Below are 57,671 nucleotides of genomic sequence, written 5' to 3'. Positions count from 1 at the left end.
GCTGCAACTCAGCCACTGAGAGGGCGTTCAGGCACGCAGCTTAAACTGGCGGATATCAATATGATATTGTTTGATTTTCCGCCACAGCGTGGTGCGGCCAATCTCCAGTAGCTGCGCCATTTCGTTCAATTGCCCGCGGCTGATTTTAGCCGCGCGGATAATCGCCTGGCGTTCCATTTCCGCTAGCGTTAACAGCGGCATACCCGGTTGTGGTTCACTTTCTAACAAAGGTTGGTGGCTCAGCAGGTGCTCAGGTAAATCCGCCAATTGAAGGTGGTGGCCGTGGCACATCATCGCCGTGCGTTCGACGATGCCTTTCAACTCCAGATCGTTCCCGGGCCACAAATACAGCCCAAGCTGGGCCATGACTTCATCATCCACCCGGAAGCGACACTGGAAGTGTTGCTCCAGCGTGCGCAAATGGTGCTTTACCAGTAGTGGAATGTCGCTAAGCCGTTGGCGCAGTGCGGGGATCTGGATCTCAAACGCCTGCAGGCTGTAAAACAGTTGGCGGCGAAAGCGGTTCTGCTGCACCAGCAACGGGAGATTAGCTGCACTGCTGGCGATCACCCGTACGTCAACCGGGATCACGCGGTTAGAGTTGAGCCGCATCACCACGCCAGTCTTCAGCACCTGTAGCAGAGCCGATTGCATTTCTGCCGGCAGATACTCTATCTGCTCCAGGTACAGTGTGCCGCCATTGGCAAGTTCAAACTTACTCAGTTGGCCCGCTTCTTCTTCGTTGGCATCGCTACCCAGCAGTTCGCGAAGCCCTTGTGCTTCCGGCAATAACTGGCAGTTGATGGCGATATAAGGCCCGGCGGCGCGCTCGCTGGCATTGTGGATTGCCTGACTGAGCAGCTCCTTGCCGACACCTTCCTCGCCGCACAGCAAGATGGGATGCTGGCCTTTTGCCGCTTGTTGGCCATAACGAATCAACCGGCGCATCTCCAATGAGGCGGACGGCATCTGTTCAAAACTGTGGCTGACGCGCCCCAACTGGCTGCTGACATACTGGTGCAGCCGTTCAATGGGGTGCAACAGGGCGATAAAGCTACAGCGCTCGCCGTCGAAGATCGGCTTTAGCGTTAATAGCGCGGCGATAAACTGCCGCTGGCTTTCGAAGGTCACTTCAACATGTTGCAGTGGCTGACGCTGGGCAATGGCCCGATTGAGTAAGGCGGGTAACGTGAGTAACTGTGTCAGTGGTTTGCCTTGGCTGTGCTGTTCGTCGAGCTTCAGCAGCGTCGCGGCACGCTGATTGATGTATTGCAGGTAGCCACGATGATCCCAGGCCATGACGCCGTCATCCACCCCATCGAGCAGACCGTAAAGCTGGTTCAGATGGCGGTTGGACTCTGCCAGCAGGCTGTCGGCATTCAGTGAATTTCCGATCTCGCGTGCCAGTGCCAGCGTCAGAGAAAGATCGCCGGCGGCACAGTCGGCCAGCAGGCAGCCCAGCGCAATGGAGCCGCGCTGACGGCCGCTGTTGTCATAAACCGGCGTGGCGCAGAAGGACCAGTCGTGCAGCGCCTGGCGCACATGTTCGCTGCCTCGCACCTGGACCGGATGTCCCTCCGCCGCCGCCAGCGACGGCGCATTGGTGCCTATATCCCCTTCGGCCCAATAGGCACCGGGGGTGAAACCCAATAGCTGCAAACGCTCGCGCGTCAGGGGATCGCCGCACAACCATAGCATGCAGCCGCTTTCGTCGAGGATCATCAGCAAGCAGCGGCGCTGTTCCATGTATTCACAGGCGTCTTCCAGTGCCGCCTGGCCGAGCGTCAGCAGGTCATTCTTACGCTGACAGATGGAGTTGAAAGTGGCACCGAGCGCACAGTGCGGCGCTTTCCAGACCGCCGGTTGCATCAGGCTGCGGCAGCGCAGCCAGGACGCATAAATGGTGGGGGCAGGGCGTTGTGCCGCAGGCAGTTCACCTTCTATCAGGCGTTGCCAACGCGAAGTGTTATCCATCTGATCCCGTTTATTTTGGGTATAAAGCCATTGCCTAATGATACCACCACCGGGTGGGGGGCGGGCTGTGAGACGGCTGGCAGAAGCCGTGACAAAGCAAAAAAAAACGGAGTGCGGCAAAGGCCGAACTCCGTTTTCAGCGTCGTGCGCGTATTAATTGCGGAATGGGTTACCGCTATTGCGTACTGGCTGGGTTGTGGTGCTTGCTGCTGGCGCAGAGGCGCGGGTGGCCGCAACCGGTGCTGCCGTTTGTGGCGCAGGTGCGTTGCCGTTATAGCCTTCGGCGTAAGCGTCCTGTGCGGTGGTCTGTGGCGCGACCACGTCTTGCGACGTAGAAATTGGCTTGCCCAGTGCACCGTTCAGCAGCATCAGGTCGTTCTCGTTCAAGGTACCGAGTGCAGACTTGATGTTCAACTGGTTGATCAGGTAGGTATAACGCGCGCTGGAAAGCTGTTGCTTGGCGTTATACAGCGTACTGGTTGCGTCCAGCACGTCAACGATGGTACGGGTGCCCACCTGATAACCGGCTTCGGTTGCGTCCAATGAACTTTGCGCAGAAACAACGGCCTGTTGGTATGCGTTGATGCTGCTGATAGACGCGTTCACGTTATTGAACGAAGAACGGACTGTCTGCACGACGCTGCGGTGCGCGCTTTCCAGTTGTTCACTGGCACCGACGAAGTTGTACTGCGCCTGTTGCACCTGTGAGTTGGTTTGGCCGCCGCTATACAATGGCACGCTCAGCGATACGCCAATTTGGTTTTGGCCTGCATCAGAGTCTTTATAGCGATCGTTGTTGTGGGTCACCGATCCATTGTATTGGGTGTTGGTAAGGCCAGTTGATGCGTTCAGGTTCACCGTTGGCATGTAGCCAGTTTGCGCCGAGCGGATTTGCTCACGCGCCAGATCCTGGCTCAGACGGGCTGAGAGCAGGCTCAGGTTGCGGCTTTCGGCTTCTTTAAGCAGGTTGTTGACGGCTTCCGGGCGCTTGGTATTGAAGGCGCTGGTGTTCAGCGATGCCAGTTCCGGGTAGAAAGTGCCGGTCACCTGGCGCAGGGATTCCAGCGCGTTATCCAGGTTGTTACGGGCAGTCACTTCTGCCGCCAGCACGGTGTCGTAGGATGAACGGGCGTTCTGCACGTCGGTGATCGCTACCAGACCCACGTTAAAGCGTTGAGTGGTCTGATCCAGGGTACGATAAACCGCTTGTTTATTCGCCTGGGTATAAGACAGCGTATCAATGGCGCTCAACACGTTAAAATAAGCCGTAGCGGTGTTGAGGATCAGCGTTTGCGCGGCGGTTTGATACGTCACGTCGGAAATCCCGGCGGTTTTTTCCTGCAGCGTCAGCGCACGCCATTTAGACATGTCGAAAATAGTCTGGGTCAGGGCCAGCGAGCCGTTGGCTACATTACTGTTGACGCCATTGCTGTCACGATAGCCATTATTGTAATTGTAACCGGCACTCAAACCCAACTGCGGCAGCAGCGGGCTGCGCGCTTCATTGATTTTTTCGAATGCGGCGTCACGGTCAGCGGCGGTTTTGCGCAGATCCGGGTTACTTTCCCTAGCCTGTTTGTAGACCTGCAGCAGGTTCTCTGCCTGGCTCATTGCACTGAAGCCGCCCAGGCTCAGTCCGATAAGAAGGGGGAGCAGTTTCTTCATTTGCATTCCTTGTTGTGCAGCAATATTGCTATGTTAGCGCTGACGATAGACGAAATAGTTGCCGATTCTAGCAGAGTCTCTTGTACGCCTCAGGTGGCTGAATGTGCCATCTTGCGTAACTTTTACCTTTCAGGGCGCCTGTTTACCTTAGTTCAACTGGCTGCGCACGTCACACCTGATATCATGGCTCACAATCTAACATAAAGCCGCGGAAGATTATCCCGCCGTTTCTGTCATCAAAACTGTTTATTTTATCGGCATACTCATGCAGGAGAATTCGCTTATGAGCCACTCACAGCCATCGCCCGTTACTCTCGATAAAAATGATGTAGAAATTATTGCACGTGAGACGCTTTATCGTGGTTTTTTTTCACTCAATTTATATCGCTTTCGCCACCGCTTGTTCAACGGTGAAATGAGCCCTGAGATTAAACGCGAAATTTTCGAGCGTGGGCATGCGGCGGTGTTGCTGCCTTACGACCCGGTACGCGACGAAGTGGTGCTGATTGAACAACTGCGGATCGCTGCGGTCGATACCAGTAGTTCGCCCTGGCTACTGGAAATGGTGGCGGGTATGATCGAAACCGGTGAGAGTGTCGAAGACGTCTGCCGCCGCGAGGCGCAAGAAGAAGCCGGCGTTGTGGTTGGACGTTGTAAGCCCGTATTGAGCTACCTGGCCAGCCCTGGCGGCACCAGTGAACGTCTGTCGATCATGGTGGGTGAGGTGGACGCTACCACAGCGGAAGGTATCCATGGACTGGAAGAGGAACATGAAGATATCCGTGTCCATGTGGTTAGCCGCGAACAGGCTTACCGCTGGGTTGAAGAGGGCGCGATTGATAATGCGGCATCAGTGATTGCTTTGCAGTGGCTGGCGTTGCACCATGAATCGTTAAGAAAAGAGTGGGCTAACTAATGAAACAGCGCTATACCCCTGATTTCCCCGAAATGATGAGAGTGTGCGAAACCAACTTCGCGCAATTGCGCCGCTTGCTGCCGCGCAATGATGAAGTGGGTGAAACGGTGACTTATCAGGTGAACGGCGCCAGTTATCGTCTGACTATTGTTGAATCCACGCGCTATACCTCGCTGGTGCAGATTGAGCAGACCGCACCGGCGGTAAGCTATTGGAGCCTGCCTGCGATGACGGTAAGGCTCTATCATGATGCGATGGTTGCGGAAGTGTGTTCAAGTCAGCAGATCTATCGCTTTAAAGCACGTTATGATTATCCCAACAAAAAGTTGCATCAACGCGACGAAAAGCATCAAATTAACCAGTTTCTTGCTGATTGGTTGCGCTACTGTTTGGCGCATGGAGCGATGGCGGTTCCGGTTTGTTAGACAGACTGAGATAACAAAGGACACCATTTGGAAAGCCTGTTTAAACCGACCGTGGCAAGTGGGGCCAGGGTCAGGATTCTACAAATAACAGATACCCACCTTTTTGCCGGCGAAAATGAGACGTTGCTCGGCATCAATACCTATCGTAGCTATCATGCGGTATTGGACGCTATCAAGGCGCAACAGCGTGATTTTGATCTGATCGTCGCCACCGGTGACTTGGCGCAGGATCATTCATTGGCTGCCTACCGGCATTTTGCTGAAGGTATTGCACGATTGCCGGCGCCTTGCGTTTGGCTACCGGGCAACCATGATTTTCAGCCAGCGATGGTCGACGCGCTGGCCGCTGCGGGCATTGCCCCGTCAAAACACGTGCTGGTGGGCGATCACTGGCAGGTGTTGTTGCTGGACAGCCAGGTATTCGGTGTGCCGCACGGTGAACTGAGTGAATACCAGCTCGAATGGATGGAGCGCTGTCTTCAGGCCTACCCCGATCGCTATACTTTGATGCTGTTGCACCATCATCCGCTGCCTTCCGGCTGCACCTGGCTTGATCAACACAGCCTGCGTAACCCACATATGCTGGGGGCAGTATTGCTGCGTTACCCGAAAGTGAACACGCTGCTGTGCGGGCATATTCACCAGGAGCTGGATCTGGAGTGGCAGGGGCGGCGTTTATTGGCGTCGCCGTCTACGTGCGTGCAATTCAAACCACATTGCACCAACTTTACTATCGACGACGTTTCGCCCGGCTGGCGCTACCTTGACTTGCTGCCCGATGGCCGCATCGAGACACAGGTTTTCCGGTTGGAAAACGACGATTTCCGCCCCGACATGGATTCGGATGGATATTGATGCCTTCTACATTGCTCTACCTGCACGGCTTTAACAGTTCACCGCTCTCGGCGAAGGCAACGTCCTTCAAGGCGTGGCTGGCTGAGCATCATCCGCATATTGAGATGCTGGTGCCGCAGTTGCCGGTTTTCCCGGCGGATGCCGCCGAGATGATCGAGAACATGGTGATGGAGCGTGCCGGGCAGACGATAGGCGTGGTCGGTTCTTCACTGGGAGGCTACTACGCGACCTGGCTTTCACAGTGTTTTTCACTGCCAGCGGTAGTGGTTAACCCTGCGGTGAAGCCGTTTGAGCTGTTGATTGACTACCTTGGCGAAAACGAGAACCCCTACACCGGTCAGCAATATGTGTTAGAGTCACGTCACGTTTACGATCTGAAAACGATGCAGATCGATCCCTTGGAGTCACCGGATTTAATCTGGTTACTGCAACAAACGGGCGATGAAATTCTCGATTATGGGCAAGCGGTCGCCTATTACACCGCGTGCCGACAGACGGTGGAGTCGGGTGGAAACCATGCCTTCGTCGGTTTCGAGCACTACTTCCCCCAGATTGTGGATTTTTTAGGGCTATAACCCGGCTGCGGTTTGAACCACGAAGGGAATCGAGCAGACGCTTCCGGCACCTTCCTTTAACCACGAAAAAATAATCAACGATGACTCAATCCAGCTATAACGCTGATGCCATTGAAGTACTCAGCGGTCTAGAACCAGTGCGCCGTCGTCCCGGCATGTATACCGACACGACGCGCCCCAATCACCTTGGTCAAGAGGTGATAGATAACAGTGTCGATGAAGCGTTGGCTGGTCACGCCAAGCGCATCGACGTGATTTTGCACGCCGATCAGTCACTGGAAGTGATCGACGATGGCCGCGGTATGCCGGTGGATATCCACCCTGAAGAAGGCGTGCCTGCGGTTGAGTTGATCATGTGTCGTCTGCATGCGGGGGGTAAATTCTCCAATAAGAACTATCAGTTCTCCGGCGGCCTGCACGGCGTAGGGATCTCTGTGGTTAACGCCCTGTCGAAGCGGGTGGAAGTTAACGTCAAGCGTGACGGCAACGTCTACAGCATTGCCTTTGAAAACGGCGATAAAGTGCAGGAATTGGCGGTGACGGGCAGCTGCGGCAAGCGCAATACCGGTACCAGCATCCATTTCTGGCCTGACGAACAGTTCTTCGACAGCCCTCGTTTCTCGGTATCGCGCCTTAGCCACTTGCTGAAAGCCAAAGCGGTGTTGTGCCCTGGGGTCGAAATCTATTTCATCGACAAGGTGAACAACACCGAGCAACGCTGGTGCTATCAGGACGGCCTGACCGACTACCTGATGGAAGCCGTCAACGGCCTGATCACGTTGCCGGAAGCGGCGTTCGTCGGTAACTTCTCCGGCGATACCGAAGCGGTAGACTGGGCGCTGTTGTGGCTACCGGAAGGCGGTGAGCTGTTAACCGAAAGCTACGTGAACCTGATCCCAACAATGCAAGGCGGCACCCACGTTAATGGTTTGCGTCAGGGCCTGCTTGACGCCATGCGCGAGTTCTGTGAATTCCGTAATATCCTGCCGCGTGGCGTAAAACTGTCTGCTGAAGATATCTGGGACCGCTGCGCCTATGTGCTGTCGGTGAAGATGCAGGATCCGCAGTTTGCCGGGCAGACCAAAGAGCGTCTGTCTTCGCGTCAGTGTGCGGCATTCGTTTCCGGCGTGGTGAAAGACGCCTTCAGCCTATGGCTGAATCAGAATATCCAAGCGGCGGAACAGTTGGCTGAACTGGCTATTTCCAGCGCCCAACGCCGCCTGCGTGCCGCCAAGAAAGTGGTCCGTAAGAAGCTGACCAGCGGCCCGGCACTGCCGGGTAAACTGGCCGACTGTACTTCTCAAGATTTGAACATGACCGAATTGTTCCTGGTAGAAGGGGACTCGGCGGGCGGTTCAGCCAAGCAAGCGCGCGATCGCGAGTATCAGGCGATCATGCCGCTGAAAGGCAAAATCCTGAATACCTGGGAAGTGTCTTCGGACGAAGTGTTGGCCTCGCAGGAAGTACACGATATTTCCGTAGCGATCGGCATTGATCCCGACAGTGAAGACCTGAGCCAACTGCGTTACGGCAAGATCTGTATCCTGGCGGATGCGGACTCCGACGGTTTGCATATTGCTACATTGCTGTGTGCGTTGTTCGTGCGCCACTTCAGCTCGCTGGTCAAAGGCGGCCACGTGTATGTGGCTATGCCACCTCTGTACCGTATCGACCTTGGTAAAGAGGTGTTCTACGCGCTGGATGAAGAAGAAAAGGCGGGCGTGTTGGATCAGTTGAAACGCAAAAAGGGCAAGCCAAACGTTCAGCGCTTTAAAGGGCTGGGCGAGATGAACCCATTGCAGCTGCGTGAAACGACACTTGATCCTAATACCCGCCGACTGGTGCAATTGACGGTGGATGCGGATGACGTGGATCAAACGCTGGCGATGATGGACATGCTGTTGGCCAAGAAGCGTTCTGAAGACCGCCGTAACTGGCTGCAAGACAAAGGCGATATGGCAGAGCTCTCTGTCTGACCGACTGTCAGGCCTGGCACCTTGCCGGGCCTTCTTCCCGTAGGGGCGTTGCGTGTGGCGCCTGACCACTCAGGGCGGAATGCATGAAAATCACCCTCGAAGAATTATTGGCGTTTACCACGGTTGTCGACAGCGGCTCCATCACCGCCGCCGCCGAACAGCTCGGCCAAACCACCTCCGGTATCAGCCGGGCGCTCAGCCGATTGGAAAAAAAACTCGAAACGACCCTTATGCGCCGCACCACGCGTCGCTTGGAATTGACTGAAGAAGGGCAAAACTTTCTCAGTCATGCGCGAGACATTATCCGCTCGGTGGAGAATGCGGAAGAACAGATGGCGCTACGCAGGCTGATCCCGGCCGGCAAACTGCGAGTCAACGCCGCCGCACCCTTTATGGAGCACGTGATCGTGCCGTTGGTCGCAGGGTTTCGCCACAGTTATCCGCAGATTGAGCTGGAGCTCAATACCGACAATCTGATTATCGACTTGCTCGAGAAACGTACCGATATTGCCATTCGTATTGGTGCCTTGAGAGATTCGACCATCCATGCACGTTTGTTGGGTGCCAGCCGCTTGCGCATTTTAGCCAGCCCAGACTATCTTGCCCGTAATGGCATCCCTGGCAGTGTCGAGGCGTTACGTGACCACTGCCTGCTTGGTTTCACGCAGCCGGAATCGCTCAATCTGTGGCCGCTGCGCTATCAGCAGGCACAGCATTTTGCCATTACACCGACAATATCCGCCTCCAGCGGTGAAACGCTGCGTCAGTTGGCCTTGCGTGGTGAAGGGATCGTGCAGTTGGCTGATTTTATGACGAGAGACGATCAACGTAACGGGCGGCTCGTGCCATTACTGGCATCGGAGACATTGGACGTGCGTCAGCCCATTAATGCGGTGTATTACCGCAATACCCAATTGGCAGCGCGTATTACCTGTTTTCTGGACTATGTCAGCGCGCATATTGATACGCAGACATTGTAGGGGCCGTCAGGCGGCCCCTGAAGGGCTTACAGTGCGTTACCCAGCACGTGAATGGTTACGCCCAACACGCTGTCTTTGATGGTGTCACGATGGCGATGCATGTGAGCGATATCCAGGTGTTTTTCCAGATGCGCCTGACTGGCCCACTTTTCCAGCATAAACACCGAATCTGGCGATAACTTCTGCCAAGGTGCCTGCGTGTGGCTGTCTACCATCGGCGTATATTCGCTACAACCGTCTTCCGCCAGCACTAAGGGGACCAGTTTCTCAATCGCTTTCAGCACGGTTTCACGGTGGCCGGGTTTGGTCTTGATTTCTGCAATTACGGTGATCATCACTACCTCATTGATTGACATGCATCCTGCCAGTTAAGCAAAAATTTCTGTCAGATGCGCGCGATAACGTGCGATGTCGCTGTCGATATCCGGTTGTTTAATCACATCATTACAGATGAAGGTCGGCAGCGCTTCCATGCCCAGGAATTGATTGGCTTTATGGAAGTGCAGGTACACCCCGTCGACCCCGACGCCATGGAAAAACTGATCTGGGTCGGTAAAGGCTTCCAGTGGCGCGTTCCAGGTCAGGCTCAGCATGTATTTCTTGCCTTGGATCAGGCCGCCTGAGCCGTATTTCTTGCTGGCATCGGAGCGGGTGCGACCGTCGCTGGCGTACAGGCTACCGTGCCCGGCGGTGAACACTTCATCGATATATTTTTTCAAGATCCAGGGTTCGCCCATCCACCAACCCGGCATCTGGTAAATCACCACGTCTGCCCACAGGTATTTTTGTACTTCGGCGTCGATGTCGTAACCCTCATCGACGACGGTGACCTGTACCTCATGTTGTACATCGCGAAGGAAGCTTTCCGCAACGTCGCTCATGGTCTGGTTGAGTTCGCCATTAGAATGACCAAACTGTTTTTTAGCATTGATAATCAGGATATTGCTCATTTTTCACGGCACCTGTCAGAATGAAAATATGTGATGCTTTCCGCGCCAGAGGGGCGGGAAACCTTTCGCTGATAGGGAGTGTAATTGTTAGCCGTGTAAGTAAAAATGGGATCCAGCGCACAACAGTGTTGACTCTGAGTCAACAAATGCGCGTCAAATGACGGGATTTCGAATAAAACGAGCGGATGAGCAGGCTTTACCGGACGATTGCTGCGCCATCTGTGACAGCCACCCCGCTGATGAGTTACTATCGCGGACAGAATCAACCCTTTGTCGTCCAGGGATTGCCAAGCCACGGTCTGAGGATAATTGAGTAATGAGTGATCTGACTCATGACGGTGTAGAGCGTTTACCGCTGCACACGTTTACTGAAAACGCCTATCTGAACTATTCCATGTACGTCATCATGGATCGGGCGTTGCCGTACATTGGTGACGGTTTGAAGCCGGTACAACGCCGCATCATCTACGCCATGTCTGAGCTGGGGCTGAATAACAGCGCCAAATTCAAAAAGTCTGCCCGTACCGTGGGGGACGTGCTGGGTAAATACCATCCGCATGGCGACAGCGCCTGTTATGAGGCGATGGTATTGATGGCCCAGCCGTTCTCTTATCGCTATCCGCTGGTCGACGGCCAAGGGAACTGGGGTGCACCGGATGACCCGAAATCCTTCGCCGCGATGCGTTATACCGAATCCCGCCTGTCCAAGTATGCGGAAGTGTTGTTGGCCGAATTGGGTCAAGGTACCGTTGACTGGGTACCGAACTTTGACGGCACCATGCAGGAGCCGAAGATGTTACCGGCTCGCCTGCCCAACATTCTGCTGAACGGCACTACCGGCATTGCCGTCGGTATGGCGACCGATATTCCACCGCATAACGTGCGTGAAGTGGCCGCCGCCGCGGTGGCATTGATCGACAAGCCGGGTGCTTCGCTTGAAGACTTGCTCGAGTTCGTACAGGGGCCGGACTTCCCAACGGAAGCCGAGATCATTACGCCGCGCGACGAAATCCGCAAAATTTATCAAAATGGCCGCGGTTCAGTTCGCATGCGCGCCGTTTGGAAGAAAGAAGACGGCAGTGCGGTGATCACCGCGTTGCCGCACCAGGTTTCCGGTGCCAAGGTATTGGAACAGATCGCCAGCCAAATGCGCGCCAAAAAGCTGCCAATGGTTGAAGACCTGCGTGACGAATCCGATCATGAAAACCCAACGCGGTTGGTGATTGTGCCGCGCTCCAACCGTATCGATCTGGAGCAGGTGATGAATCACCTGTTTGCCACGACCGATCTGGAGCGAAGCTACCGAATCAACATGAATATGATCGGCCTGGACAACCGACCGCAAGTTAAAGGGCTGGTGGAAATCCTGACCGAATGGCTGGCATTCCGCCGTGACACAGTGCGCCGCCGCTTGAACTACCGTCTGGAAAAAGTCCTGAAACGCCTGCATATCCTGGAAGGTTTGCTGGTGGCGTTCCTCAATATCGATGAAGTGATCCACATCATCCGCAGTGAGGACGAACCCAAGCCGGTGCTGATGCAGCGTTTTGGCATTTCTGATACGCAGGCAGAAGCTATTCTTGAACTGAAACTGCGTCACTTGGCGAAGTTGGAAGAGTTCAAGATCCGTGGTGAGCAGGATGAGTTAGCGAAAGAGCGCGATCAACTGCAGGCGTTACTGGCCTCCGAGCGCAAGCTGAATACTCTGATCAAAAAAGAGATCCAGGCAGATGCGCAGGCTTATGGCGACGATCGTCGTTCGCCGATTACCGAGCGTGCAGAAGCCAAGGCGATGAGCGAGCATGACTTCGTGCCGTCTGAGCCGGTGACCATCGTGCTGTCTGAAATGGGCTGGGTGCGTAGTGCCAAGGGCCATGATATCGATCCAAGTGGTCTGAGCTACAAGGCCGGTGACAGCTACCGCAGTGCGGCCCGCGGCAAGACCAACCAGCCGGTCGTGTTTATCGACTCCACAGGCCGCAGTTACGCGCTTGATCCGCTGACGTTGCCTTCGGCACGTGGTCAGGGCGAGCCATTGACCGGTAAGCTGACGCCACCGCCGGGTGCGACCATTGAGCAAGTGCTGATGGCGGCAGACGATCAGAAGCTGCTGATGGCGTCCGATGCCGGCTATGGCTTCGTCTGTACCTTCAACGATTTGGTGGCGCGTAACCGTGCCGGCAAAGCGATGATTACCCTGCCGGATAACGCCAAGGCGCTGGCACCGATGGAGATTCACGGTAACGACGACATGCTGTTGTCGATCACCGCGGCAGGGCGCATGTTATTGTTCCCGGTTGCAGATCTGCCGCAGTTGTCGAAGGGCAAGGGCAACAAGATTGTCTCTATCCCATCAGCGCAGGCCGCATCGGGTGAAGACAAGTTAGCGTGGTTGTTCGTGCTGCCGCCGCAAACCTCTGTGACTCTGCATGTGGGCAAACGTAAGCTGACGTTGCGTCCGGAAGATTTGCAGAAATTCCGTGCGGAGCGCGGCCGTAAAGGTACCTCACTGCCACGCGGGCTGCAGCGAATCGATCGCGTAGAGATTGACGCACCGGCGCGCGCCCCTACAGGTGACAGCGAAGAGTAAGCTCACTGCAGCAGGATAACAAAGCGGGCGCAGCATGCTGCGCCCGCTTGATTTCCCACCATCGGCAATTATTTTCAAATAGTTAACATTTCTCTGCATAAAATTATTGTGCGTATCGCCGGCTGGCGGGAAAATAGCAAAAAAATGCAGGGCAGGTTTTCAGCCCCTGCAATCAAAGAATGAGTTTACCCAAAATAATTGGAGTTGCATCAAGGCGGCAAGGCCGTAAATCCCTGGGAGCTTAGTAAACTAAGTGACTGGGGTGCGCGGACGCAGCCAACACAGATGCAGCTTCAAGTATGAAGGGAAAAAGGGATCTACGCAGCGCATCAGGCTGCGTCGGCAGTGTGCTAATGAGGTTGTTATGTTATTAATTTTGCGTGCCATTCTTGCCACTCTGTATTGTATTTTGGTGTGCATCTTCGGTTCTATTTATTGTTTGTTCAGCCCGCGTGATCCCCGCCATGTGGCGACCTTCGGTCACCTGTTTGGCCGCCTGTCCGGGTTATTCGGTTTGAAGGTGGAAGTTCGCGTGCCGGCCGATGCGGCCAAAAACGGCAACTGCATTTACATCGCCAACCACCAGAATAACTACGACATGGTGACGGCCGCCAAGGCGGTGCAGCCGCGCACCGTGACCGTTGGCAAAAAAAGCCTGCTGTGGGTTCCTTTCTTCGGCCCATTGTATTGGCTGACGGGTAACTTGCTGATTGACCGTGATAATCGTGCCAAAGCACATGGCACTATTGCACAGGTAGCCGAACAGTTTAAAAAACGCGATATTTCGATCTGGATGTTTCCTGAGGGCACCCGTAGCCGCGGGCGCGGGCTGATGCCGTTTAAAACGGGCGCATTCCACGCGGCGATTGCCGCTGGGGTGCCAATTGTGCCGATTTGCGTTTCCACGACCAGCGGTAAAATTAATCTTAACCGTTGGAATAATGGCCATGCGATCGTCGAAATGTTAGAACCGGTCGATATTAGTCATTACAGTAAAGAAAATGTGCGTGAGTTGGCGGCCCATTGCCATGCGCTGATGCTGGCGAAAATTGCCGAGCTGGATGCAGAAGTGGCCCAGCGCAACGCAGCCGGAAAATAATATTCCTACCGGCTTCAAAGAATGAACTTTTAAACGGCGTCAAATGCCGTTAACGCCCGGGCTCCTGCTAATCTGATGGTCAGGGGCCCGGTCTTTGCACACGGTTTATACCCGTTATAGTAAACGTTGCATCTGTGTTGGCGACGCGCGCTTACCTCAGCCACTGACTTGCGTAGGCTCTTGGGGATTCTCGCTCTTACTGCCTTGATGGAACGCCGAGTATTTTGGGTGTAGTTATTGTTTTTCATGGAGAAAATATGTCACTCAGTCGACGTCAGTTTATTCAGGCATCGGGCTTGGCGCTGTGCGCAGGATCCGTGCCGCTGAGGGCTGAGGCGAGCGGAATGCAGACCCCGTTACCTATTCCCCCCCTGCTTGAATCCCGTCGTGGACAGCCGCTGTTTTTAACGCTGCAGCGTGCCCATTGGGCATTTATGGATAACCGTAAAGCCTCGGTGTGGGGGATTAACGGCATGTATCTTGGGCCGACAGTGCGGGTTTATAACGGTGATGACGTAAAGCTGATCTACAGCAACCGTCTGCCAGAGCCGGTGGCGATGACCATCAGCGGTCTGCAGGTACCGGGGACGCTGGTGGGCGGTGCCCCCCGCATGATGTCGCCTAACGTTGACTGGTCACCTGTGCTGCCTATCCGCCAGAACGCAACCACCTGCTGGTATCACGCCAGCACGCCTAACCGTATGGCACCTCACGTCTACAACGGTTTGGCAGGGCTGTGGCTGATTGAAGATGAAGTCAGCAAGGCGTTGCCGCTGCCAAATCATTATGGCGTTGATGATTTCCCGCTGATTATTCAAGACAAGCGATTAGATAACTTCGGTACGCCGGAATACGATCCGCCGTCACAGGGCGGTTTTGTTGGCGATACGCTGTTGGTGAACGGTGTGCAAAACCCGTACGTTGAAGTATCACGTGGTTGGGTGCGTTTGCGTCTGCTCAATGCCTCCAATTCGCGTCGCTACATGCTGCAATTGAGTGATGGCCGGCCACTGAACGTTATCGCCAGCGATCAGGGTTTCCTGCCTGCGCCGGTTGCGGTACAACAGCTTTCGTTGGCACCCGGTGAGCGCCGTGAAGTGCTTATCGACATGTCTAAAGGCGATGAGGTGACAATCACCGCCGGTGAAGCAGCGGGTATTATGGATCGTCTGCGCGGGCTGTTTGAGCCGTCGAGTATTCTGGTTTCAACCCAGGTGTTGACGTTGAAACCGACAGGGTTATTGCCACTGGTGACCGATAATTTGCCAATGCGCCTGCTGGCGGATCAACTGCTGGATGGTAGCGTCAGCCGTACCCGCGAATTCCGCTTGGGCGACAGCCAGGCTGGGATCAACGGGGCGATCTGGGACATGAACCGCATTGATGTTCAAACGCAACAAGGCAGCTGGGAACGCTGGAATATCCATGCGGATACGCCGCAGGCGTTCCATATTCAGGGCGTACAGTTCCTGGTGAAACGCGTCAACGGCGCGCAGCCGATGGCAGAAGATCGCGGCTGGAAGGACACGGTATGGGTCGATGGCGACGTCGAGCTGCTGGTGTATTTCAATCAGTCCACTTCGGAGCACTTCCCGTTCCTTTTCTACAGCCAGACGCTTGAAATGGCGGATCGCGGTAGCGCAGGTCAGTTTATGGTGCAGCCGGCACTTTAAGCATGTTGTGTGGACTCCTCTTGCGTACCCGCACGCAGCATGTCCAGAAATGCCTGTACGACCGGCGTTGCGCTGTCTGCATGATAAATGGCATACAAATCTGCCGATGGCGCCTGCTGTAGCGGGCAAAAACGCACGCCAGGCCACGGAATGCGCCCATAGCTGTCCGGCAGCAGTGTGATGCCGTAACCTTCGGCCACCAGCGCCATCAGGGTTTGCGGTTCGTTGACCTGATAGGCGATATCGGGTTTGAACCCTTGCTGCAGGCAGAGGTTATGCAGGTACAAGCCCAGGCTGGCCTCGTGTGGCGGCAATACCATGAACTTTTCATGCCTCAGCGCTGCAAGCGGGAGGCTTTCTGCGTGCGCCAGTGGGTGTTCCAGTGGCAGCACCACCGCAATATTCTCCCGCGCCAGTAATTGACTCGCCAACCCCGGTAATACTTGTTCTCTGGCTTCCCGCCAGACGCCAATATCGATATGACGCTTTTGCAATGCCGTGATCTGTTGGCTGGGCGTCAGTTCGTTTAAAGCCCAGGTGACATTGGCCGTTTGCCCGGCAAAGCGCTTGAGTGCCGGTATCAACCCGCCCCATATCGAGGTACCGACCATGCCAACGACCATGTGGCCCGCCTCGCCGCGGCCCAACTGCTGAACCTGATTCAGCGCATGCCCGGCTTGATCCAACAACATTTCCACGTTGCGAAACAGCGTTCGGCCAGCCAGTGTCAGCGCCATTGAGCGTGTGGTGCGTTTGAATAATGCGACGCCCAGCTGGCTCTCCAGATCTTTGATGTGTTTGCTAAGCGGCGGCTGCGAAATATTTAGCCGGAGTGCCGCCTGAGTGAAGTTCATCTCCTCTGCCACGACGCGGAAATAGTGCAGCAGGCGGAAATTAATCCGGCTCGGATCGGGCATTTGCTGGGGCTGCTTCATGCTGATGATGGCCTCCTGTGACTGCCAATTTATAGGTAAATGGAATAAATAGGCTGCCAATAATGTATTGGTCGCCGTTGGACATCGCTCTCTACTATGGGGTGACTACCCCCCTCACAGAAGAGAATACAATGTTTAATCAAGAAGATGCTTTTTCCTGTGCTGATGTAATCCGCACCCGCTTGCCGGGTTTCCAACCGCGAGCGGCGCTGATACTGGGCTCGGGGCTGGGTGCTTTGGCAGAGGTCATGACCGACACGGTGACCATCGACTACGCTGAGCTGCCGGGGTTCCCGGTAAGCAGTGTAGTGGGCCATGCTGGGCAACTGGTTGCCGGTTGGCTGGAGGGCGTACCAGTCTTGTGCATGAAAGGGCGCGGACACTACTACGAAGGCCGCGGCATGCAGGTGATGACCACTGCCGTGCGCACTTTCAAATTGCTCGGTTGCGAATTCTTGCTGGCGACCAACGCCGCCGGTTCGTTGCGTCAATCGGTACCGCCGGGCAGCCTGGTGGCGCTTACCGATCACATCAACTTCATGCCTGAATCGCCATTGGTCGGTGACAATGATGAGCGTTTCGGCCCGCGCTTCTTTAGCCTGGCGAACGCTTACGATCCCGAACTGCGCAGCCAACTGGCTCAGGTGGCTGAACGCGTGGGTATCCCGCTGGCAGAAGGGGTCTTTGCCGCTTACACCGGGCCTAACTTCGAAACCCCAGCGGAAATCCGCATGATGCAAACGCTGGGGTGTGATGTGGTGGGTATGTCTATCGTGCCGGAAGTGCTTTCTGCACGCCATTGCGGGCTGAAGGTGTTGGTGGTGTCCGCGATGACCAACTACGCCGAAGGGTTGTCCGACACGCCGTTGTCTCATGAGCAAACCCTGAGCTGCGCTGCACTGGCGGCAGAGGATTTTATGCGCCTGATCCGTGAGTTCTTCAAAACGCTGTAATGCTCTAGTCCCTTCGCGGCAGGGCACAGGGGCCTTGCCGTGCAAATCATCGTTTTAATCAAAATAATAAGGTGATGGTGATGGCTATAAAAACGCGACTGAAGGCGATGGTTTTTCTGCAGTTCTTTATTTGGGGAGCCTGGCTGGTCACGCTGGGATCTTACATGATTAACACCCTGCATTTCAGTGGGCTGCAGGTGGGCATGGTTTACAGCGCGAAGGGGATCGCAGCGCTGATTATGCCAGGATTGGCGGGCATCCTGGCCGATCGTTGGATCAAAGCCAACTACCTGTATGCATTGTGCCATTTGCTCGGTGCAGGAGCACTTTACTGCGCGGCGCAGGTTGATCAGCCCATGGTGATGTTCTGGGTCATGCTGTTCAATGCCATGGTGTATATGCCCACGATTTCGCTTTCCAATGCCATCTCCTATTTCTGCCTGGAGAAACAGGGTTACGACACGGTGAAAGATTTTCCGCCGGTACGGGTCTATGGCACCGTCGGTTTTATTGTCGCGATGTGGTTGGTCGGTTTTAGCAAGATTGAACTCAGCAATATGCAACTGTATTTGGCCTCTGGGGTATCGCTACTGTTGGCTTTCTATTCGCTGACGTTACCGAACTGTCCGACCAGCAGGGTGGAAACATCAAAAAGTGTGCTCAGCGTGTTGGGGCTGGACGCTCTGGTGCTATTCCGTCAGAGACGCATGGCGTTATTTTTCCTGTTTGCCATGCTGCTGGGCGCTGCGCTGCAGGTGACTAACACCTTCGGTAATCCCTTCTTGCACGATTTTGCGAGCAATCCGCTGTATCAAGACAGCATAAGCGTCAGATACCCGGCGGTGCTGTTGTCGTTGTCACAAATCTCCGAGGTGTTCTTCATCCTCACAATCCCGTTCTTCCTGCGCCGATACGGCATTAAACAGGTGATGCTGATCAGTATGGCGGCCTGGACGCTGCGCTTCTTGTTTTTGGCGTATGGCACCCCAGCCGGTTTCGGTTTTGTCTTACTGCTGCTGTCGATGATCGTGTACGGCTGTGCCTTTGATTTCTTTAATATTTCGGGGGCTATTTTTGTTGAGAAAGAGGCGGACCATCGTATCCGCGCCAGTGCTCAGGGGCTGTTTATGACCATGGTTAACGGGATCGGGGCCTATGTGGGGGCGATTGCCAGCGGCGAAGTCGTGGATTACTTCACTAGCAACGGCATAAAAGATTGGCAGAGTATCTGGTTGATCTTCGCGTTGTATACGTTGGTCTTGGGCATCGTTTTTGCGCTGACCTTTAATTATCAGCATCGGCCCGAGGAGCATGCGGGGCCGGTACAACGGGCACATTAAAAATGAAACGGGCGCCTGGATGCGCCCATTTTGATTCAAACGTGAGGAAAGCATTGTTGCCTGCTCTGCACCTCGGCAGGGCCCTGATTTGCTCCCCATTCAGCAGCGACACGGTTGGCCAGATCGACGGCCTGTGGCACGGGCCAACCGGCCGACAGCCCAGCCAACAGACCGACGCAACGAGCGTCGCTTGGGCTGGCGTCTTCAACCGAACCGCCGGCAATTTGCAGCGGTGGGGCGTCGCCATCACAAAGCCAGATACCATCGCGGTCCAATTGGCAAATCAGCGTCAGGTTATGAGCGCTGGCGAACCCTCGGGCAGCGGCAAGTACATCACCTGTACCGCACAATGTGGTCGTTTCGCTACGGTTCAACATCAGCAGGCTGTGGCTGTCGCTGAGCATGGCGAAGAAATCTTCATCGAGTTGGCCGACATAGGAACCCGGAACGATAAGACGGCGCTGGTCGAAGGGGAGGCGCGTCAGCCAATCGCGCAATGCTTCACCGTTGTCCCCAACCAATTGCTCACCGCTGATGTAGATCAGGGTGTCTTCAGTCAACGGGAGGGTGGACAGCTGGGCTTTATTCCACTGGGTTTCGCAGCCGGGCTCGATAACAAGAACCGACTCTCCGTTGGACGACGCCTGTATCAGGCACTGGCCATTGTCCATTTGGCCGTGGCGCAGCAGCACCGGCAGGCCCATCTGCTCCATTTCTGCTTCAATCGCGGCCCCCCAGTCACCGTTGCCGACTGGCATGCCGTTGATCACCGGCACCTGCAAATGCATCAGTGCTCGCGCAATGTTAAACGCACTGCCGCCAATCTTCCGTTCCTGCGTGAGCGTCACTTCACCGATCGCACTGCCCAGAACCAGGACCGGCTTTACTGCTAAAAACTCATTCATTCATGTCCTCCGCTGCCGACCGGTGGGCCGAACAGAATGCGCTATGATGACGGCGCAGGCGTGCAGAGTCGAGAGGCAAGCCCGTTGTGATGTGACTAATGTGTGAAATAACCATGCTCTTTTTGCTACTAGTGCGTATAATCGCCGCCCGGCGATTAATTAACCTGTAAAAGAGCACGAGAATGAGCACCACCAGCCTAATCCAACCCGATCGTGAATTATTTTCCTATAAGCCTTATTGGGCCGAATGTTATGGCACTGCGCCATTTTTACCCATGTCGCGCGAAGAGATGGATCAACTGGGCTGGGATAGCTGTGACGTGATCATTATCAGCGGTGATGCTTATGTCGATCACCCAAGCTTTGGTATGGCAATCATCGGCCGCATGCTGGAAGCGCAGGGCTTCCGCGTTGGCATCATTGCCCAGCCGGACTGGAGCAATAAAGAAGACTTTATGCGCCTGGGTAAACCGAACCTGTTCTTCGGCATCACTGCCGGTAACATGGATTCGATGATCAACCGTTATACCGCCGACCGTAAACTGCGCCACGATGATGCCTATACCGCCGGCAACGTGGGCGGTAAACGCCCGGATCGTGCGACGCTGGTTTACAGCCAACGCTGCAAAGAAGCTTATAAAGACGTGCCGATCGTGCTGGGCGGCATCGAAGCCAGCCTGCGTCGCATCGCTCACTACGATTACTGGTCGGATACCGTGCGTCGTTCGGTGCTGGTGGACTCTAAAGCTGACATGCTGATTTACGGTAACGGCGAGCGCCCGTTAGTGGAAGTGGCACACCGTCTGGCTGCGGGCGAGAAAATCAGCGAGATCCACGATATCCGCAATACGGCGGTGATGCGCAAAGGTGCGTTGCCGGGTTGGACCGGTGTGGACTCTACCCGTCTGGACAAGCCGGGCCGCATTGAGCCAATTCCAAATCCTTACGGTGACGATCTGCCGTGCGCAGACGGTGGCAAGCCGGAGCCGGAAGCCAAGCCGGTGACCGTACGCGCAGCCAAACCCAAGCCGTGGGAAAAAACCTATGTGTTGCTGCCGTCCTTTGAAAAAGTGAAGGCCGACAAGGTGCTGTATGCGCACACTTCGCGTATTCTGCATCACGAAACCAACCCGGGCTGTGCGCGTGCACTGATGCAGTCACATGGCGATCGCTACGTGTGGATTAACCCACCGGCGATCCCGTTGACTACGCCGGAAATGGACAGCGTATTTGCCCTGCCGTACCAGCGTATTCCGCATCCGTCCTATGGCAAGGAAACCATTCCAGCCTATGACATGATCCGCTTCTCGGTAAATATCATGCGTGGCTGCTACGGCGGTTGTTCATTCTGTTCGATCACCGAACATGAAGGGCGCATCATCCAGAGCCGTTCAGAAGACTCCATTATTCGCGAAATCGAAGAAATTCGTGACAAAGTGCCGGGCTTTACTGGCGTAATCTCCGATTTGGGTGGTCCGACGGCAAACATGTACATGCTGCGCTGCACCAATCCGCGCGCTGAGCAGACCTGCCGCCGCGCCTCGTGCGTGTATCCGGAAATCTGCACCTACATGGACACCAACCACGAACCGACTATCAAACTGTACCGCCGTGCTCGCTCACTGGAGGGCATCAAGAAGATCTTGATTGCCTCTGGCGTACGTTATGACCTGGCTGTGGAAGATCCGCGTTATATCAAAGAGCTGGCGACCCACCACGTGGGGGGGTACCTGAAGATTGCCCCGGAACATACCGAGGAAGGCCCATTGTCTAAAATGATGAAGCCGGGCATGGGAAGCTACGATCGGTTTAAACAGCTGTTTGACCATTATTCTAAGCTGGCAGGCAAAGAACAGTACCTGATCCCGTATTTCATCTCCTCACATCCGGGCACCCGTGATGAGGACATGGTGAATTTGGCGCTGTGGCTGAAGAAAAACCGTTTCCGCCTTGATCAGGTGCAGAATTTCTATCCGTCACCGATGGCTAACTCCACCACCATGTATTACAGCGGCAAAAACCCGTTGAGCCGCGTGGGTTATAAGAGTGAAGACGTCGTGATACCTAAGGGCGATCGTCAGCGTCGCTTGCACAAAGCGTTGTTGCGTTATCACGATCCAGCCAACTGGGCGATGATCCGCACCGCGCTGGAAGATATGGGCATGAAGCACTTGATCGGCAGCCGTCGCGAGTGCCTGGTGCCGGCACCGACCATCGACGAACAGCGTGAAGCGAAGCGCCTGCAACGCCATACTCGTCCGGCGCTGACCAAGCATACTGATATCACCCGTCAGCGTACGCCGACCAATAAGCCACCGCGTAAGCCTATCCGTAATGGTAAGCCGTAACGGGTAGATATTGGCTTCAGTCCCTGGATTTAATGCCGATCAGTTAAAGCTGGTCGGCATTTTTTTATTCGGTTTCTGTAGGTTCAGTGCAGGTAGGATTGCCGTAAATACCCTCTATTTCTCTGTAGCCACAATGAACGGCAATTGGAGGGGCCGAAGGCGTGGCCCCTTTACCCCACCCACATTGGTAGCCACTGAGCATCCTGTGCCTCAGTTTGACGTTGCGCGATGAAATACAGTGGAAATGATGAGATGAGCACGCGGTTGGGCGCCCTGAAGACGTCGAACGCAAGAACAACGCATAGGCGAAACCGCCATGGACGGCGGTTTCAGGCGAGACAGGCAGGGACGCCTGTCATCACCGGCCGTGATGCGGCGTGATGAAGTGAGAGCCGTTGACGTAGCCAACCGTCTGAGTGGGCAAGAGCGCGGGTTGCAAGGGGCCGCGCTTACGGCCCCTTGCTCGGTCGAGGCGCAAGAGCCTCATGGTGCTTTGCGCGTTTATCGACCGAAAAGAACGCTGAACTTGCTAAAAACACCTTAACCGATCGGCATTCACCCCAAGATTTTCTCTTTACGTCTGAAAATCACAATTGATCGTAGGCGGCTTCCACTTTCATCAAATGGCGCGGTGCCTGCGGGGCTGGATGATACTTACGCACATGCCAGTTAAAGGCTTCTGGCGACAGATTATTAATCATCGAAATGGCTTGCTGACGGTTACTGGAGAACGTCCGTAACAGTGCGCCCGTGCCGTTGACGTAGGCGATAATGGTGGCATAACGCAGGGTGACGGGATTGTTGATGCCTTTAAGCTGCTGTTTTTGCAAGACGGCCAGATAGGCTGCACCAAGATCGATGTTGGTATCAGGATCCAGCAAATCGTCATCGTCCGGGCAACCGCGTTTACCTTTGTAGCGATAGGCATCGCACCCCGCGGTATCTGCTTTCAACTGCATTAAACCGATAGCATTGGATCGGCTGATTGCGGCTGGGTTAAAGCTGGATTCTACTTTGATCATTGCCGTGATCAGCTTCTTATCGACGTTGTATTTATCCGCAGCATCTTCGATCGCATCATCAAAAGCATGAGCATCGTAGCTGGTACGTGGCTTTTTGCTGGAACAACCGGCCAGGATCAGCATGACGCAAAGTATGCTCAGGCGTGACCACTGTGATAGGGAAGATTTCATTGTGCTCCGTGCGTTATCTATTTTTAACGGTATTGGGCCGGCGGACGGGGCCGGGTGCCGCCATCATAACGTCAGCTGCCGGAAAGATCTTTAGTAAAAAACAGGGGGATCGGGCGCTTTCGACAGGATGAATGAGGTATCGGCAGCAATTTTGGATCTCCTTCACAGAACCTGTTCAAACACTGTAACCGGTTACTGAAACCGGTTGCTGTTTTTTCATTTTTGAAACCATACTCATTCCTCAACTGAATCATTTGCACCTATTGACCCCAGGAGAACGGATGAAAAAAATATTCTTATGCTGCGCAGCCGGGATGTCGACCAGCATGGTGGTGAATAAAATGAAAAAGTCTGCCGAACAGCAGGGTATTGAGGTTGATATTATCGCCGTCGGTATAGATGAATTTGAAGCAACATTGGAAAATTACCAGTGCTGCCTGCTTGGTCCGCAGATTAAATATAAATTGGCCGACTTTAAAAAGATCGCCGACAGGGAAAATAAACCCATTGCGGTTATAAACAGCATGGATTACGGCATGATGCGTGGCGATAAAATCCTTGCCGAAGCGTTGGCGATGATTGAACCACGCTAATCCTACCGGGGCCGCCTGCCGCAGCGCGCTGCCGTAGGCTTTCTCGCCCTGTGACCATTGACTCAGAACGTCCCGAGGGTTGAACCATGAGTATCAGCCAGGCCGCATTCAATTTTATTGAAAACCGCATCAGCCCGATTGCCGGTAGATTATCGACTCAACGACATATTATGGCGATCCGCGACGGCTTTATTTCCGCCATGCCGTTTATGATCGTCGGCTCATTTTTACTGGTTTTCGCGTATCCGCCTTTTTCCGCTGACAGCAGTTGGGGAATAGCCCAATGGTGGTTGGGTACGGCAGAAAAACATCAGGTTGCCATTCTTACCCCGTTTAATATGACGATGGGGATCATGTCCATCTATATAACGGCTGCGATTGCTTACAATTTAGCGCAAAGTTATAAACTCGATCCCTTTATGGCGGCGATGCTGGCCCTGATGTCGTTTTTATTGGTCGCCGCGCCGCAAACCGAGAAGATGTTACCGACGGCGGCCTTGGGCGGGGTGGGGATCTTCACCGCCATTCTGGTGGCGATCTATACCACTGAGTTGATCCGTTTTCTCAAGGTGCGAAACATCGGTATCTCACTGCCGGAACAGGTGCCAGCCAAGATCAAGCAATCGTTCGATCTGCTGATTCCGATCCTGGCGGTGGTGATCACGTTGTATCCACTTAGTTTGCTGGTGCAGCACCAATTCAACCTGTTGTTGCCGCAGGCGATCATGGCGTTGTTCCAGCCACTGATTTCCGCCGCCGACTCATTGCCGGCGATCCTGCTGGCTGTGCTGATCGGCCACTTGCTGTGGTTTGCCGGCATACATGGTGCGGTGATCGTCTCTGGCATGTTGCAGGCTTTCTGGCTCACCAACCTGGGTATCAACCAGGACGCGTTGGCCGCCAGCCAGCCGATGCCACACATTTTTATGGAAGCCTTCTGGACCTTCTTTATCGTTATCGGCGGATCTGGCGCCACCTTCGGACTGGTGCTGCTTTATCTGCGCAGCCGGTCGGCGCATCTGCGTTCGATCGGCAAGCTGAGTCTGGTGCCCAGTTGCTTCAACATCAATGAACCGGTGATCTTCGGCACACCGATCGTCATGAATCCCACCTTCTTTATCCCATTTATCACCGCGCCGATCGTCAATTCGATCATCGCCTATGCGGCGGTGAAACTGGATCTGATCGGCAGAGTGATCTCGGTAGTACCCTGGACGGCACCCGCCCCGATTGGTGCGGCCTGGGCCACCGGTTGGGATTTCCGCGCGGCGCTGTTGGTGCTGCTGTTGGCTGCGGTATCAGCACTGATTTATTACCCGTTCTTCAAGGTCTATGAGCAACAGCTGTTGGACCAGGAAGTGAGCGAAGCGGATCAGATAGAACAGACGCAAGGAGTCACAGAATGATGGATATGGAAACGGCAGTCATGGAGTTGATCATCAACGCCGGTGAGGCGCGCAGCTGCGCCATGCAGGCGCTGTACGCTGCGCGTAAATACCAGTGGGATCAGGTAGACATTTTGCTGGCGGAATCGCAGTTGGCAGCCAAGCGTGCCCATGCCACTCAAACTGAATTGATTGGATTTGACGAGGGGGAAGGCAAGTTACCGGTCAACCTGATTATGGTGCATGCACAGGATCACATCATGAACGCCATGCTAGCGCGCGATCTGGTGGAGGAGCTGGTGAGAATTTACCGATTACTGGAACAGAACGGGGTGAAAAACCAATGAGCGTATTTCCGAAGGATTTTCTCTGGGGGGCCGCGACGGCATCATACCAAGTTGAGGGCGGTTTTGATGCTGACGGTAAAGGCCTGTCCAACTGGGATCTCTTCTCCCATCTGCCCGGCACCACTTATCAGGGCACCAACGGCGATGTCGCGGTCGATCACTACCATCGCTTCCGCGAAGATGTGGCGCTAATGGCCGAATTGGGTATGCAGACCTACCGATTTTCGATCTCCTGGCCACGGCTGTTGCCGCAGGGCCGGGGAGAAGTGAACGAAGCAGGGATCCAATTCTACAGCGACTTGATCGACGAATTGCTTAAGCACAATATCAAGCCGATGATCACCCTGTACCACTGGGATCTGCCGCAAGCGCTACAAGAATCTTTTGGCGGTTGGGAATCGCGAGAGATCGTCGATGCTTTCGATGAATATGCGCGTCTGTGCTATGCACGTTTTGGCGATCGGGTTGAGCTTTGGTCCACTTTTAATGAAACCATCGTGTTTATCGGTATGGGCTATATCACCGGGGCGCATCCGCCCAAGTTAACCGATCCTAAGAAGGGTATTCAGGCCTGCCACCATGTGTTTTTGGCGAATGCCCGTGCGGTGAAAAGCTTCCGGGAAATGCAGATCAAGGGGCAGATCGGCTTCGTCAACGTGTTGCAACCGAACGATCCGATCAGCGATTCACCGGAGGATCGACGCGCTTGCGAGGTCGCTGAAGGGATCTTCACGCATTGGTTGTACGATCCGGTGCTAAAAGGGGAATACCCGGCAGAGCTCTTGGCGATGGCGCAGCAGGCCTTTGGCGTACCCTATTTTGCACCTGGCGATGAGGTACTGCTGAAGGAGAACATCGTAGATTTTATCGGCCTGAATTATTACAAGCGTGAAATGGTGGCGCATAACGACGACGTGGACGGCTATGCCATCAACACCAGTGGCCAAAAGGGCAGCGGGCGTGAATTGGGTTTCAAAGGGCTGTTCAAACTGGTACGCAATCCGAACGGTGTTTACACCGATTGGGACTGGGAAGTGTACCCACAGGGGCTAACCGATGCTATTGGGCGTATCGTCAAACGCTATGGCAACATACCCATTTACATTACTGAGAACGGATTGGGCGCCAAAGATCCGATCGTCGAGGGAGAAGTGTGTGATCAACCACGGATTGACTACCTGCGCGATCATATTCAGGCGATCGGTGCGGCGATCGAACAGGGGGCTGATGTACGCGGCTACTACCCTTGGTCGTTTATCGATTTGCTCTCATGGCTCAACGGCTATCAGAAACAGTACGGCTTTGTGTATGTCGATCACGACAACAATCTGGCCCGCAAGAAAAAGCAGAGCTTTGGCTGGTATCAGCGGGTGATTGCCACCAACGGTGAGCAGCTGTAGCGGGGAATAAAGTGGCCCTCTCAGGCGGAGAGGGCCGAGTCAGATTACAGTGAGTCTGGATCCGGCCCGAGACGGTTGCCGATATCCAGCTTGGCGATTTCGCTCAGTTCGTCTTTATCCAGTTTGAAATCAAAGACCTCGAAGTTTTCACGAATGCGGGAAGGCGTGACCGATTTCGGGATCACGATCAGACCGCTGTCCAGATGCCAACGCACCACGATTTGCGCCGGTGTTTTCTCGTATTTTTCTGCCAGGTATTTAATGACGGGTTGATCGAATACCCCTTCACCACCCTGTGCCAGAGGGCTCCAGGATTCGGTAGCGATGTGATGCGTCGCATTCCAGGCACGCAATTGGCGTTGTTGCAGCAGTGGGTGAAGTTCGATCTGGTTAATCACCGGGGCGACATTGGTTTCATCCAGCAGGCGCTGGAGATGCGGGGTATGGAAATTACATACCCCGATACTTTTAACCAGCCCTTGTTCGCGCAGTTTGATCAGCCCGCGCCAGGCGTCCACGTATTGGTCTTGCTGGGGTTTCGGCCAGTGGATCAAATACAAGTCGACATAGTCCAACTTGAGCTTTTCCAGGCTGGTTTCCAGTGCGCCCTGTGGGTCGCCCTGATCGTCATTCCACAGTTTGGTGGTGACAAACAGTTCATCGCGGGGAATCGAGGAGGTTTGCAGCGCAGCGCCGACCCCTTCCTCGTTCTTGTAGATCGCAGCGGTATCGATCGAGCGATAGCCCACCTCCAGCGCTTTAAGCACCGCATTGGTGGTTTCTGAAATACTCGCCTGCCAAACGCCGAGACCCAACTGCGGCATCAGATTACCATCGTGGAGTTTGATGATGGGTTGTTGCGTTGTCATGCGTATCTCCTTGTCAACGGATTGCCCGGTGCTGCATGCACCAGGAACAGCGATACCCGTCATACTTCAAGCTGCAGCTGTGTTGGCTGCAAACGGTTACGTGGCCCATCCGTGGGCCACGCCCCTAAAGGGGCCGCTGCAAGCAGCGTTCAAATCTGCTCCCGGCAGATTTGTATCCCAAATCACTTATTTGAGTAAGCTCATCGGGATGCACGCTCTTGCCGCCTTCCTGCAACTCGAATTATTTAGGCTATATCAGTAGATTCTAGCTGGCAAACAGGGGTAGTGCTGAGTTCGCTAAGCAAATTTCAACGATATCGGAATCGTGCTTGGCACTGCGCCCGGCGAGCGTGATCGGTCGGGCGCAGGAGGGTCGTTGAAACTAAAGCCTAGCAGTAAATCGCGAGTTTGCGATTAACGCGCCGCTTCATAAATGCGTTGGCTCACTTCCAGGGTAATGTCCTGGTGTTCGCCGAGCGCGGTCATACCGTGCTGGTGCAGCTTATCGAGCAGCGCTGGGATTGAGCTGCCGTCGAGTTGGTAATCTGACATGCGGGTCGGCACGCCCATTTTTTCGAAGAAGGCGCGAGTGGCGGCAATAGCGCCGTCAATGCGGTTGTCTTCGCTACCGTCACGCAGACCCCAAACGCGATCGGCATACTGCAGCAGTTTTTTGCGTTTTTGTGCTTTTTTCTCGATCAACAACGCAGGCAGGACAATCGCCAGCGTTTGGGCATGATCCAGGCCGTGCATGGCGGTCAGTTCATGACCCAGCATATGGGTTGCCCAATCCTGCGGCACACCCGCGCCGATCAAACCGTTCAGCGCCATAGTGGCGCTCCACATCACGTTGGCGCGCACCGCATAGTTTTCCGGCTCAGCCAGCGCACGTGGGCCATCTTCCAGCAAGGTCAGCAGCAGGCCTTCGGCAAAGCGATCTTGCACCTTGGCGTCAACCGGATAGGTCAGGTACTGCTCGATGGTGTGAACAAAGGCGTCGACCACACCGTTGGCGATTTGGCGCGGTGGCAGTGAATAGGTCACGACCGGATCCAGCACGGCGAACAAAGGCTGTACGTGTGGCGAGAAGAAATGCTGCTTATCACCACTGCTTTTACGGGTGATCACTGCGCCGCTGTTGGATTCAGAACCGGTGGCCGGCAATGTCAGTACGCAACCCATAGGCACTGCGTCTTTGATCTCGCTGCCGACGGTTTTCAGGATATGCCAGGCATCGTTATCTGCGGTGTAGCGGGCTGCAGCAGCGATAAACTTGGTGCCGTCCACGACGGAGCCGCCGCCAACAGCCAGCAGGAAGTCGATGTTTTCTGCACGCACGACCTCGACCGCTTTCATCAGCGTTTCGTAGGTTGGGTTAGGCTCAATGCCGGAAAATTCCAGGACATTGCGGCCCGCCAGCGCGGCATAGACCTGATCCAAGACACCGTTTTTCTTCACGCTGCCACCACCGTAGGTGATCAAAATGCGGGCGTCGGCAGGGATTTGTTGCGCCAGACCCGCGATTTGGTCTTGGCCGAACAGAATTTTGGTTGGGGTATGAAGAATAAAGTTTTGCATGGTTATTTCTCTTCTGCATAAGACAAGCGCCGGTGGCGCAAAATATCTGAGGGGTATTGTCAGTAACTTGGCCCCGCAGCACAATGCACATTCCTGCCCGAGTCTTGCCTATTTCTACAAAGCGTTGTAGAAAAATAGAGTTTTAAACTATTATTTATGCCGGATTATTCTTAGTGTAAGAGGGTGTTTCTGTGAGTGACATTGATGAGCTGCGCAGCCGCATGGCGCGCCAGGCAGCCTGTTTTGCCGAGAGTAACGGTTATACGCCCTCGCCGGTGCCACTGGTGAAAATCCTCTACGTCGACCGCCATTGCCCACGTCAACCGGTGATGTACGAACCCGGGGTAGTGATCATTTTCCAGGGTCACAAGGTGGGTTACTGCGGTAACCGGGTATTCCAATACGACCCGCGTAATTATCTGCTGATGACGGTGCCCTTGCCCTTCGAATGTGAAACCTTTGCCAGCCCAGAATTGCCACTGGTGGGGTTATCCGTGAATATCGATAGCCAGATGCTGCAGGATTTGCTGATCGACATCGGCGACGATGACTACCTGATGAAACCGCGCCGAGAAAGCAGTGGGGTGAACCTGGCTGAATTATCGGAAGAGCTATTGTGCGCCACCGAACGCTTGTTGGATGTGATGGCCAAACCGCTCGACGCGCGGGTGCTGGGGCCACAGATTGTACGTGAAATCCTGTATTACATATTGCGTGGTGCCTGTGGAGCGTCGCTGCAGGAGCTGGTTAATCGCCATACCCACTTTAGCCAAATCGCCAAGGCGCTGCGGCGCATTGAGAACCAATACGCGGACAGCCTCAACGTCGAACAGCTGGCGGGTGAGGTGAACATGAGCATTTCGGCGTTCCACCATAACTTCAAAGCGGTGACGAATACCTCGCCGTTGCAGTATGTGAAATCCTATCGGTTGCACAAAGCCCGTTTACTGATGGTGCATGATGGTTTAAAGGCCAGCACCGCGGCGATCCGCGTTGGCTATGAGAGCGCTTCGCAGTTTAGTCGCGAATTTAAACGCTTCTTCGGCGTGACGCCGAGCGACGAAGTGGCCCGGCTGCGCGACAACCCTCCGCTGATGATGGAAGGGTAGATTGCAGGTTAATGCGGATTGAACTGTACGGGCGGCGACTGCCGCCCGTTAACGCATCAGGAAGAGGCTGCGCGTTTTTTGCGCCAGATAACCAACATGGCACCCAGCAGGCCAGCCAGCAACAGAACCAGCGGCAGGATCATCAGCCCTGTCATCACCTGGCTTTCGTAGCGTTTCACTAACGGGATCTGGCTGAAGGCGTAGCCGAGGCCAACTACGGCACCCACCCAAATTACGGCGCTCAACCAGTTAAAGAACTGAAAACGCGTGCTGTTCAGGCCAGAGATGCCGGCCATGGTGGGCAGCAAGGTACGGACAAAGCCCAGAAAACGGCCAATCACCAGTGCCATCAGGCCATGACGGTTAAACAGGTTGTGCGCCCGCTGGTGATATTGGGCGGGCAGCTGCAGCAACCAGCCTTTTACCAGTTTAGTGTGGCCCAGCCAACGGCCTTGCAGGTAGCTCAGCCAACAACCAAGGCTGGCGGCAAGGGTCAAAATGATCAGCGTAGGCACAAAGGCCATTACGCCTTTGGCGATCAATGCGCCAGATAGCAGCAATAAGCTGTCACCGGGTAAGAAGGAAGCTGGCAGTAATCCGTTTTCTAAGAAAAGCGTGGTGAAAAGTACAGCATAAACCACCCAAATGACGCTTGGATCGGCAAGGGCTATGAAGTCCTGCTGCCAAAGCGCATGAACAATCTCTCGTAATACATCCATTATATATCCTGTTGCATGCCGGTTGCGCCTGGAGCCACGTACCCCAGGATGCGGTGTTGACCGTATCTGACAGTTACCCGCCTAGTGTACCGCTAATAGCTTAAGCACACATTAAACGAGGCGAATAAAATTACCGCTGTAACAGGCGATGTATCAGTGCGCGTTGGTAATACGCTCGAACCCGGCAGCGAGATCGGCGATCAGATCCTGCACGTTTTCCAGGCCAATATGCAGGCGCACCAGCGTGCCGGAGAAATCGACGCCGCCCGCCGGACGGATGGCTTCCAGTTCTTCCGGTTGGTTAGCCAGGATCAGTGATTCATAGCCTCCCCAGGAATACGCCATGCTGAAGTGGTTGAAGTTATCCAGGTAATCGGCCAACTGCACGTCACTGAGACGCTGCTTCAGTACAAAAGAGAACAGGCCGTTGCAGCCGCTGAAGTCACGACGGTAAAACTCATGGCCTTTGCAACTGGGCAGCGCGGGGTGATTGACCACGGCGACCTCAGGCCTGTCGGCCAACCAGTTAGCGACCTCAATGCTGCTCTGTTGGTGTTGTTTGAGACGCACACCCAGCGTGCGCAGCCCGCGGCTGGCCATATAAGCGGTATCGGCATCCACCATTTGGCCCATCAAATAAGAGTATTCACGCAATTGATCCCAACAGCGTGGGTTTGCTACGGCAGTGCCCAGCATGTAATCGGAATGACCAATAATGTATTTGGTGCCCGCCTGAATCGAAATATCGATGTCGAAATCCAGTGCTTTGAACAAGACACCGGCTGCCCAGGTGTTATCGATCATGATCACCACGTCCGGCGCCACAGCACGAATAGCCTGCACCATCGCCGGGATATCCTGAACCTCCATGGTGATCGAACCCGGCGATTCAAGGAACACCACGCGCGTATTGGGCTGAATCAGCCCGGCGATATCGGCACCTATTAATGGATCGAAATAGGTCGTCGTTACGTTCATACGGCTCAGGATATGGGTGCAAAAATCCTGCGTTGGTTCATAGACAGAACCTGTCATCAACAGGTGATCCCCAGCGCTGACGAAGGACAAGATGGCGTTGGAAACCGCCGCCGCACCGCAAGGGTAAAGCACACAACCCGCTCCGCCTTCCAGTTCGACCATCGCATCTTGCAACGCGAAATGGGTCAGGGTGCCGCGCCGGCCATAAAACAGCTCGCCATGAGCGCGCTTGGCGGTGGCGTGCTTTTTGGCTGCGACGGAATCAAAGACCAGTGAAGAAGCGCGCTGGGTGACGGGATTGACGGAGCCCTGTGTATAGCGCTTGCTGCGCCCGGCGCCGATCAGGGTGGTTTCGATGTTCTTTGACGTCATGGGAGCGGGCTCACCTTATTGGGTCTTCACGGGCCATTTACGAGAGTCCTTACGTTAGCATGACATTTAATAGCCATCCAGACGTTTTAACCGCCAAATGCAGAAACGGATGCAATCCTCTGCCCGATGCTGTTCCTGCACGTCATCCTTCTGCAGGGCCGCAATGACCAAGCGGATTTATCGGTAAATTCGTGATGTGACGACAAAATGCGATAAAACGATGACGTTGTTGCAGCCCTGTGCCGTAAAAGTGACGAAAAACCTTATAAAAGGTGCTTATAGGGCCGAACAGGTCGCGAATGGGTTAGCGGGAGAGCGTTGCGGACGCCGTGGCGATAATTTTCCCGATTATTTGGTAAATAATAATGAGAACTACTATCAATCCCTGAGTGGTTTGATATGATCGCACGCTGAATTATTCCTCAATTTTGATTGGTAACGGGTGGAGGCACAGCGTGAAAACGGCTGGCAAGAATTTAAATCAAGGATCGTTCGGTCAGGGCCGGGCGCAATGGGGCCAGGCATTCGGCCGCGGTCTGATCGCTTCAATGGTATTAGTGGTGGGTCTGGCCGGTAGCGCTCAGGCAGCACCGGCGGCTAATCCAGCCGTTACCGAAAGCGTTACTCCGGCTGCGGCGCCTGCTGTTGCAGCCACGCCGGAAAATGTCACGCCGGTGAACCCACAACCGACCATCCAACCGCCAGAAACCCGCGGTATGGACCTGTCCGTTTGGGGCATGTACCAACATGCGGACATCGTGGTAAAAATCGTGATGATCGGTTTGGTGCTGGCATCTATTGTCACCTGGACCATCTTGTTCTCTAAAGGCAGCGAACTGTTCCGCGCCAAGCGCCGTCTGCGCCGTGAACAGTTGGCGTTAGCCAACGTCCGCTCGCTGGACGAAGCCTCTGAGCTGGCGCAAAGCTTCTCGGACGAGAGCATCAGTTCCGTATTGCTGAACGATGCACAGAACGAGCTGGAGCTGTCGGCGGCATCCAACGACAACAACGGCATCAAGGAACGTACCGGTTTCCGTCTGGAGCGCCGCGTAGCGGGCTACAGCCGTAATATGGGCCGTGGCAATGGCTTCCTGGCGACCATCGGTGCCATTTCGCCGTTTGTCGGTCTGTTCGGTACCGTTTGGGGCATCATGAACAGCTTTATCGGCATTGCCCACTCGCAGACCACCAACCTGGCAGTCGTTGCACCCGGCATCGCAGAAGCGCTGCTGGCCACCGCTCTGGGCTTGGTCGCCGCGATCCCGGCGGTGGTGATTTATAACATCTTTGCCCGCGTGATCAGCGGCCACCGTGCACAGGTTGGCGACGTAGCGGCGCAGGTTCTGCTGTTGCTGGGTCGCGGTTTGGATCTGGCCGCCACGGCGGAAGCCAAACGTTCACAGCATTCACACCAACTGCGGGTGGGGTGAGTTATGGCGATGCGCTTAAATGAAGATTTGGACGACAGCGGCGAACTGCATGAAATCAACGTGACGCCGTTTATCGACGTTATGCTGGTGCTGTTGATCATCTTTATGGTGGCCGCGCCGCTGGCAACGGTAGATATCCGTGTCGATCTTCCGGCGTCCTCCGCCAAACCGCAGCCGCGCCCGGAAAAACCGGTGTTTCTGTCGGTGAAAGCGGACAAACAGCTCTATGTTGGCGAGCAAGCTGTCAGTGCAGATCAACTGACGTCGGTGCTGGATCAACGGACGCAGGCGAACAAAGAGACCACTATCTTCTTCCAGGCGGATAAGAGCGTGGACTATGAAACGCTGATGAGCGTGATGGATACGCTGCGTAAAGCCGGTTACCTGAAAGTGGGGCTGGTGGGGATGGAAGGCGCCGCCAAATAACGGGCTGACATCACCAATGGCTGGAAGGGCGCTCAGGCGCCCTTTTTTATTGTCTGAATTTTGTACAGAAGCATGACGCGCCTTCAACACATGAAAATACTAATAGATAGTAATTAACACTACTTTCCGGGGGCGGCCATGCCAACAAGCATTGCTTTAAGCCCTCATTTTGAAAGGTTCGTTCATGAGCAAATTGACAGCGGGCGTTATGGCAACGTCAGTGAAGTGATTCGAGCAGGTCTACACCTGCTCGAAGAGCATGAGCGGGCGATGAAAATTGAACAGCTGCGAGTCGCTATTGCGCAGGGAATCGAAAGTGGTGAGGGAGTCCCGGCGAAGGAAGCATTTGCGCGTTTACGGACTAAATACCAACGGATGGTGGATAACGGAAGTGGCTAATGGGGCTAACAATATCGTCGGCGGCGATATGTGGCATTGAAAATATTGGCGACTCTATTGCGCAGGAAAATCCGGTGCGTGCGCTGAGTTTGTATAGCAAATGCCAGCGTATCGGCGAGTCGCCGGACACCTATCAAAAGCGCCCTGAGCTTGGCCGGAACGTCAGGATTAGCGCCTATGGAAAATACCTTATCGTTTTTTCTGCGATGCAACATAATGTCAGGATCCAGCGAGTATTCCACGGTGCGAGGAATATTTTGCGTTTGCTGGCTTGTCGTTAGAACGTTAAGCGCTGGCTCATCTGCTCAGCCCCTAACGTTCAACACCCTTTAGCCGCGAGCGTGCGCCGCAGCGCGGGCGATTTGCTCATCGGTTGGGCGTACGCCGGTATAAAGCACAAACTGCTCGAGCGCCTGCAATGCAATCACTTCTGCCCCGGTAATCACGCGTTTACCGTGTTCACGCCCGTAACGAACCAACGGCGTTTCCGCGGGTAGCGCCACGACGTCGAAGACGATTTTCGCCGCATCGACAGTCGCTGGCGCGAAGGCCAGTTGCTCCGCTTCTACACCGCCGGCCATGCCGATTGGCGTTACGTTGATCACCATATCCACCTGTAACTCACCCACTTCTGCCAGCCACTGGTAGCCGTATGCGCTAGCCAGAGCCTGTCCAGCCTCCGGGTTGCGGGCGATGATATGGCCGTTTTTGAAACCGGCGTCACGCAGTGCTGCGGTGACCGCTTTCGCCATGCCGCCGCTGCCGCGCAGGGCAAAGGATGTTTCTGCCGGGATCTGATGTTGCGCCAACAGTTTGGCAATGGCGATATAGTCGGTGTTGTAAGCCCGCAGAAAACCGTTGTCATTGACAATAGTATTGACCGACTCAATCGCCGTGGCGGAAGCATCCAACGCGTCCAGGAAGGGAATACAGCTCTCTTTGAATGGCATCGATACCGCGCAGCCGCGAATACCCAATGCGCGAACGCCGCCCACCGCAGCCTGAATATCTTGGGTGGTAAACGCCTTGTAGATGAAGTTCAGATCCAGTTCCTGATACAGGTAATTGTGGAAACGAGTACCGAAGTTGCCTGGGCGGCCTGCCAGCGACATGCACAGCTGGGTATCTTTGTTAATCTCACGGCTCATGTTGAGCTCCTTAACCGGGAAAAGGAAAAACCGGGTGCTGGTCGAGCAGTGCTTTAGAACCGGCATGCCGCCAGTGGATACTACCCGGCAGGTATAGCGCATTCTGTTCTAATGGCCGCTCGTCAATCAGTGCGCTGACCATGTCGAAACTGTGTTGTGCCAGCGCGCGGCAGTCCTGCGCCACGGTGTCGATTTTCAGCGTTAGGCCGTCGAACAGATAGTGATCGTCGAAGCTGCACAGGTGCAAATCGCTTTCCATCAACTGGTGCTGGTTCAGGTAACGTAATACCCCTTCCAGTAGGCCGCAGGCGGCGGTAAACAACGCTTTTGGCGGCCGGCCCAGCTGTGCGCACAGTTGAGCGAACATCTCGTAGCCGGAGCTGGGGTGATAATTGCCGTTGATGATCCATTCTGGTTTACAGACGACTCCGGCACGTTCAAGGCCGAGCTGAAAACCGGCCAGCCGGTCACGTGTTGGTGAGATGCGCGGTTGTCCGCCCAGGAAATAAAACTCGTCCGGGTGTTGGCGCGCCACGTTTTCAACCAGGGTGGCGGTCGATGTCAGCGAGTCAGTGATCACCAGCGGCAGGTCGGAGCCAGTAATCAGACGGTCCATCTGCACCACCGGCAGGCCAGCATTGATTTTTTGATACTCGGTATCGGTGAGCTGGCTGGAGGCGACAATCAGACCGTCGACCTGGCGCTGTACCAGGCTGTTCACCGCCATCATTTCTTGTGCCGGATTCTCATCGGTGCAGGCGATCAGCAACTGCAAACCGGCCTCGCGACACAGGGTTTCCAGTTCGCGTGAGATTACCGCAAAACCGTAGTTAGTCATTTCCGGCACCACCAGCCCCAACGTATGGCTACGCGTAGAACGCAGTGAACGGGCGTGGAAGCTGGGTTGGTAGTGGTGCTCGGCCGCGAGTGCCAAGATACGATCGCGGGTGTCATCAGACACCCGGTATTCCTTGCTGCGGCCGTTAAGCACCAGACTGGCGGTCGATTTAGACACGCCGGCCAGTGCGGCAACATCACTGATGGTTATGCGTTTATTTTTTTTCACTGACGGCATCTGAGTTCATCGAAGGATGCGTCATTCTAGCATGCATGGCGCCAGCGACCAGTGTTCGAGCGCCAGGTGCGCATCACCACCGAGTTGCAACAGCGGTTGCGGGCCGGGGAAGTAGCGTGCACTCATGACCGCTTCGCCGTGGTTGATAAAGATCTCCACGCTGGAGTGGTCAAACAGTATCTGCAAGTGGGCCAGATCACCGCGCCAGTAGCGGTGTTCCGGCTGCCCGTCGCGCAGGTTGTTACGCGTCAGCCGCAGCAAGGCACCGTCCCAGTCCAGCACAATGGCATCGCCGACGTTAGCGCTGAACCTCCCTTGCGGTGTCAGCAGCAGCTCCGCGCTATCGACAGGCAAGCATGGCGCACTGTCGGCGGCACCTTGCCATTGTTGGCTTGTGCCTCGCAGCTGTTGCAGTTCGCGTGCCGGTTGTTGGTACAGTTTGCCGTTCTGCAATGACAGTTCGCGCGGGCAAGTCATGGTGTGGATCCAGCCATACTGCCGCGTCGGATGATAATCCTCGTCCTGTTCTGGCACGCCCATCCAACCCACCAGCAGTCTTCGGCCGTCTTCGGCCAGGGTGGTCTGCGGTGCGTAGAATTCGAATCCGGCATCCAACTCGTGGAAGTCCTGATGGTCAAAAGTGGCCCGTTGATAATCCAGCTTACCCGTGAAATAGCCAGCCTGATAAACGTTGAGGTAACGTTCGGCCTGCGCTTCAAGCCCTTGCGGGCAGCAGATCAGCACCTCGATACCGTCCAGCGTGAACAGGTCAGGGCATTCCCACATATAGCCGAAGTCACCGATGCCGTTAAGCTGCGAACCGGCGATTTCCCCCCGCAATTGCCAACTGCGTAGATCGTCGGAACGCAGCAGCAGGACTTTGCCACGATCTTGCAGATCGCGTGCGCCGAGCACCATGTACCACGCGTCCTGATGGCGCCAAACTTTTGGATCGCGGACGTGGCCGCTATAACCTGCTGGCAGTGGCAACACTGGGCCAAGTTTGTCGTAGCCGCCTTGCGTATTCTCTTGCGCCAGGCACTGATAAGCGGTGCGAGAACCCTCGGCGTATTTCACGTTGCCGGTATAGACCAGCGTGATCTTGCCGTCCGCCACGACCGCAGAACCGGAATAACAGCCGTGGCTGTCGTAACAGGCACCCGGCACCAGGGCTACCGGCTGATGCTGCCAATTGACCAGGTCCGTCGATTGCCAGTGGCCCCAGCATTTGTTGCGGTGATCGCAGCCCAGCGGATTCCACTGATAAAACAGATGGTACACGCCGTTATGCTGAATGAACCCATTGGGATCGTTAAGCAGGCCGACGCTAGGCGCCAAATGCCACGCCGGGCGGTGCGGATCGCGCAGCGCCTTTGGCATGCCGCTCATCAAGGCTTGAACAGCCTGTTTCATTAAGTCGTGTTCTTCCATTATTCACTGTCCGTTTTGTATTTCAGCAGTAATGAGAGAATAAAGGCGCTACCGAAGGCGATCACCAGGCCAATGATATAGCTCACCAGTGAACTGGCCTGCACGATCGCCATCCCCGGGATTGCGGTCAGCCCGACCGCGTTCATACCGACGTGATTGGCCACTACCCAGGCACCGCCGAGCGCACCGCCCGCCAGCGCCGCCAGGAAGGGCTTCACAAAACGCAGGTTGATGCCGAACAGTGCGGCTTCGGTGATACCGAGCATGGCGGAAAAGGCTGAAGGCACCGCAATCGCTTTAATCTTGGGGTCGCGGGTTTTGAAATAGACCGCCAGACAGGCACCGCCTTGGGCAATATTGGCCATCGACCAGATCGGCAGCAGGAAGTTAACGCCGATATTCGGGTTGCCGAGCAGCCCGGCTTCGACGGCGTGGAAGCTGTGGTGAATACCTGTGATCACGATGGCGGAATACAGGCCGCCGAACAGCAAGCCGGCAAACCAGCCGGCATGGGTGATCAGCGTGCTGAGGACAAAGGAGATGCCGTCACCCAGTGCACGGCCGGCAGGGCCGATAAACAGCATGGCGACGAAGCCGGAAATGACCACCGTCAGGAACGGCGTCAGGATCAGATCCAGCGCGTTGGGGATCACTTTACGCAGCTGCTTTTCCAGCATGCTCATAAACCACACTGTCAGCAGCACCGGGAACACCGTGCCCTGATAGCCGATCATGGCGATCTCCAACCCGAAGAAATCCATGGTGTGGAAACCGCCGGCGACGCCCCAGGCGTTGGTCAGCGCAGGGTGGGTAAGAATGCCACCGAGTGTGGCTCCCAGATAGGGGTTACCGCCAAATTCACGTGCTGCGGTAAAGCCGATCAGGATCGGCAAAATAATAAACGCCGCAGAGCTGAACATGTCCAGCATTACGAACACAGCGCTGTTGGCATCGGCCCAGCCGTAGGTTTTCACCATGCCAAGCAGGCCCATCAGCAGGCCCGAGGCGACGATCGCCGGGATGATCGGAACAAAGATGTTCGACAGCAGGCGAGCGATACGTTGCAGCGGGTTAAGTTTCTTTGCCGCGATGTCGGCGGCTTCAGACTTGCTGGACTCGCTGACGCCGGCCGCCTTGATAAATTCCGCGTGTACCTTGTTGACCAAACCGGTGCCGAAAATCACCTGGATCTGTCCGGCGTTGCTAAAGCAGCCCTTCACGCCGTCCAGTTTGCCGATCGCCACTTTGTCTACCTTGCTGTCATCCACCAACACCAGGCGTAGACGCGTGGCGCAGTGGGCGGCGCTGGCAATGTTTTCTTTGCCGCCGAGTAGCGGCAACAGCGCGTTGGCGGTTGCGGTAATGTCCATGTTCACTCCCTTAATCAATAAAAATGCCGCCGCGGTTTTTCGCGGCGGAAATCAGTTCAGCAGCGTCAGAAGAAGTACTTAAATCTGGCGCGCACGCCATAGCGCTGATCGTTGTTGGCGTTGGCGATCTTGTTCTCGGCATTGGCTTCCAGCATTGAAACGTAAGCGCCGAGGTACAAATTGAAGTTCTTCATATTCATGATGTTTGGTATTTGGTACGAAGTATGAATGGTGTGTATGTCATATTTGCCCGGCTCGCTCAGCGGGTTGCTGATGTCGGCCGCCATACCGGCAGTATTGAACTCTTTGATGTTATTGTGGGCGTAGATATAACCCACTTCAAAGCGGCGCCACAGCACGTTTATTCCGGCGGTGAAGTCCTGCTCGCCAGAGGCGTCGAGATAGGCGGTGCTCAGGTTGGCGACCACGCCGTTGTCTGGATGGGTGGCGGTGTTGTTCCAACTGAGGGTCATGCCGTAGCCGTTACGTTTGGACTGATCGACGAATTGTCCCTGGTTGTCATGATAACCGTAGGCATTGTTGACCACGTTGCTTTCCATCGCGACGGCCGCGCTGAGCTGGTCTTTTTTCCAGGCAATTACCGGCCGCAGGTAGGTGACGTTTTTCTTCTTATCCAGGCTGTTGCCGTGGTAGGCGTCGTCCTGGAACAACGAGGTGCCGTCTTCCACCAGCGTATTGAGTTCAAAGTAGAAGTCACCGGCGTACTTGCTTAGCATCAGGTTGCCGCCGCTGCTGCTGCGGCCACGGCCTTCTTTCATCATGTAGATATAACCGAAGCCGTCTGCGTACAGATCGTTGGCGGTATTACCGGAATACTGGATGAAGGTGTCCTGATTGAGCGGGAACATGTCGTAGGCTTCAAAACGGCCAATCTTGGTCTGCCAGTTCTTTTCGTTGCCGAAGAAGAAGGCCGCATCGTCGAGGTTCATCTTGCCGGTCATGTCCGCCAGCGGCTGCACGCTAAAGCCGGAGAAATTGCCGTCCGGGTTGCGGCGGTAACCGTCAACGCCGACCAGAATACGGCCGTTGATATCCCAACGTTCCTTGTTGCCGGGCTTCCAGTCTTTATTGTCGCTGCCTTTCAGCGACGTAAGCTGGCCGCTGCGGCTGGCTCCGTCCAGGTTGAACTCGACGTCCCCGTACAGCTTCAGATCGGTTAAACCGGTGAGTTGCAGGTTGCTGGCTGGTGCGGCGTGGGTTTCCAACGTCGTGGTGCGCTGTGCCACCTGCACGGTTTGCCGCTCGGTGTTGGCGGTGCGTTGCTCCAATTGCTGGGCCTTGCGTTCCGCTGCCGTAGCACGCGTTTCTGCCTGACTGGCCCGCTGTTCGGCCTGTTGCAGCCGTTGTTCCAGTGCATTCAAACGCGCTTCGATACTGTCGTTGGCGCCTGCTGCTGCCGCAGAGGTAGAGATAAGGAGCCCTGTTGTTACTGCCAGATAGCTTAGTTTCTTCATGATTTTCTATCATCCGGGAAGGTTGTTATTATTTTTGCTAAATTGCTAAACCGGTTTTTCATGATGGAAGATAGTGAGTTGAAAGGCGGCTTGCAATCAAGTTTGCTAACCCGATTCAGCTATTGTGATCAAACCCGCAAATTACACCCTAATGATGAAAATGGTGTGCTCTGGCCCCCAGAGCCAATGGTTCAGGCGAGGGGATTGGGGGCCGGATGTACGCTTAACGGACTAACGCTGGAGGAAATCTTGCAACTCGTCGGTCCGTGGCAACGCGGTCATTGCACCTTTGGCCGTGGTGGCCAGTGCGCCGCAGGCCTGGGCCTGAGCGATGACTGCTGACCACTGTTCTTCTTGTGGCAGAGTACCAAGCTGTGCCAGTGCCGCCAGCAAACCGGCGACGAAAGCGTCGCCCGCGCCGGTGGTGTCGACGGGGGTGATCGATGGGGCGCGGAAGTGACGAATTTGCTTACCGTCGTGCATGCACACACCGTCGCTGCCGAGTGTCACCAGCAGTAAACGGAGCGGGTAGCGCTGCATCATCCAATCGATGCCGCTCTCTAACTCACCGATACTGCTGATAAAATTCAGCTCTTCTTTCGAGATTTTCACGATGTCCGCCAGTAGCAACGCCTTTTGCAAACAGGGACGCAGCGCTTCCGGCTGACGCCAAACCTCTTCGCGAATATTTGGGTCAAAACTGACCCAGCCACCGGCTGCCTTGATGTTCTCCATGGCGGTAAACGTGGTGCTGCGGCTTGGCTCCTGCGACAGGGCGATAGAGCAGACGTGTAGCCATTCATCTGCGTTGAAATCGGGCAAATCATCAGGTTGCAGGAACAGGTCGGCGCTGGGGGTGACCATGAAAGTGAAGGAGCGTTCGCCCGACAAATCGAGATCCACCACCACGGTGGAAGTGTGGTGGTCGGGGTCCTGTGACAGATGGCGGGTATCGACCTGCTCTTCGCTAAGCACCTGCTGTAAGAATGCGCCAAAGCTGTCTTGACCCACACGGCCGATAAAGGCGCTGTCGCCGCCCAGGCGGGCGATACCCACCGCCACATTGGCGGGAGCACCGCCGGGACATTTAAGATAACTGTTTGAATTTTCAGGAACCAGATCGACGACTGCGTCACCCAGCACCCATACGCGATTAACCATGTTCAACCCCTGTTTTCACCCGTGTCAGATGGCGAGCTAAAATAGAAGAACCGGTTTAGCATTGCAACGAAAGAATCCGAAACCTGCTGGTAAAGTCGCATATGGCGGGCCATAAAATGCAGAAATAGGAAATAAGTTATAGCAAGAGGGAATAAGTAACGTGTTGACAATTATAATTAAAAAATAAAAGTCAGATTAATGGAAAGTGTAATTTCCAAATACGGATAATAAAATGTGGCGGTGATTTTAAATAGGATATTTCCTAAATCAAGGTGGCTGCTGAGTATAATCGCGCCGTGATGAATAATTGCATGGTTTAGATGCAATTATTCATGTTAATTAATAGATGCCTCAAGTTTATTTTAATTTTATCTTAAATATATCAATGTCTTACATGTTGCTTTTGGGTGTTATTTAGGTCGGATATATGAGTGACGCACGGTGTTTATATTAGGTGTTTTGTTATCTGGCGCCCATTACGGACCAAAATTAAGTTGATCGTGAGCTATTCGTGCGCATAATGTTTGCGTTTTTTTACAATTCTTATCTTTTATTTGTCTTTCGACAGGGAAAAAGTCATGCGCCATTCCGCCTACTCGTCGCTCAGCCTTGTTGTGCGTAAGGGTTGTATTCCATTAGGCTCCGTTGTCTTGCCGCTGTTTATATACAGCCTACCGCTTCACGCGGCAACGACAAGCAACGAACAGCTGATCATACAGCAGCAGCGACAAAAGGCGCTGGAGCAACAGCTGACACCACCGACACCGGATGTGCGTTTGTCTCCGCCTTCGTCCAGCTTTGGCCGCATTGCTTTCCCGCAGGAAAAAACCTGCTTCCCTATCGATCAGGTGGTGTTAACCGGTCAGGACAAACTCCCTCATTGGCTGCCGTTGCAGCGTATCGCCGATCAGGCGCAGGGCCGCTGCCTGGGCGGGCAGGGCATTAACCTGCTGATGAGCATCCTGCAAAACCGGCTGGTGGATCACGGCTATATCACCACCCGCGTGTTGGCACCGACGCAGGATCTGAAAAGCGGTAAGCTGAGGTTGGTGGTGGTGCCGGGCTACGTGCGGCAGGTGAAACTGACGGCGGACAGCGGCCATTACATTCAACCCTACAGCACATTCCCGGCCCATGCCGGCAACCTGCTGGATCTACGCGATATCGAACAAGGGCTGGAAAATCTCCAGCGTTTGCCGACGGTACAGGCCAACATGGAAATCATTCCCGGTGAACAACCCGGAGAAAGTGATATTGCCCTGAGCTGGAAGCAGGAGCGCATGTGGCGCATTGGCGCTTCGTTGGATGATTCTGGCACCAAGAGCACCGGGCGTTATCAGGGGGGCTTGACGCTATCGCTGGATAACCCGTTCTCACTCAGCGATCTGTTCTATATCTCGGGATCTACCGATCTGCAAAACCAGGGTGGCAAAGGCTCCAAAAACATTACTGGGCACTACTCGGTGCCGTTCGGTTATTGGATGGCCGGGGTGACCGCTAACAGTTATGACTACCACCAGACCGTCGCTGGCCCCTATGTGGATTATCGCTATAGCGGCAAGAGCAAAAATCTGGATTTCCAGCTTAGCCGAGTGCTGCACCGCAACGGCAGCCAGAAAACCACGCTGACCTACGACGTGCTGGCACGCGAATCCAGCAACTACATCAATGACACCGAATTGGACGTGCAGCGACGGCGTACCTCCGGTTGGCGGCTGGGATTACAGCATCGCCACTATATTCAACAGGCTACGTTGGACGCGGGCGTCAGTTATCAACGCGGAACCCGCTGGTTCGGCGCATTGCCTGCGCCGGAAGAGACCTTTGGCGAAGCCACTGCACTGAGCAAAATTGTGCAGCTAAATGCCCAGCTTGACGTGCCATTCAGCCTGTTTAGCCAGAACTTCCGCTACAACGTGCAATACCAGCGCCAGATCAGCAATACGCCGCTGACGCCGCAAGACCAGTTTGCTATCGGCAACCGTTGGACGGTACGCGGCTTTGATGGCGAGCGCACCCTGAACGCTAACCACGGCTGGTTCGTCCGTAACGATCTGGCCTGGCGCACGCCATTGCAGGGGCAAGAATTGTACCTCGGTGCCGACTACGGCGAAGTGGGGGGCTACGGTTCTGACTATCTGGCCGGTCAACACTTGGCCGGTGGCGTGGTTGGCCTGCGCGGCTATGCCTTTAAGGTCGGTTACGATCTGTTTGCCGGCGTGCCGTTTTCCAAACCTGAGAGGTTCAGCACCAGCCCGGTCACCCTGGGCTTTAACCTGAGCTGGAACTACTGAGGGCACGACGATGCGCATAGGCGAATACGATATCAGAGCACCGCTGATCCTCGGTGGTGACGACAGTGAAGCGGAAGCCTTTGGGGCTGCCGTCTGGTTGTGGATGCATTCGCCGATGCATCGCGATGCGCCGCTGCACACGCTACCGACACTGTTGCTGCCGATCATTAAGCGACAACAATATGTGTTGGTTTCACAGCAAAATCAGCCGGTGTTTTTCCTCAGTTGGGCCTGGATGAGTCAAGACGCTGAAGCACGCTATTTGACGCAACCGGCAGTAAATATGCAAGAAAGTGACTGGAACAGTGGCGATCGCTTGTGGTTCTGCGACTGGATCGCGCCGTTCGGCCATACGCGGGAAATGCGTAATCTGATGGTCAGGGAGATATTCCCGCACCTGTGTGTACGGGCGTTGTATCACCGGGGGGCGCAACGCGGCAAACGCGTGGTGAACTTTAAAGGTGCACAGGTCAGCCATCAGCAAGCGCAGCAATGGTGGGCGGACCGCCCGTTAGCCGTCGAGCCATCAGAAATTCAATAAGGACATTGCCATGAACAAGAACCTGTATCGTATCGTTTTCAACAAAGCGCGTGGCATGCTGATGGTGGTGGCGGATATCGCCCGTTCCGGTCGTGCCGGGTCTGCTCGTTCACCGGGTCTGGGCCATACGCTGAGCCAGTGTATCGGCAAAATCAGCCCCGTTAGCTTCAGTTTACTGATAGCTCTGGGGGCTATACAGCCGGTGCAGGCAGCGATTATTGCCGACGGTAATGCGCCGGGTGGCCAGCAGCCGACCATCGTCAACAGCGCCAACGGTACGCCACAGGTCAATATCCAAACGCCAAGCGCCGGCGGGGTTTCTCGTAATACCTACAGCCAGTTTGATGTCGACAAGCAGGGCGCGATCCTCAACAACTCCCATAAAATGACCCAGACGCAGCAGGGCGGTTGGGTCGACGGTAACCCGTGGCTGGCGAAAGGCGAAGCCAAGGTGATCCTCAATGAGGTCAACTCCAGGGATCCGAGTCGCCTGAACGGTTATATCGAAGTGGCCGGCCAGCGTGCGCAAGTGGTTATCGCCAACCCCTCCGGCATTACCTGTAATGGCTGCGGCTTTATCAATGCCAACAGAGCCACCCTGACCACCGGCCAGGCGCAAATGAATAACGGCAACCTGACGGGCTTTAACGTTGAACGCGGCGAAGTGGTGGTTGAAGGTGCCGGTATGGACAGTTCACGGCAGGATTATACCGAGATCATTGCGCGATCGACGAAGATCAACGCTGGGCTTTGGGCTAACGATCTTCAGGTCACAACCGGTCGCAACAAGGTCGATGCGGCGCATCAGCAGATCGACAAACAAGGTGACGATCCCGCTACACGCCCGCAATTGGCGGTAGACGTGGCGAAGTTGGGCGGTATGTATGCCGGTAAGATCCGCATGATCGGTACCGAAACCGGCGTCGGGGTGCGCAATGCCGGTAATATCGGCGCACAAGCCGGTAGCGTGGTGGTAACCGCCGACGGTCGTATTGAAAACAGCGGCAAAATCAGCAGCGGCGGTGACATGCAGCTGGCGTCGAAAGGCGGCGTCGGTAACAGCGGTTCGCTGTTTGCAGCAGGTAATGCTGGTGTCAGTAGTGAAAGGGATGTGCAAAATAGCGGCTCTATCGCCGCGCGCAATAATGTGCGCCTCCAGGCAGCCAGCCTGAACAGCAGCAAAGGCAGTACGCTGGCAGCTGGTGTGCAGCAAGATGGCAAGCTGGGTGGCAGCGGCGAACTGGCGTTGACCACCAGCGGCAAACTGACCGCGCAGGGCCAAAATTTGGCGGCGGGTAATCTGCACGCTAATGGGCAGGGTATGGACATCAGCGGCAGCCGCACTGCTGCTACTCAAGTCACGCTGGATGCGGGGCCTGGGGACTTGACCACGGCCAATGCGCAGGTTGAAGCCACGCAGCAGCTGACGGCCAGCAGCGGCAAGTTCCTCAATAATGAGGGTGGCAAGCTGGCGGCGAATAAACTGGCGCTGAATGCACATGATTTGTCGAACCGGAAGGGCGAAATCACCCAGCTTGGCAGTGATGATTTAACGCTGAACCCACAGGGTAAATTGGATAATGCCGGCGGTCGCATCGCCAGTAACGGTAACGGGCTAACGTTGACGGCCGAGGCGATCGATAACCAGAGCGGTGAAATCGTACATGCGGGCAAAGGCTCGCTGGCGGTGAATACTGGCCGCTTACAGGGCGATAGCGGCAAACTGCTGTCCAACGGCCAGCTCAGTATGCAGGGTGGCGACTACGTGCTGGACGGCGGCACGACATCGGCGCAGCACATCGCGTTGGATGCCGGGAGCCTGTCTAACCGCAAGGGGCAACTGGTACAGAGCGGCGCGGGTGAAATGCGCCTTAGCACCAGGAAGGGGATCGATAATCAGGACGGCCAACTGGCGGCCAACGGCAATGTAACGCTGAATGCCGCGCAGTTAAATAACCAGAGCGGCAAAGTGATTGCCGCGCAGGACGGCAGCCTGAAGGCTCAGGTCAGTGGCGCTATCGATAATCGACAGGGGCAACTGGCAGCCAGCGGCAACACGCAGCTGCAGGCGGACAAGCTCGATAACCGCAAAGGGCTGGTTTCTGCCGCGACGGGCAGCGCTGAAGTGGCGGCGCGACAGGCGTTGGATAATCACGGTGGTCGTATCGAGGCCAAACAGGCCCTACAACTGACCGGTGCCGGGCTGGAAAATCAGGCCGGGCAGGTGGTAGGTGGTGCGCTTTCACTGGCGCTCGGCAAGGGTGCGCTGAACAACCAGCAGGGTATTATCGCCGCCACAGGCGATCTGAGCCTGAGCAGTGGTTCGCTGACCAATGACGGCGGCCTGCTGCAATCTGCCGGTAACATGCATCTTGACACCCAGGGCGCAGCATTGAGCAACCGCCTGAGCGGTGAGACCGGCGGTATCCTCAGCCAGGGTACGTTGACTATCCACAGTGGTGCGCTGGACAACACCCAGGGCATGCTGGTGGGCGCGCGCGCGACCGATCTGTTCACCGGAACGCTCGATAACAGCAAAGGCACGTTGGTCGGCAAGCAAACACTGAACATCAACAGCCTGGCGCTGACTAACGACGGTGGTCTATTGCAGGCGGGTGGCGATGCACGCATCGATACTCAGGGCCAGGCCTTGAGCAACCTCGACAGCGGCAAGAATGGCGGGATCAGCAGCCTGGGCAAACTGGCGATCACCAGCGGTAACGTGAATAACCAGGCCGGCTTTATCGCCAGTTCAGGTGACCTGCAACTGCATGGCGATCAACTGGATAACCGCCGCGGCACGCTGGCTTCCGAGAAGCAACTGTTGGCGACCACCAAGGTGACCAATAATCAGGGTGGGGCGATTAAATCCGGCCAGGATATGGTGCTGAACGCCGAAGAATTGCTGGATAACAGCAATCTGGGGGTGATTGGCGCAGGCAAAAAACTGCAGTTGGACAGCGCGCACCTGGTGAACGATCGGGGCACCTTGGTCAGCGCCGATGCGGCGAAGATTAACGTTGGCCTGCTGGAAAATCGCGCGGGCCAATTGGCGGCGCAGACGGCGCTGGAGCTGCACGGCAACAGCCTCAATAACAACGACGGTGGCTTGATCCAGAGCGGTGGAGGGTTAGATCTGACCGTCGCTCGGCTGACTAATGCCAACAGCGGTGACAAAGGCGGCATCACCAGCCAGGGCGCCATGACCCTTACCACTGGTGTGTTCGATAACGGCCAGGGCGTAGTCATCGCCGGTAAAGGCTTGCAGCTTGACGCCGAAGCGCTGTTGAACGGTGGCGGCAAACTGGTGGCGCAACAGGCATTGGTGCTGAATACCACCGGCGCGGGCGGCCTGAATAATCAGAGTGGCCTGGTGCAGTCGGGCGGTGATATGCGCGTCGACACCCACGGACAGTTGTTGGATAACCTGAACGGCACCTTGCACAGCTTAGGCGAGTTGCAACTCAGCAGCGGTGACCTCAATAACCAGGGCGGTACGTTGGGCGCCAAAGGCGATTTCACCCTGACGGCACTGAAACTGGACAACAGTAACGGCGGGCGGATCATCGGTGAGAAGGCGGTCCGGCTTGCCAGCGCGGGTTTGGATAACCGTAACGGGCAAATTCAGGCGGTCGGCAATCTGTTGCTGGACAGCGCGCAGGGGCTTATCGACAACGCTCTGGGGCTGATCCGCAGCGGTGCTACCGTGACGCTTAATGCGTTGCAGTTCATCAACGACGGCACCAAGGCGGAAAATAAAGGGCTGGAAGGCCAATCCGTAGCGCTTAACACCGGTTCGTTAAGCAACCGTGGTGGCAGCATTCTGGCTAACCAACAACTCACCCTGACCAACGATGGGCAGTTGGATAATACCGCTGGCCAACTGGCCGCGAGTGAAAACCTGCAGTTGCAGGGGGCAGGGCTTAATCTTCTGAACACCGGCGGCACGATCAAAGCCGGTAAGCTGCTGGACATCAATGCAGCAGCGGTCGGTGGCGACGGGCAATTGCTGTCGTTGGGCGATATCAATTTGGTCAGCGCACAGGGCATAAATAACAGCGGCGAGATGATCGCCAACGGCAATTTCAACTTCACCACGCCGGGCGATGTGACCAACAGCGGCAAACTGCTGGCGGGCGCGAAGCTGGATCTGCACGCCAATAACCTCTTTAACGCCGTCAGCGGCGAGATCAACGCCGGGCAGGATTGGCTGACGGTGAACGGCACCCTGACCAACTACGGTCTGATCGATGGCAAGCACACCCTGCTGACGGCCAACACGTTGAACAACATCGGCACCGGCCGTATTTATGGCGACGCCATCGGCGTGCAAACTGAGACCTTCAACAATCTGGCGGAAAACGGCACCGCCGCGACGCTGGCCGGGCGCGAGCGGGTGGATATCGGCACCCAAACGCTGAACAACGACGATCACGGGTTGATTTACAGCGGTGGCGATATGGCCATTGGCGGATTGTTGGATGCCAACTCTCTGGCCAGTGGTCAGGCAGGCACCATTAACAATCACAGCTCGACCATTGAATCTGCGGGCAACATGGCTATATCGGCTGGGCAGATCAATAACGTCAACGACCGTTTCAGTACCGAATTGGTCACCGTTTCCAACGAAAAAGTCACCGAGTACCAGCAGTCGGGCGATCCGGTGCGCTGGAAAGCAGGGGAAGAGGGCGTCTTTGTTGACCGCAATTCATCAGACTCGTTGCTGAACCTGAACACCCCCGGGAAGACCGGTCATAACAACGACAGATTCAGCCAATACGACTACAACCGAAGGGTGCAGGAAACCCAGATCAAGGAAAGCGATCCGGCCAAAATCATTGCGGGCGGCGACATGGCGATCAACGCCAGGCATCTGCTGAACGACAAGAGCCAGGTGATCGCGGGGGGGACGCTGGCGATTAACGCCGGCAGTGTGGATAACGTGTCGGTACCGGGCCAGCGCCTGACCACCGACGTCGGCGAAGTGACCAGCTACTACCGCATCAAGAAGAAAGGGAAAGACAAGCAGGGGCACGATGCCACGGCTTATACGCCGCCGACCACCATTCAGACCATTGCACTGAAACCGAGCCAACTGATTGACCACGGCCAGGTGGCAGGCAACCCGATCGCCATTGCACCGCTGACGCAGCAGGGCACCAATACCGCCATCGGCGCTGCTGGTGGGGTCAATGCGGTGGTCACCGGCACCGATATTTCCGCTGGAATGCAGACCATCGGCAGCGGTGCGCTGCCGGTGATTCAAGCGGTGCCACTGCAACCGGGCCAGCAGTTCGAAGTCGCCAACAAGGTTAATAGCCAACAGGGTGACGCGGCAGACAGCGTGGTGCGTATTGTCGGGCCAGACACCCGCTTGCCAGACAACAGCCTGTTCAAGACCAATCCGGCACCGGGTGGTCAGTACCTGGTGGAGACCGATCCGCGTTTCACCAACCAAAAAGCCTGGTTGGGTTCGGATTACATGTTGGCTAAAGCGACCAATAACCCGGACAACGTGCTGAAGCGCCTGGGTGACGGTTACTACGAGCAGCGGCTGATCCGTGAACAGGTGATCAATCTGACCGGCCAGCGCTATCTGGACGGTTACAACAACGACGAAGAACAGTTTAAGGCGCTGATGGATCAGGGGTTGGCTTTCAGTCAGCAATATAACCTGAAGGTCGGCGTGGCGCTGACGCCAGAGCAAATGGGGCTGCTGACCAAAGACATCGTTTGGTTGGTGAATGCCAAAGTCACCCTGCCGGACGGCAGCCAGCAAGACGTACTGGTGCCGCAGGTGTATGCCCGCATGCAACCGGGCGATCTGGACGGTTCCGGTGCGTTGATTGCCGGGCGTAACGTTAACCTCAACCTGGGCGAAGGCCTGTTCAACAGCGGCCATATCGCCGGGCGTGAAGTGGTGAAACTGAGTGCCGCCAATATCACCAACGTGGCGGGCAACATTCAGGGGGCTGACGTTGGCCTGATTGCTCGTACCGACATCAACAATATCGGTGGGGTGATCCAGGGCAACAACGCGCTGCTGGCCAACGCCGGACGTGACATCAATGCCATCAGCACCACCCGAACGGCGCAGAGCGTTAACGGTGCCAACAGCTTCGAGCGCACCAACATCGACAGCGTGGCGGGCATGTACGTGCAGGGGGCCGACGGCAAGCTGATGCTGCACGCCGGTCGCGACATCAAACTGGATGCGGCGCAGGTGGTCAATAGCGGTGAGAACGGCCAAACGGTGCTGAATGCCGGACGCGATCTCACCCTGAATACGGTGACTACCGCCAGCCGCGACACCCTGGTTTGGGATGGCGACAACAGCCTGAAACAGGGCAACAGCCAGCAGGTAGGCAGCGAAGTGGTGGGCAAAGGGGCCGTAACCCTCAACGCGGGGAACGATATCACTGCCCATGCGGCAACGGTTTCTGCCGGCGATGCATTGAACCTCAATGCCGGTCATGACATCAATATTCTCAGCGGTGAGAACACCCTCGAACTGGACGAGCGCCACAAGGTGACCGGTGGTAACGGCCTGATGTCGAAAACCACCACCACCACCCGCGACACCCTGGATCGCCAGACCGTGCAGGGCAGCACCCTGAGCGGCGACAGCATTAATGTGTTGGCGGGCAACGATCTGCGGGTACAGGGCAGCAGCGTGGCCGGGACTCAGGATGTGAAACTGCTGGCAGGTAACGATCTGAGCATCACCGGTGCGACCGAAAGCAACAGCGAACTGCACCTCAAGCAGGAGAAAAAATCCGGCCTGATGAGCAGCGGCGGCATCGGCATCAGCTACGGCACCGAAAGCCTGAAAACCACGGACACCGCACAGGGGCTGACCAATCAGGGCAGCACCGTCGGTAGCGTAAACGGCAATGTCACCCTGGGGGCCGGCAATAATCTGGCGGTGACCGGCTCCGAGCTGGTGGCCGGCAAGGACATGGCGCTGAGCGGCAAGAATGTGTCGGTGACGCAGGCGCAGGATGAAAACAGCCAGACCCACAAGGTTGAGCAGAAAAAATCCGGCCTGACGCTGGCGCTTTCCGGTACGGTCGGCAGTGCGCTGAACACCGCGGTAGAAACCTCGCAACAGGCAAAATCCACCGACGACAGCCGCCTGGCGGCACTGCAGGGTACCAAAGCGGCGTTGAGCGGTGTGCAGGCCGTGCAGGCTGCGCGTTTGGCGCAGGCACAGGGCGCGGATCCGGCCAATAACAACATGGTGGGGATCAGCATTTCCTATGGCTCCCAGTCTTCCACCTCTACTCAAAACAGCGGGCAGAGCACCGCGCAGGGCAGCAGCCTGACGGCGGGCAACAACCTGAGCATCACCGCGAGCGGCAACGGCGTGAAGGGCCAGGACGGCGACATTCTGGTGCAGGGCAGCCAACTGCAAGCGGGCAAAGACGTGACCCTGAACGCCAACCGCGACGTGAACCTGCTTTCCGCCAAAAACACTCAGTATCTGGACGGCAAGAACGAGAGCCAGGGCGGCACGCTGGGCGTGGGCATCGGTGTCGGCTCCGGCGGCATTGGGCTGAGCGTTTCCGCCAGCGTCAACAAAGGCAAAGGCAACGAGAAGGGCAACGGCACCAGCCACACCGAAACCACGGTTAACGCCGGTAATCAGGTCAACATTATCAGCGGGCGCGATACCAACCTGATCGGTGCACAGGTCACCGGCGAATCGGTCAAGGCCGACGTGGGCCGCAACCTGCTGCTGGAAAGCCAGCAGGACAGCGATCGTTACGATTCCAAACAGCAGAACGCCAGCGCCGGCGGCAGCTTCACCTTTGGCTCCATGACAGGTTCAGGCAGCATCAGCCTGAGCAAAGACAAGATGCACAGCAATTACGACAGCGTGCAGGAGCAGACCGGTATCTTCGCCGGTAAAGGTGGCTTTGACCTGACGGTGGGCGAGCACACCCAGCTTAACGGTGCGGTGATCGGCAGCACCGCCACGGCGGATAAAAACAAACTCGACACCGGCACGCTGGGCTTTAAGGACATCCACAATCAGGCGGACTTCGAGGTAGAACACCAGAGCGTGGGCATCAGCTCCGGCGGCAGCATCGGTAGCCAGTTCGCCGGCAACATGGCCAACGGCCTGCTGGTGGGCGCCAACAACAGCGGGCACGACAGCTCCACCACTAAATCCGCGGTGAGCGACGGCACCATCATCATCCGCGATCAGGACAAACAGACGCAGAACGTCAACGATCTGAGCCGCGACGTCGAGCACGCCAACCAGACGTTAAGCCCGATCTTCGACAAAGAGAAAGAGCAGAAACGGTTGCAGCAGGCACAGCTGATCGGCGAAATCGGCAATCAGGCGATGGACATTGCGCGGACGGAGGGGGATATCCGCTCCATCAATGCGGGCAAGGCAGAGCTAGCGAAGAAAGGGATCAAAGAGCCGGAGAAAGGGGCTGACAAGGAAGAGTGGAAAGCCTACAACGAGAAGTTGCACGCGACAGACAGTTACAAAGCGACGCAGAAAGAGTGGGGTACTGGCAGCTCAGTTCAAAAAGGCATGCAGGCGGCCACGGCGGCGATTCAGGGGCTGGCGGGCAACAATCTTGCGCAGGCGATGGCCGGGGGGCTTAGCCCTTATGCGGCCGGGGTCATCAAGGCGATGACGACCAATGCTGACGGCAGCACCAACGTTGCGGCGAACGCGATGGCGCATGCGGTGTGGGGGGCGGTAGCGGCCAAAGCCAGCGGTAACAGCGCCCTGGCGGGGGCAGCCGGTGCGGCCAGCGGAGAGCTGATGGCGCGTTATATTGCGGGCGAGCTTTACCCGGATGTGAAGCCCGAAAACCTGACGGAAGATCAAAAACAGACCCTGAGCGCGCTGGGAACGTTAGCCGCAGGGCTGGCAGGCGGGCTGGTGGGTGATGGCACGGCGGATGCAGTAGCGGGTGCGCAAAGCGGCAAGAACGCGGTTGAGAATAATGCGCTGAGTGATATTGTACAGGCGCAGTCTGAAGGTAAAACGCTGGAGCAGAAAGCTGGTGAGTACGTTGAGGCTGAAAACGAGCGCTATAAGAAGGTAAACTGCGGCGGAATGAGCGCCGAAGCCTGCTCGGTGAAGATGTACACGGAACGGCGTGAAGCGTTGAAAGATATGGTGTCAACGGGTGCAGATTTTGTACCGGTGGTGGGTACTATAAAAAGTGCAGCGGAGGCACAGTCAGCACTGGATTATCTCAACGTGGCCGCTTCCCTTATACCGGGAGAGCGTGTTGCAGCGGGTGTGCTGAAAGCGGCAGAGAAAGCGCTGGCTAAAGGGGATGTTGCTGAAGCTTCGACACTGATTAATAAGGCCAGTGATGAGATAGCAACCACAATACGCCCAGGTCATAGGCAATCAGAAATTGATGTAGGTAAAGATCTCGGTGACGGATGGCGTGAGCAAGTCAGCTTCAAGGATGGTAAAGAAGTTCCCTACGGTACAAAAGGTGGGGTTCGCCCTGACTGGTGTAAGGGGAATGTCTGTAGTGTTGAAGTGAAGAACTATAACATTGCGACTAATCAGAGCGGGCTGATCAATAATGTGTCTAAACAGGCGATCCAGCGTGCTGAGAATTTACCGACAGGAATGCAGCAGCGAGTCATTATTGATGTGCGTGGGCAAAGTGTGTCAGTAGAGCAAGAGAGAGCAATTATTAAAGGAATTGTCCAGAAATCTAATGGTGCTATCGATCCAGCTGCAATTGAATTCAAAAGGTAACTTGCATGAAACACATAGGATTTTATGGTGGTAGTTCTATCGTTGAGCTTGGCTATCCTTCAGATATGGTTGGTTTTTTTTCTATTTTAAATGAAAAGGTTAATGATAAAGAAGATGAGTGTTTACTTGCACAACTTTATCTTAGATATATTCATTTCAATGACTTAGACAAAACTTATTCATTAATAACAAAATTACGCAAACTTTTACCAAAAGACGTTGAGCAGAGGTTTTTTAAATACTTTGATGGTATTGAACATTGCATAAAATCTGCGAAAGGGTTTTATGAAGACTGGAATATTTATAAGCCGGTAAGAATAGTAGTGACTGACATGCCGGATTTTATGGTACATAGAGATCGAGTTGTAGAGGAATATGACGCATTGGCCTCTGATGATACCCCATTTTGGCTACGTTGAGTTAAAACAAATCCCGGCCTTGCGCCGGGATCTTCACATCTAAGCCCTAAAACCTCCCTCTTCCCGCCGCCGTAATCGGAGTACACTGGGTGCGGCGGTGATCCCGGATCCGGTCCACCAATCCCCACCAATAACCAGCTCGCCATTCTGCCGCACCCAGTCCGCCCCCAGATCCGTGCGGTGCTGGCTGGCCTCGCACAGTGCTTCCCAGATAGCATCTTCGGTAACGGTAGTGATCCACAGTTCATCTGGCCGCAGGGTGAGTTGCAACGGTTCACCGATGCCAAAACCCAACTCGGCCAGCTCAACGCCAGAGATTGTCAGTTCCGGGATAGGTTCAGGAATAAAAGTGATGTTCATAGGGCGCTTCCTCCCGGGGCGGGTACGATGCGGATGATCAACCGCCCCGGTTCTGTGATCACCTCGATCTGCTGGCCGGTGGTAAAGCCGCATTGCTCCAGCCATTTACCCGTAAGGGTGAGTTGCGGCGGCGGGTTGGGCCTGCCGCCGTTAGGGCGATAGCCAACAATGCATTTGCGTGCTTGGGATGCGGCGGGTTCTGACGTAGAATCTGCTCTAGCCATAGTAACTACCTCGTATAGTTGCTTGTGGTGAGCAGTAACAGCAGGTTGCACCCTGCTGTTACTGCGTTATTTTCACTACCCTTCTTTTGTAGCCTTTCTTGCTGAATCCCAACGTCGGGTTTGATAGCGGGTAATCAAACTTTCCAATACTTCGCGGATCACCGTCTGTTCGCTTTCGTTTAACTGGCTGACAGCTTCGAACTGTAATGCCAGTGCATAAGTATGCCCACGTTCATATTCATCAAAAAGTAAGTAATCAGTACTGACCTGCAATGCTATCGCTATTTTTTTGAGAGCATCCAGAGAAGGAAATGCTTGCGCATTTTCATATTTCTTCCAACTGTTTACATGAATGCCGATGGTATCGGCCATATCTTGTTGGGAAAGCCCTAATCTTTGACGTAACTCATTTAATCGGGCAGCTAATGGCATAGAAAACAGAGTCCTGTTAAAGGGAGTTACCCAAATAGTATTTCATTGTTACCCCGTGGAATGGGTTTATGTTTAAAGGGTATCATTATGTTTAAAAAATACATCCTGATGTTTTTAAGTTTGCGAGATACTTCGCAAACCGCTAGTGGTAGAGGAACTTCATATTGGTAGTACAGAAAGGTGCAGGCAAGGATGCCACGGTAGGGCGGTAGCTTGCTTCCTCCAATCAAATCATGACCGGCTCGGGCAGCATCAGCCTGAGCAAAGACAAGATGCACAGCAATTACGACAGCGTGCAGGAGCAGACCGGTATCTTCGCCAGTAAAGGTGGCTTTGACCTGACGGTGGGCGAGCACACCCAGCTTAACGGCGCGGTGATCGGCAGCACCGCCACGGCGGATAAAAACAAACTTGATACCGGCACGCTGGGCTTTAAGGACATCCACAATCAGGCGGACTTCGAGGTAGAACACCAGAGCGTGGGCATCAGCTCCGGCGGCAGCATCGGCAGCCAGTTCGCCGGCAACATGGCCAACGGCCTGCTGGTGGGCGCCAACAACAGCGGACACGACAGCTCCACCACCAAATCTGCGGTGAGTGACGGCACCATCATCATCCGCGATCAGGACAAACAGACGCAGAACGTCAACGATCTGAGCCGCGACGTGGAGCACGCCAACCAGACGTTAAGCCCGATCTTCGACAAAGAGAAAGAGCAGAAACGGTTGCAGCAGGCACAGCTGATCGGCGAGATCGGCAATCAGGCGATGGACATTGCGCGGACCGAGGGTTCGATCGCCGCGACCAAAGCCGCCAACGAGAAAATGAATAACGTTACCGATGCCGATCGCAAGGCAGCAGCGGATAAGTTGGCGAAAGAGAAACCGGGCAAGGTCATCACCGACAAAGATATCAACGCGCAGATTTACCAGACGGCCTATAACCAGGCGTTCAGCGAGTCGGGCTATGGCACAGGCGGCAAGGTGCAGCAAGGCATGCAGGCGGCAGTTGCCGCGGTGCAAGGGTTGGCCGG

47 protein-coding genes (2 of these 47 cut by a window edge) are annotated in these 57,671 nt (G+C 55.4%); 27 read left to right on the top strand and 20 right to left on the bottom strand.

What is annotated here, in order from left to right:
• On the top strand, positions 1-19 hold the 3' end of the coding sequence (gene dhaM, locus AC2FCQ_RS10280; RefSeq protein WP_490307910.1) for a dihydroxyacetone kinase phosphoryl donor subunit DhaM. It extends 1,415 nt beyond the left edge of the window; the window shows 19 of its 1,434 coding nt (coding positions 1,416-1,434); the start codon falls outside the window, past its left edge; its stop codon occupies positions 17-19.
• 8 nt (positions 20-27) lie between these two features.
• Here the strand turns inward: dhaM and dhaR are convergent, their stop codons facing one another.
• Positions 28-1,974 carry a dihydroxyacetone kinase operon transcriptional regulator DhaR gene (gene dhaR, locus AC2FCQ_RS10275; protein WP_490307911.1) on the bottom strand — a complete coding sequence of 649 codons (1,947 nt, stop codon included), beginning with the start codon at positions 1,972-1,974 and terminating at the stop codon, positions 28-30.
• A 153-nt stretch (positions 1,975-2,127) separates the two neighbouring features.
• Entirely contained in the window at positions 2,128-3,639 is a 1,512-nt protein-coding gene (gene tolC, locus AC2FCQ_RS10270) for an outer membrane channel protein TolC (protein WP_490307912.1), read from the bottom strand.
• 283 nt (positions 3,640-3,922) lie between these two features.
• Here tolC and nudF point away from each other — a divergent pair, with 283 nt between their 5' ends.
• From nudF to AC2FCQ_RS10240, 6 genes are all read left to right on the top strand, one after another.
• The gene (gene nudF, locus AC2FCQ_RS10265) at positions 3,923-4,555 is read left to right on the top strand and encodes an ADP-ribose diphosphatase (RefSeq protein ID WP_037416554.1); all 633 of its coding nucleotides are present in this window, start codon (positions 3,923-3,925) and stop codon (positions 4,553-4,555) included.
• Positions 4,555-4,980, top strand: coding sequence for a DUF1249 family protein (locus AC2FCQ_RS10260; RefSeq protein ID WP_209637331.1), 426 nt, complete (start codon positions 4,555-4,557; stop codon positions 4,978-4,980). The genes nudF and AC2FCQ_RS10260 overlap by 1 nt, the downstream gene beginning before the upstream one ends.
• Positions 4,981-5,007: 27 nt before the next feature.
• The gene (gene cpdA, locus AC2FCQ_RS10255; protein ID WP_265555957.1) at positions 5,008-5,835 is read left to right on the top strand and encodes a 3',5'-cyclic-AMP phosphodiesterase; all 828 of its coding nucleotides are present in this window, start codon (positions 5,008-5,010) and stop codon (positions 5,833-5,835) included.
• Positions 5,835-6,410 carry an esterase YqiA gene (gene yqiA, locus AC2FCQ_RS10250; protein WP_209637335.1) on the top strand — a complete coding sequence of 192 codons (576 nt, stop codon included), beginning with the start codon at positions 5,835-5,837 and terminating at the stop codon, positions 6,408-6,410. Before cpdA ends, yqiA begins: the two co-directional genes overlap by 1 nt.
• Before the next feature lie 80 nt (positions 6,411-6,490).
• Positions 6,491-8,386 carry a DNA topoisomerase IV subunit B gene (parE, locus tag AC2FCQ_RS10245; protein WP_209637336.1) on the top strand — a complete coding sequence of 632 codons (1,896 nt, stop codon included), beginning with the start codon at positions 6,491-6,493 and terminating at the stop codon, positions 8,384-8,386.
• An 83-nt stretch (positions 8,387-8,469) separates the two neighbouring features.
• Entirely contained in the window at positions 8,470-9,366 is an 897-nt protein-coding gene (locus tag AC2FCQ_RS10240) for a LysR substrate-binding domain-containing protein (RefSeq protein ID WP_404760492.1), read from the top strand.
• 26 nt (positions 9,367-9,392) lie between these two features.
• Here the strand turns inward: AC2FCQ_RS10240 and AC2FCQ_RS10235 are convergent, their stop codons facing one another.
• Together AC2FCQ_RS10235 and AC2FCQ_RS10230 are read right to left on the bottom strand one after the other, a co-directional pair.
• Positions 9,393-9,701 (bottom strand): putative quinol monooxygenase, encoded by a 309-nt coding sequence (locus tag AC2FCQ_RS10235; RefSeq protein ID WP_209637631.1) that lies wholly within the window; start codon positions 9,699-9,701, stop codon positions 9,393-9,395.
• Positions 9,702-9,734: 33 nt separating this feature from the next.
• Positions 9,735-10,316, bottom strand: a complete 582-nt coding sequence (locus tag AC2FCQ_RS10230; protein ID WP_209637340.1) for an NAD(P)H-dependent oxidoreductase — start codon at positions 10,314-10,316, stop codon at positions 9,735-9,737.
• 316 nt (positions 10,317-10,632) lie between these two features.
• Between AC2FCQ_RS10230 and parC the strand changes: the two genes are divergently transcribed.
• The 3 genes from parC to ftsP all read left to right on the top strand — a co-directional run bounded on the left by parC (position 10,633) and on the right by ftsP (position 15,678).
• Entirely contained in the window at positions 10,633-12,906 is a 2,274-nt protein-coding gene (gene parC, locus AC2FCQ_RS10225) for a DNA topoisomerase IV subunit A (RefSeq protein ID WP_209637342.1), read from the top strand.
• A 364-nt stretch (positions 12,907-13,270) separates the two neighbouring features.
• Positions 13,271-14,005, top strand: coding sequence for a 1-acylglycerol-3-phosphate O-acyltransferase (locus AC2FCQ_RS10220; protein WP_209637344.1), 735 nt, complete (start codon positions 13,271-13,273; stop codon positions 14,003-14,005).
• A 257-nt stretch (positions 14,006-14,262) separates the two neighbouring features.
• On the top strand, positions 14,263-15,678 hold the full coding sequence (ftsP, locus tag AC2FCQ_RS10215; RefSeq protein WP_209637346.1) for a cell division protein FtsP: 1,416 nt from the start codon (positions 14,263-14,265) through the stop codon (positions 15,676-15,678).
• Here the strand turns inward: ftsP and AC2FCQ_RS10210 are convergent.
• Positions 15,675-16,613, bottom strand: coding sequence for a LysR family transcriptional regulator (locus tag AC2FCQ_RS10210; protein ID WP_490307913.1), 939 nt, complete (start codon positions 16,611-16,613; stop codon positions 15,675-15,677). The two genes, ftsP and AC2FCQ_RS10210, sit on opposite strands and share 4 nt — an antisense overlap.
• A gap of 131 nt (positions 16,614-16,744) precedes the next feature.
• Here AC2FCQ_RS10210 and xapA point away from each other — a divergent pair, with 131 nt between their 5' ends.
• Both xapA and AC2FCQ_RS10200 read left to right on the top strand, forming a co-directional pair.
• On the top strand, positions 16,745-17,566 hold the full coding sequence (xapA, locus tag AC2FCQ_RS10205) for a xanthosine phosphorylase (RefSeq protein WP_265555962.1): 822 nt from the start codon (positions 16,745-16,747) through the stop codon (positions 17,564-17,566).
• Between the two features lie 80 nt (positions 17,567-17,646).
• A complete protein-coding gene (locus AC2FCQ_RS10200) occupies positions 17,647-18,906 on the top strand; it encodes a nucleoside permease (protein ID WP_490307914.1) in 1,260 nt (419 codons plus the stop codon).
• A 35-nt stretch (positions 18,907-18,941) separates the two neighbouring features.
• On the opposite strand, the gene AC2FCQ_RS10195 is transcribed toward AC2FCQ_RS10200, so the two are convergent.
• Complete coding sequence (locus AC2FCQ_RS10195; protein ID WP_490307915.1) at positions 18,942-19,811, bottom strand: PfkB family carbohydrate kinase; 870 nt, start codon at positions 19,809-19,811, stop codon at positions 18,942-18,944.
• 182 nt (positions 19,812-19,993) lie between these two features.
• Here AC2FCQ_RS10195 and AC2FCQ_RS10190 point away from each other — a divergent pair, with 182 nt between their 5' ends.
• The gene (locus AC2FCQ_RS10190; RefSeq protein ID WP_490307916.1) at positions 19,994-22,159 is read left to right on the top strand and encodes a YgiQ family radical SAM protein; all 2,166 of its coding nucleotides are present in this window, start codon (positions 19,994-19,996) and stop codon (positions 22,157-22,159) included.
• Between the two features lie 587 nt (positions 22,160-22,746).
• Here the strand turns inward: AC2FCQ_RS10190 and AC2FCQ_RS10185 are convergent.
• On the bottom strand, positions 22,747-23,352 hold the full coding sequence (locus AC2FCQ_RS10185) for a transglycosylase SLT domain-containing protein (protein WP_209637358.1): 606 nt from the start codon (positions 23,350-23,352) through the stop codon (positions 22,747-22,749).
• A 281-nt stretch (positions 23,353-23,633) separates the two neighbouring features.
• Between AC2FCQ_RS10185 and AC2FCQ_RS10180 the strand changes: the two genes are divergently transcribed.
• The 4 genes from AC2FCQ_RS10180 (at position 23,634) to AC2FCQ_RS10165 (ending at position 27,077) form a co-directional block, all read left to right on the top strand.
• Positions 23,634-23,945: a PTS sugar transporter subunit IIB gene (locus AC2FCQ_RS10180; RefSeq protein WP_209637361.1), complete on the top strand. Its 312-nt coding sequence runs from the start codon at positions 23,634-23,636 to the stop codon at positions 23,943-23,945.
• An 86-nt stretch (positions 23,946-24,031) separates the two neighbouring features.
• Complete coding sequence (locus AC2FCQ_RS10175; RefSeq protein WP_209637363.1) at positions 24,032-25,351, top strand: PTS sugar transporter subunit IIC; 1,320 nt, start codon at positions 24,032-24,034, stop codon at positions 25,349-25,351.
• Positions 25,348-25,677: a PTS lactose/cellobiose transporter subunit IIA gene (locus AC2FCQ_RS10170; RefSeq protein ID WP_020828661.1), complete on the top strand. Its 330-nt coding sequence runs from the start codon at positions 25,348-25,350 to the stop codon at positions 25,675-25,677. Before AC2FCQ_RS10175 ends, AC2FCQ_RS10170 begins: the two co-directional genes overlap by 4 nt.
• A complete protein-coding gene (locus AC2FCQ_RS10165) occupies positions 25,674-27,077 on the top strand; it encodes a GH1 family beta-glucosidase (RefSeq protein WP_490307917.1) in 1,404 nt (467 codons plus the stop codon). The genes AC2FCQ_RS10170 and AC2FCQ_RS10165 overlap by 4 nt, the downstream gene beginning before the upstream one ends.
• Positions 27,078-27,121: 44 nt before the next feature.
• Here AC2FCQ_RS10165 and dkgA read toward each other — a convergent pair whose 3' ends face one another.
• A complete protein-coding gene (gene dkgA / locus AC2FCQ_RS10160) occupies positions 27,122-27,946 on the bottom strand; it encodes a 2,5-didehydrogluconate reductase DkgA (RefSeq protein ID WP_209637366.1) in 825 nt (274 codons plus the stop codon).
• Between the two features lie 414 nt (positions 27,947-28,360).
• Complete coding sequence (gene yqhD / locus AC2FCQ_RS10155) at positions 28,361-29,524, bottom strand: alcohol dehydrogenase (protein ID WP_490307918.1); 1,164 nt, start codon at positions 29,522-29,524, stop codon at positions 28,361-28,363.
• A gap of 221 nt (positions 29,525-29,745) precedes the next feature.
• Between yqhD and AC2FCQ_RS10150 the strand changes: the two genes are divergently transcribed.
• A complete protein-coding gene (locus AC2FCQ_RS10150) occupies positions 29,746-30,633 on the top strand; it encodes an AraC family transcriptional regulator (RefSeq protein ID WP_404760568.1) in 888 nt (295 codons plus the stop codon).
• A 56-nt stretch (positions 30,634-30,689) separates the two neighbouring features.
• Here the strand turns inward: AC2FCQ_RS10150 and AC2FCQ_RS10145 are convergent, their stop codons facing one another.
• Positions 30,690-31,352 (bottom strand): DedA family protein, encoded by a 663-nt coding sequence (locus AC2FCQ_RS10145; protein WP_209637373.1) that lies wholly within the window; start codon positions 31,350-31,352, stop codon positions 30,690-30,692.
• A gap of 153 nt (positions 31,353-31,505) precedes the next feature.
• Positions 31,506-32,702, bottom strand: a complete 1,197-nt coding sequence (gene metC / locus AC2FCQ_RS10140) for a cystathionine beta-lyase (protein WP_209637375.1) — start codon at positions 32,700-32,702, stop codon at positions 31,506-31,508.
• 455 nt (positions 32,703-33,157) lie between these two features.
• Here metC and exbB point away from each other — a divergent pair, with 455 nt between their 5' ends.
• The 4 genes from exbB to AC2FCQ_RS10120 all read left to right on the top strand — a co-directional run bounded on the left by exbB (position 33,158) and on the right by AC2FCQ_RS10120 (position 35,238).
• The gene (exbB, locus tag AC2FCQ_RS10135; RefSeq protein WP_490307919.1) at positions 33,158-34,132 is read left to right on the top strand and encodes a tol-pal system-associated acyl-CoA thioesterase; all 975 of its coding nucleotides are present in this window, start codon (positions 33,158-33,160) and stop codon (positions 34,130-34,132) included.
• Positions 34,133-34,135: 3 nt separating this feature from the next.
• Positions 34,136-34,558: a TonB system transport protein ExbD gene (gene exbD, locus AC2FCQ_RS10130; protein WP_037416623.1), complete on the top strand. Its 423-nt coding sequence runs from the start codon at positions 34,136-34,138 to the stop codon at positions 34,556-34,558.
• Positions 34,559-34,696: 138 nt separating this feature from the next.
• On the top strand, positions 34,697-34,957 hold the full coding sequence (locus AC2FCQ_RS10125; protein WP_490307920.1) for a type II toxin-antitoxin system ParD family antitoxin: 261 nt from the start codon (positions 34,697-34,699) through the stop codon (positions 34,955-34,957).
• Positions 34,957-35,238, top strand: coding sequence for a type II toxin-antitoxin system RelE/ParE family toxin (locus AC2FCQ_RS10120; RefSeq protein WP_490307921.1), 282 nt, complete (start codon positions 34,957-34,959; stop codon positions 35,236-35,238). The genes AC2FCQ_RS10125 and AC2FCQ_RS10120 overlap by 1 nt, the downstream gene beginning before the upstream one ends.
• Before the next feature lie 48 nt (positions 35,239-35,286).
• Here AC2FCQ_RS10120 and AC2FCQ_RS10115 read toward each other — a convergent pair whose 3' ends face one another.
• From AC2FCQ_RS10115 to cscK, 6 genes are all read right to left on the bottom strand, one after another.
• Complete coding sequence (locus AC2FCQ_RS10115) at positions 35,287-36,105, bottom strand: shikimate 5-dehydrogenase (protein ID WP_209637383.1); 819 nt, start codon at positions 36,103-36,105, stop codon at positions 35,287-35,289.
• A 10-nt stretch (positions 36,106-36,115) separates the two neighbouring features.
• Positions 36,116-37,180, bottom strand: coding sequence for a LacI family DNA-binding transcriptional regulator (locus AC2FCQ_RS10110; protein ID WP_209637385.1), 1,065 nt, complete (start codon positions 37,178-37,180; stop codon positions 36,116-36,118).
• Between the two features lie 21 nt (positions 37,181-37,201).
• Entirely contained in the window at positions 37,202-38,611 is a 1,410-nt protein-coding gene (locus AC2FCQ_RS10105; protein ID WP_490307922.1) for a glycoside hydrolase family 32 protein, read from the bottom strand.
• Positions 38,611-39,981, bottom strand: coding sequence for a sucrose-specific PTS transporter subunit IIBC (locus tag AC2FCQ_RS10100; protein ID WP_490307923.1), 1,371 nt, complete (start codon positions 39,979-39,981; stop codon positions 38,611-38,613). Before AC2FCQ_RS10100 ends, AC2FCQ_RS10105 begins: the two co-directional genes overlap by 1 nt.
• A 65-nt stretch (positions 39,982-40,046) precedes the next feature.
• Complete coding sequence (locus tag AC2FCQ_RS10095; protein ID WP_265555970.1) at positions 40,047-41,456, bottom strand: carbohydrate porin; 1,410 nt, start codon at positions 41,454-41,456, stop codon at positions 40,047-40,049.
• Between the two features lie 231 nt (positions 41,457-41,687).
• The gene (gene cscK, locus AC2FCQ_RS10090) at positions 41,688-42,617 is read right to left on the bottom strand and encodes a fructokinase (protein WP_209637392.1); all 930 of its coding nucleotides are present in this window, start codon (positions 42,615-42,617) and stop codon (positions 41,688-41,690) included.
• A 578-nt stretch (positions 42,618-43,195) separates the two neighbouring features.
• On the opposite strand from cscK, the gene AC2FCQ_RS10085 reads away from it, so the two are divergent.
• From AC2FCQ_RS10085 to AC2FCQ_RS10070, 4 genes are read left to right on the top strand one after another with little or no spacing between them, the layout of a single operon-like run.
• The gene (locus AC2FCQ_RS10085) at positions 43,196-44,911 is read left to right on the top strand and encodes a ShlB/FhaC/HecB family hemolysin secretion/activation protein (RefSeq protein ID WP_490307924.1); all 1,716 of its coding nucleotides are present in this window, start codon (positions 43,196-43,198) and stop codon (positions 44,909-44,911) included.
• A gap of 10 nt (positions 44,912-44,921) precedes the next feature.
• Positions 44,922-45,452 carry a toxin-activating lysine-acyltransferase gene (locus tag AC2FCQ_RS10080; RefSeq protein ID WP_209637396.1) on the top strand — a complete coding sequence of 177 codons (531 nt, stop codon included), beginning with the start codon at positions 44,922-44,924 and terminating at the stop codon, positions 45,450-45,452.
• Between the two features lie 10 nt (positions 45,453-45,462).
• The gene (locus tag AC2FCQ_RS10075) at positions 45,463-55,203 is read left to right on the top strand and encodes a hemagglutinin repeat-containing protein (RefSeq protein ID WP_490307925.1); all 9,741 of its coding nucleotides are present in this window, start codon (positions 45,463-45,465) and stop codon (positions 55,201-55,203) included.
• 5 nt (positions 55,204-55,208) lie between these two features.
• Positions 55,209-55,622: a hypothetical protein gene (locus tag AC2FCQ_RS10070; RefSeq protein ID WP_209637398.1), complete on the top strand. Its 414-nt coding sequence runs from the start codon at positions 55,209-55,211 to the stop codon at positions 55,620-55,622.
• Positions 55,623-55,661: 39 nt separating this feature from the next.
• Here the strand turns inward: AC2FCQ_RS10070 and AC2FCQ_RS10065 are convergent, their stop codons facing one another.
• The 3 genes from AC2FCQ_RS10065 to AC2FCQ_RS10055 form a co-directional block, all read right to left on the bottom strand.
• Positions 55,662-55,982: a SymE family type I addiction module toxin gene (locus tag AC2FCQ_RS10065; RefSeq protein WP_209637400.1), complete on the bottom strand. Its 321-nt coding sequence runs from the start codon at positions 55,980-55,982 to the stop codon at positions 55,662-55,664.
• Positions 55,979-56,206, bottom strand: coding sequence for a SymE family type I addiction module toxin (locus AC2FCQ_RS10060; RefSeq protein WP_490307926.1), 228 nt, complete (start codon positions 56,204-56,206; stop codon positions 55,979-55,981). Before AC2FCQ_RS10060 ends, AC2FCQ_RS10065 begins: the two co-directional genes overlap by 4 nt.
• 75 nt (positions 56,207-56,281) lie before the next feature.
• On the bottom strand, positions 56,282-56,638 hold the full coding sequence (locus tag AC2FCQ_RS10055) for a helix-turn-helix domain-containing protein (protein WP_209637404.1): 357 nt from the start codon (positions 56,636-56,638) through the stop codon (positions 56,282-56,284).
• A 527-nt stretch (positions 56,639-57,165) separates the two neighbouring features.
• Here AC2FCQ_RS10055 and AC2FCQ_RS10050 point away from each other — a divergent pair.
• Positions 57,166-57,671: the 5' end (the start) of a VENN motif pre-toxin domain-containing protein gene (locus AC2FCQ_RS10050; protein ID WP_490307943.1), read on the top strand. Its footprint extends 1,012 nt past the window's final position; 506 of the gene's 1,518 nt are visible here — the first part of the coding sequence; its start codon is at positions 57,166-57,168; the stop codon falls past the right edge of the window.

It is taken from the genome of Serratia sp. CoH_134_PS_4 (assembly GCF_058190535.1).
The sequence above is the reverse complement of the archived record's forward strand: the minus strand, read 5'-3'. Positions and strand labels throughout refer to the sequence as shown.

Coding starts and splice junctions, on each gene's coding strand:
- dhaR (WP_490307911.1), bottom strand. CDS start 1,974: ATGGATAACACTTCGCGTTGGCAACGCCTGATAGAAGGTGAACTGCCT.
- tolC (WP_490307912.1), bottom strand. CDS start 3,639: ATGAAGAAACTGCTCCCCCTTCTTATCGGACTGAGCCTGGGCGGCTTC.
- nudF (WP_037416554.1), top strand. CDS start 3,923: ATGAGCCACTCACAGCCATCGCCCGTTACTCTCGATAAAAATGATGTA.
- AC2FCQ_RS10260 (WP_209637331.1), top strand. CDS start 4,555: ATGAAACAGCGCTATACCCCTGATTTCCCCGAAATGATGAGAGTGTGC.
- yqiA (WP_209637335.1), top strand. CDS start 5,835: ATGCCTTCTACATTGCTCTACCTGCACGGCTTTAACAGTTCACCGCTC.
- parE (WP_209637336.1), top strand. CDS start 6,491: ATGACTCAATCCAGCTATAACGCTGATGCCATTGAAGTACTCAGCGGT.
- AC2FCQ_RS10240 (WP_404760492.1), top strand. CDS start 8,470: ATGAAAATCACCCTCGAAGAATTATTGGCGTTTACCACGGTTGTCGAC.
- AC2FCQ_RS10235 (WP_209637631.1), bottom strand. CDS start 9,701: ATGATCACCGTAATTGCAGAAATCAAGACCAAACCCGGCCACCGTGAA.
- AC2FCQ_RS10230 (WP_209637340.1), bottom strand. CDS start 10,316: ATGAGCAATATCCTGATTATCAATGCTAAAAAACAGTTTGGTCATTCT.
- parC (WP_209637342.1), top strand. CDS start 10,633: ATGAGTGATCTGACTCATGACGGTGTAGAGCGTTTACCGCTGCACACG.
- AC2FCQ_RS10220 (WP_209637344.1), top strand. CDS start 13,271: ATGTTATTAATTTTGCGTGCCATTCTTGCCACTCTGTATTGTATTTTG.
- ftsP (WP_209637346.1), top strand. CDS start 14,263: ATGTCACTCAGTCGACGTCAGTTTATTCAGGCATCGGGCTTGGCGCTG.
- AC2FCQ_RS10210 (WP_490307913.1), bottom strand. CDS start 16,613: ATGAAGCAGCCCCAGCAAATGCCCGATCCGAGCCGGATTAATTTCCGC.
- xapA (WP_265555962.1), top strand. CDS start 16,745: ATGTTTAATCAAGAAGATGCTTTTTCCTGTGCTGATGTAATCCGCACC.
- AC2FCQ_RS10200 (WP_490307914.1), top strand. CDS start 17,647: ATGGCTATAAAAACGCGACTGAAGGCGATGGTTTTTCTGCAGTTCTTT.
- AC2FCQ_RS10195 (WP_490307915.1), bottom strand. CDS start 19,811: ATGAATGAGTTTTTAGCAGTAAAGCCGGTCCTGGTTCTGGGCAGTGCG.
- AC2FCQ_RS10190 (WP_490307916.1), top strand. CDS start 19,994: ATGAGCACCACCAGCCTAATCCAACCCGATCGTGAATTATTTTCCTAT.
- AC2FCQ_RS10185 (WP_209637358.1), bottom strand. CDS start 23,352: ATGAAATCTTCCCTATCACAGTGGTCACGCCTGAGCATACTTTGCGTC.
- AC2FCQ_RS10180 (WP_209637361.1), top strand. CDS start 23,634: ATGAAAAAAATATTCTTATGCTGCGCAGCCGGGATGTCGACCAGCATG.
- AC2FCQ_RS10175 (WP_209637363.1), top strand. CDS start 24,032: ATGAGTATCAGCCAGGCCGCATTCAATTTTATTGAAAACCGCATCAGC.
- AC2FCQ_RS10170 (WP_020828661.1), top strand. CDS start 25,348: ATGATGGATATGGAAACGGCAGTCATGGAGTTGATCATCAACGCCGGT.
- AC2FCQ_RS10165 (WP_490307917.1), top strand. CDS start 25,674: ATGAGCGTATTTCCGAAGGATTTTCTCTGGGGGGCCGCGACGGCATCA.
- dkgA (WP_209637366.1), bottom strand. CDS start 27,946: ATGACAACGCAACAACCCATCATCAAACTCCACGATGGTAATCTGATG.
- yqhD (WP_490307918.1), bottom strand. CDS start 29,524: ATGCAAAACTTTATTCTTCATACCCCAACCAAAATTCTGTTCGGCCAA.
- AC2FCQ_RS10150 (WP_404760568.1), top strand. CDS start 29,746: ATGGCGCGCCAGGCAGCCTGTTTTGCCGAGAGTAACGGTTATACGCCC.
- AC2FCQ_RS10145 (WP_209637373.1), bottom strand. CDS start 31,352: ATGGATGTATTACGAGAGATTGTTCATGCGCTTTGGCAGCAGGACTTC.
- metC (WP_209637375.1), bottom strand. CDS start 32,702: ATGACGTCAAAGAACATCGAAACCACCCTGATCGGCGCCGGGCGCAGC.
- exbD (WP_037416623.1), top strand. CDS start 34,136: ATGGCGATGCGCTTAAATGAAGATTTGGACGACAGCGGCGAACTGCAT.
- AC2FCQ_RS10125 (WP_490307920.1), top strand. CDS start 34,697: ATGCCAACAAGCATTGCTTTAAGCCCTCATTTTGAAAGGTTCGTTCAT.
- AC2FCQ_RS10120 (WP_490307921.1), top strand. CDS start 34,957: ATGGGGCTAACAATATCGTCGGCGGCGATATGTGGCATTGAAAATATT.
- AC2FCQ_RS10115 (WP_209637383.1), bottom strand. CDS start 36,105: ATGAGCCGTGAGATTAACAAAGATACCCAGCTGTGCATGTCGCTGGCA.
- AC2FCQ_RS10110 (WP_209637385.1), bottom strand. CDS start 37,180: ATGCCGTCAGTGAAAAAAAATAAACGCATAACCATCAGTGATGTTGCC.
- AC2FCQ_RS10105 (WP_490307922.1), bottom strand. CDS start 38,611: ATGGAAGAACACGACTTAATGAAACAGGCTGTTCAAGCCTTGATGAGC.
- AC2FCQ_RS10100 (WP_490307923.1), bottom strand. CDS start 39,981: ATGGACATTACCGCAACCGCCAACGCGCTGTTGCCGCTACTCGGCGGC.
- AC2FCQ_RS10095 (WP_265555970.1), bottom strand. CDS start 41,456: ATGAAGAAACTAAGCTATCTGGCAGTAACAACAGGGCTCCTTATCTCT.
- cscK (WP_209637392.1), bottom strand. CDS start 42,617: ATGGTTAATCGCGTATGGGTGCTGGGTGACGCAGTCGTCGATCTGGTT.
- AC2FCQ_RS10085 (WP_490307924.1), top strand. CDS start 43,196: ATGCGCCATTCCGCCTACTCGTCGCTCAGCCTTGTTGTGCGTAAGGGT.
- AC2FCQ_RS10080 (WP_209637396.1), top strand. CDS start 44,922: ATGCGCATAGGCGAATACGATATCAGAGCACCGCTGATCCTCGGTGGT.
- AC2FCQ_RS10075 (WP_490307925.1), top strand. CDS start 45,463: ATGAACAAGAACCTGTATCGTATCGTTTTCAACAAAGCGCGTGGCATG.
- AC2FCQ_RS10070 (WP_209637398.1), top strand. CDS start 55,209: ATGAAACACATAGGATTTTATGGTGGTAGTTCTATCGTTGAGCTTGGC.
- AC2FCQ_RS10065 (WP_209637400.1), bottom strand. CDS start 55,982: ATGAACATCACTTTTATTCCTGAACCTATCCCGGAACTGACAATCTCT.
- AC2FCQ_RS10060 (WP_490307926.1), bottom strand. CDS start 56,206: ATGGCTAGAGCAGATTCTACGTCAGAACCCGCCGCATCCCAAGCACGC.
- AC2FCQ_RS10055 (WP_209637404.1), bottom strand. CDS start 56,638: ATGCCATTAGCTGCCCGATTAAATGAGTTACGTCAAAGATTAGGGCTT.